Origin of the sequence: Lentzea sp. NPDC006480 (assembly GCF_040611995.1) — a bacterium.
Classification (GTDB): domain Bacteria; phylum Actinomycetota; class Actinomycetes; order Mycobacteriales; family Pseudonocardiaceae; genus Lentzea.
Window position 1 is genome coordinate 56,171 of record NZ_JBEXPJ010000004.1, and the last position, 57,671, is coordinate 113,841.

The window sequence follows — 57,671 nt, forward strand, 5'->3', positions numbered from 1 at the left end:
CCAGCACGAGGAAACCGACCTGATGGGCCGCGCGGCCGCCGCGGGCCGCCCCGACGTCCTGGGCCCGGCCGGAATGCTCGGCCTGCAACGCGCCGTCGGCAACGCGGGCGTCGGCGCCGTCGTCGAAGACACCCCCACCGTGATCACGTCCGGCGGCTCGCCGTTGCCCGCCGAGGTGCGCACCGACATGGAGGGCCGCTTCGGTGCCGATTTCTCCGATGTCCGCGTGCACACCGACTCCGCGGCGCACGACTCGGCGAAGTCCGTGAACGCCCAGGCTTACACCGTCGGCTCGAACATCGTGTTCCAGCGCGACAAGTACGACCCCGGTTCGGACTCCGGCAAGCACATGCTGGCGCACGAGCTGACGCACGTGGTGCAGCAGCGGTCCGGGCCGGTTGACGGCACGGATGCCGGTGGCGGGGTGAAGGTGAGCGATCCGTCGGATCGGTTTGAGCGGGATGCGGTGGCGAACGCGGATCGGATCATGGCGGCGTCGGCTGCGCCGGTGCAGCGGTGTGAGGACCACGGTTCGCACGGCGGGGACGCTCATGTGCAGCGCGAGGAAGCGCCTGCGGAGGAAGAGACGGCGCAGACGTTCGTGCAGCGGGCGGAGGAAGAGGAGGAAGCCGCCGAGTGAGGCGCCTTACCCTCTGACTTCGAGGTTCACGGCCGCTGCCCGGACCTCTTCCACGGTGGAACGCACCGAGCCATCAGGCAGGAAGATGTGCACGCCACCGACGTCCGCGGCCACGAACACCGTCTTCTGCCCCATGGCCTGTGCCCGGAAGTAGACCTGGCAGTCGGAGCACATCGGGTTCGTGCTGACCCCGTACACCTTGCTTCCGCTGCGCCGCAACAACTGCTTCTCGGCGTGCACGAGGCTGGAGCGCCCGGTGCCCGTTCCGGGCTGGTCGTTCCGGCTTTGCTGCGGCAGGTATCGACCGGTGCGCTCGAAGTGTTCGCGTTGCTGCCGCGCACCCTCGTTACCGGGCGGGAGGGGGTATTCAGCCGCGGGATTGCGCACGGCTTCTGCCACCAGCGGGCGGTGCAGGGCGCCGAGGTCCTGCCACATCGCCGCATCGGTCTCCAGGTACCTGCGCGTCGTCGAGCCGGACTCGCGCGTGTCGCCACGGCCGGGTCTGTCGCGTTGTGCCTGCCTGACGTCTCCCGATCCCGGCGTCTCGTAGCTCGCGGACAGGTTGTCGCCCGACACCGCCACGACAACCGGCCTGCGGAACGTGGCGTGGTCCCGCTGGTGTATCGCGTTCGCGCGTTCTCGTGCGGAGGTCGCCTGCTGGATCATCCGGGTGACTTCCTCGGGGTCGGCCAGTCCGCTGACGAGCACGGCGGTGTCCTGCTCAGCCGTGGGGTTGACCGTGGCCGAGACCCGCCACCGCTCGCCGGTGCTGACGGCCTTGAGCTCGGTGAGCCCGTGGCGCAGCTTGATCGCCGCGAGCACCGGTCGCAGGATCAGCGGGCCGACCGCGCGTCCGCTGAACCTGTTCACCGCACTGGTCGCGGCCTGCAGCCCGGCGTTCAGCCTCCGCTGCTTCGCCTCTGGTGACTCGTCAGGACCGCCTCGCCTGCCGACGCCCGGAAGTCTGCGCGCCACGCCCGGCACCCAGCCGATCACCCGGTCCGCCGCCCCGTCCACCGCCCCCCGAATCCGCGTGATGATGTTGCGCACCGGCGCCGCCACGTCCCCGAGCCCGATCAACCGCGCCAGGAACCCGAGCACCACCGGAACAGCACGTCCCAGCGCCGACTCGACCGCGTTCTTCGCCGCGTCGAGGCTGCCGGACGCGATCGCCGCGATGGAGCCGAAGACCGACTCGGCGAGGGCGCCGAGTTGCTGGGCGCGTTCGATGAAGAAGCGGATCGTGTTGTACACGGCCAGGATTGCCTGGATGACCGCGCCGGCCGGGTTGAACATGGAGATCAGGCGGGTGATGGCGGCGCCGACGATCGAGTTCGCCACCCAGTCGCGGATGCCGCCGATCACCGTGTCGACGAAGCCGGATGCCATGTCGCCCAGGCGTTGGGAGACGGCGGCTAGGCCTCGGGTGGCGATGTCGCGGACCCAGTCGACGCCGGTCTCGACCAGGCGGACGGTGCGTTCGCCGAGGGTGCGGACCAGGCGTTCGCGCAGCCACGACCACGTCAGGCCGAGCATGCTCGCGACCATGGACAGGATGCCGCCGAAGTCGAACCGTTGCGGGATCTGGACGGCGCCGCGCAGGGCGCCGGTGAGCCAGCCGAACAGGCCGGTGCGCAGATGCGCCAGGATGTTGCCGACGAACTGGCCGAGGCCGCCGCGGACCGCGCTGACCAGGTTGCCCGCGAAGCCGATCGGGTCGCGGACGATCGTGCGCACGACGTCGCCCGCGCGGTGGATGATGCCCATCACCTGACCGCCGATGCCGCCCGCGCCGCCGAGCACGCCTTCGAAGACGAGCTCCATCAGCTTGGTGCCCGCGGCGCCGGCGAACGTGCGGAGGCGGCCGATCGGTTCGCTGAAGATGCCGGAGAGGCGGTCCCAGACCGCGCTCGGGTTGATCAGGTCGGTCACGCTGACCGCGTCCCACGCCCTGGCGAACAGGCCGCGGATCGCTTCCCAGGTCAGGCCGAGCTTCGGCAGTTCCGCCGACAGCCACTCGCCCGCCTTGGCCACCGCGCCCGATTGCTGCAGGTTGTCCCACAGCGCGGCGCCGCCGGGGATCAGGCCGACCAGCGCGCCGACGACGGCGGTGGCGTCGCGGGCCACCGGTTGTTCGGTGATCGGGTCCTTGCCGAGCGCCACGCACAGCACGCCGTAGCCGGGAATCCGCCGCGCCCAGGTGCCGAACTGGCCGAGCACGCGGCCCTTGACGTCACCGGCCACGCCCGCGACGTCGTCGAGGATGCCGCGCTGTGCCACGGGTTCCGCCGGAGTCACCAGGCTCGCCACCGCGCGGTTGCCTGCCTGGCGTTGCAACGCCATCGCGGCCATGGGGTTGAGGTTGCGCCGTGGCGGTGGTTTGGCCGGTGCCGGTCTCGACGGGGTCTCGCGCGTGTCGGCGGGCTTGTCGCGGCCGGGCACGGCGTGGGTCATGCGACCCAGTGTTCGCACCACTCATCACACCGTCGAGAGCTGCGCGTCCGGTCGCACGTGCCTCGATGGCCGCCCGTTCGGGCAGCTACCAGGGCGCGGGCGAGCTGGCCTCGGGCACCAGCACCGCGGGGGAACCACTGCCGTCAGCAGGTACCGACCACACGTCGTTCAGGCCGTCGTCGCGCTGGATCCCGTACGCCACGGTGTGGTCGTCGATCCACGCGGGCTGGTCGTCGACGGTCCGCGTCTCGGCGAGCTGCGTGATCTGGCGCGTCGCCAGGTCGAGAACGGAGACGCGCCAGCCCTTCTGCGGGTCGCCGTCGACGGCCTTCTTGTAGGCGATGCGGGTGCCGTCCGGGGACAACGACGGGCACTCGACGTTGTCCAGGCCGGTCAGCGGCTTGAGGTGCTTGGCCGCGAAGTCGCCCTCGACCAGGTAGCGGTGCGGGCCGGTCGACATGGTGGCGTAGAAGCGGTTGTCGTCCGCGGTGAAGGTGACGCCCCAGAAGTTCGAGTCGACCGGCCGCTGCGCCAGGCCGTCGACGGTGAACTCCTCCAGCGACCGCACGAGCGTGCCGGTCTTCGTGTCGAGGATGCCCGTGCTGGTCGAGAACCCGTTGGCGGCATACGAATGCCCGTCGACGAACAACGTCCACGCCACCATCCGGCCGCTCTTGGACACCCGCGTGCGGTTCGGGAAACCGGTCAGCGGAACGGTCCTGAGCTCCTTCAGATCGCTGTCGAGCACGGCGAGCTCGCCTGCCTTGAGAGCCCCCGCCGGACGCAGGCACGAGATCGTGCCGGCAGCGCCGTAGACGCGGTCGCAGCGCTGCTCGGTGACCTCACGCGAGCCGCCGGGGTCGGTGCGGGACACCGTCGAGAGCTTGCCGTTGCTCAGCACCATCAGGCGCGGGCCGGAGTCGAGCGGCACCGAGTTCGCGGCTTCTCCCGGCGAGGCGCCGGACAGCACGGTGTAGCCGATGGCGACGCCGGCGAGCAGCACGGCGGCGATGACGGTGATCAGCAGGCGGTTCTTCACGGCTTGCGACGTCCCAGCAGTGCGGCGGTGGTGATCAGGGCGAGGACGACCGCGACGGCGGCGGTCCTGGTGGCGGCTTCCGGGCTCCAGAACTGCCACGCGAGTCCGAACAGGACGGAGGAACCGAGGTAGGCCAGCGCTTGTCCACTTTGGATCAGTGCGATTCCGGTGGTGCGCAGGCGTTCCGGCAGGACCGGGCCCGCGAGCGCCATCAGCACGCCGTCCGTGCAGGCGTAGAAGACGCCGTAGAGCAGCACGACCAGCACCAGCAGCGGCCAGCCGCCGAGCGGGCCGAAGAGCAGCAGGTAGACGACGGTCAGCGCGCCGTAACCGCACAGCATCACCTTGAGCCGGCCGACGCGGTCCGCGAGCGCGCCCAGCGGTGCGGCGAGCAGCAGGTAGACCAGGCTGGTGCCGACGGCGAGCAGCGGGAACCAGCCGAACGCCAGTCCTTCCCGCTTCTGCAGCAACAGGTACACGAACCCGTCGCCGATCGTGACCAGGCCGAGCAGTGACGCGGCCAGCACGATCCTGCGGACTGCCGGGTCCTTGAGGAGGACGAGCTGGAGAGGTTCCTTGCGCTCCAACGGTTCCGGCCGGTCTCGTACGTAGAGCACGAGCACCAGCACGCCGAACAGAGCGATGCAGAAGCTGACGACGAACACGGCGTCGAACGACTGCGCCGAGGCCGCGAGCACGGCCATGGCGACGAGCGGCCCGGCGAAGGCGCCGATGCCGTCCATCGCCCGGTGCACGCCGAACGCCCGGCCCAGGTCACCGCTGGGCGTGGACAACGTGATCAGCGCATCGCGTGGTGCGGTGCGCAGTCCTTTGCCCGCGCGGTCCGCGGTGATCACGAACCCGAGTGCGGTCAGGGAGCTGCCCGCGGCCAGCAGCCCGAGCTTGGCCACGGCGGAGATGCCGTAGCCGAAGCCCGCGACCGCCTTGCGCCGGTTCGTCCGGTCGGCGAGATACCCGCCGGCCAGCCGGAGAAGCGTGGTGGCGCCCGTGTAGACGCCGTCGATCAGCCCGTACGCGGCCGGGCTGAGCTGGAGGCCGATGACCAGGTACAGCGGCAGGATCGCGGCCACCATCTCCGACGAGACGTCGGTGACGAGGCTGACCGCGCCGAGCGCGAAGACGTTGCCGCTCAGCCCTTTCCAGTTCGCCGACTTGGGTTTGTCGATCGTGGACAGGTACACACCGGCCTCCAGCGGTTCGATCAGTGACAGTTGGTCGTGCCGCTGTCGGTGTAGGTCTTGCCGGCCTCGGGGACGAACTGCCAGTCGAAGCTGTTGCTGTGCAGGGTGAACTTCAGCACGCCGCGGGTGCCGGTGTTGCGGGCCTCGCTGTTCGGCTTGATCGTGCCGAACGGGTAGGCGCCGGCGCCGCCCATGCCCGCGACGAACTGCCGGATGCCGCGCGCGTTGTCGAGGCCTCCGGTGGGGTTCTGCGGGGCGAACCGCTCGTACTGGTGGTTGTGCCCGGTGACCACGAGGTCGGCGTTGTTGTCGTACAGCGCCTGGTACAACGGCCTGGTCGCCGTCTCCGGGGCGTGGTTGGCACCGCTGGTGAACAGCGGGTGGTGCCAGTACGCCGCGGTGCACGGCTTCGTGCTCGCCGCCAGGTCCTGACGCAGCCACTGCTCCTGCGCGCTGCCCGCGGACATGCTGACGTTGGAGTTCAGCGACACGATGTGCCAGTTGCCGACGTCGTAGGAGTAGTAACCCCGCCCCGACGGCCCGGCCAGCGATCCGAAGTAGTTGTAGTACCCCGTGGCGCCACTGGTGTTGTAGTCGTGGTTGCCGGGGGAGGGCTTGGTGCGCGCCTTGTGACGGCCCCACGTCGGCTGGTAGTAGGAGTTGAACTCCGCCGCCGTGCCGCTCTCGTAGACGTTGTCGCCGGCGGTGAAGACGGTGCCCTGGATGTTGTCCAGGAGGTTGGCCGTCGCGGTGTCACCGGAACCGGAGTCCGCGATGTCACCCGCGCCGACCCACACCGGGTCGCCGGAGGGTGGCGCGGTGCCGTCGGTGACCACGAGCTGCGGCGCCGTGGTGGCACCGCTCTCCCGTGAGTCGTAGTCGGCGCCGTCCGAGCTGGAGGACGTGATCGCGATGCTGTACGTGCCGTTGCCGGTCACGTAGCTGGTCACGTCGATCTCGTACCAGGCGTTGCGGACGACCGCGCCGAGGGAGCCGAGCGTGGCGCCGTCGACGGCGGGCTGGTTGTTCCAGGTGACACCGGTTTCCGTCCAGCTCACGTTGGACGTGGACCGGAACGTGCCACCGTTCGGGCTTTCCGCACCGGCGACGTCGTCGGTGTGGACGCGCAGCTTGGCGTTGCCGACCGAGCTCACCCCGGACACGGTGAACTTGAGGAACGTCCGCTTGACCGGCGAGTTGTCGGTGCCGAGCTGACCGGCGGTGCCGTAGTTCGTACCGGTCGCCGAGTTGTCGGCGTAGGTGTCGGCTGTGGGCGTGAACGTGGTGGTGGCTGCGTGAGCCGAGGTCGAGGCGGTGAGGGTGGCCGCTGTGACGACGACCGTGGTGAGCACGGCTAAGGGAGCCCTGCGACGTTTCATGCCTGCGCACTTCCTTGTTGGCGGACATGGACCGTCGCGAAGGGTAGGGCTCAAATGAGACGTGTGCGGTGATCGTTCGGCGGCAGTTTGGTGAACGGGTGGGAAATCTCCCTGAGAAATCACACCGCGGGGTGGTTGCCCCTTTGGGCAGTCACCGGCTCCCTCGGGCACCGCCGCGCGGTCGTGTCGGGTTTTCCCAGGTCGCCGCAGCATGTGTCGTACAGGGTTCCGTACGACATGGGAGGCCGTCGATGCCCACCTATCTCTCGCCGGGCGTGTACGTCGAGGAGGTGGAGGCAGGTGCCCGCCCGATCGAGGGCGTGGGCACCGCCGTCGCCGCGTTCGTCGGGTTCGCGGTCAAGGGTGACTACAACACCCCGACGCTGGTCTCGAACTGGGCGCAGTACACCGAGAAGTTCGGCGACTTCGCCGAGGGCTGCTACCTGCCGCTCGCCGTCTACGGCTACTTCCTCAACGGTGGCAACAACTGCTACGTCGTCCGCGTGGGCGGGGCGAAGTCCACGCCGGCGCTGCCCGCCGGTCCGCAGGCTCAGCTGGGCGGCTATCGGGTGTCGGCGCGCGAACTCGGAGCCGGTTCGCTGGCCGTCGAGGTCGGCGACCCCGCGGGGGAGAACCAGCCGGACGACCGCTTCTCGTTGACGGTCAAGGACAACGGCAAGGTCGTCGAGACGCACCAGGTGTCGGCCAAGCGCGGCAAGGAGAACGTGGTCACCGTCGTGAACACGGCCTCGAAGCTGATCACGATCGAGGAGGTCGCCGGGGCGTCGCCGACCAAGCCCGACAAGGCTTCCGTGGCGCTGCGCGAAGCTCCTGCTCCGCCGCCGGTGCCGCGCAAGGTCGTTCCCGACGACTACGTGGGCGATGTCGCCGACCGCACCGGTTTCGGTGGCCTGGAGGCGATCGACGAGATCACGATGGTCTCGGTGCCCGACCTGATGAGCTCCTACCAGCGCGGGCTGATCACGCTGGAGGCCGTCAAGACCGTGCAGTCGGCGATCATCGCGCACTGCGAGCTGATGGGCGACCGCATGGCGATCCTCGACCCGCCGCCCGATCTCTCGCCGGACCAGGTGAAGAACTGGAAGCAGACCGAGGCGGGCTACGACTCGAAGTACGCGACCTTGTACTACCCGTGGATCAAGGTCTACGACCCGTCCACCTCGGACAACATCTTCGTGCCGCCGTCGGGTCACATGGCCGGCGTGTGGGCGCGCAACGACGCTTCTCGTGGCGTGCACAAGGCTCCGGCCAACGAGACCGTGCGCGGCGCTGTCGCGTTGCAGACCCAGTTGACGAAGGCCGAGCAGGAGCTGCTGAACCCGATCGGCGTGAACTGCATCCGCGCGTTCACCGGCCGCGGCATTCGTGTCTGGGGCGCGCGGACTCTGTCGTCCGACCCGGCGTGGCGCTACCTGAACGTCCGGCGGCTCTTCAACTACCTGGAAGAGTCCATTCTGGACGGAACGCAGTGGGTCGTCTTCGAGCCCAACGACGATGCGTTGTGGGCCCGCATCCGCCGGACCATCTCCGCGTTCCTGGTGATGGAGTGGCGCAAGGGCGCGCTGTTCGGCCTGACGCCCGACGAGGCGTTCTACGTCAAGTGCGACCGCGAGACCAACCCGGCGGAGGGCATCGACCTCGGCCAGGTCGTGTGCGAGGTCGGCATCGCACCCGTGAAGCCCGCGGAGTTCGTCATCTTCCGGCTCGCCCAGATGCAGGGCGGCACCAGTCTGGTCAACGAGTAAAGGCGGTTCATCGACATGGCACTCCCCGATCTGGACACGTCGGTAGGCCACTCGTTCGGCCTCGAAGTCGACGGCATCACGATCAAGCAGATCTCCGAGGTGACCGGCCTGAAGATGGAGCAGGACGTCATCGAGCTCAAGCAGAACATGGCCGACGGCAAGTACGTCATCAAGAAGCTGCCGGGCCGGGCGAAGGCGGGCGAGGTCGTCCTCACCCGCGGTCTGACGGCCGACAACTCGTTCGAGAAGTGGATCAAGGACTCGCGCTTCGGCAAGATGGCCAGCGCCCGCAAGAACGGCGTGGTCGTCGTCTACGACTACGAGGGGTCCGCCATCAAGCGTTACAAGATCGTGCGGTGCTGGCCGAAGTCGTTGGAGATCGGCACGTTGAAGGCCGGTGACACCTCCGTGCTGACCGAGAAGCTGACGGTCACCTACGAGGAGATGGAAGTCGAGTGAAACGCACTTCTTCTGCTGTTGCTGATCCGGTGATGCAGACCGAGTTCGCGTTCTCCCTGCCGCGCGGGTACGTGGACGACTCCGGGGTCGTGCATCGCGACGGTGTGATGCGGCTGGCGACGGCTCGCGACGAGCTGATCCCGTTGCGGGACGACCGGGTTCGCGAGAACTCGGCGTTCCTGACGGTGGTTCTGCTGGGCCGGGTCGTCGTGCGGATCGGGTCCGTTGTGGACGTTCACGCGGGGATCATCGAGAACCTGTTCGCCTCGGATCTGGCTTTCCTGCAGGACATGTACCGCCGGATCAACAGCGAGGGGCACACGCGCTCCGGCGTCGCGTGTCCTTCCTGCGGGCACGGGTTCGAGGTCGACATCGCGGGCGGGCGCCTGGGGGAATCGTGACGTACGCGCCAGACCGGCTGTACTCGGAGGTCGCGTACGTCGCCTACCACTTCCACTGGTCGCTGGAGTCCATTTTGGACCTGGAGCACGCCGAGCGGTTGCGGTACGTGGAGGAGATCGGCCGCATCAACACGCGGATTTCAGCTGGTTCTGGTTCTGGGTTCGGTTCGGGGAGGTGACTTGCTGTGTGGCCCTTTCGGCGGCGTGCTGCCGCGCCCTCATTGCCCGTTGTCCGGTCGGAGTGGCGGAACCTGCCGCCACTGCAGCGAGTCGTCGCACCGCACCCGCTGGTCAACCCGGTGTCGTCGTTCTCGGCCGGCTTGAGCTCCTGGCAGAACCCGTCTTTCCTGGCGCCTCTCGCGCACGCGGTGGGCCCGGCCGAGCCTTCGGGGTCGATCGCGGACGTGGCCGCTCCCGCCGCGGAGCCGTCGGAGTGGCAGACGGTGTGGGCAACGAGCCGTGAGCCCGTTGTCTCCCGGATGCCTGCGCCTTCACCCGAACCCGTTGTGGTGGCGCGGAGTGTGGCACAGCCCTCGCCGGTCGAGGCGGCCGCTGGTGAGAGGGATGTCGCTGCTCCCGCCTCCGTGGCGGACAGCACGGACGCCGTGGCTGGTCCGGTGGCGGAGGTGCAGCGTTCGGTGCCGGAGCCTCCTCGTTCTGCCCGGCCGAGGAGGCTGGGTCTCGGAGAGCCGATCTCGTCGGTGCTGCAACGAGCCTCCGACGCCCCCGCGGGTGTGCCGGACTCAGGTGGTGCGCAATCAGTTCAGCGGCTCGTGGGTGACAGCCCCGAGCCTGGGCCGGTCGCCCAGCGTCTGGTGGGTTCCGAGTCCGGCCTGCCGACCGTGGCGCACACCGCCACCACGCCTGGCACCACCCAGTCCGACTCCGCGGAACCCGTTGCCCAGCGCCTCGCTGAGCCCCAGTTGCCGGTGGCGGGTCGCACCCCGAACGCACTCGCCGCGCAGGCAGATGTGGCTGTGCAGCGACTGGTCGGTTCCGAGTCCGTCGTGCCCGCGAGTTCACCCACCTCGGCACAGGCCGATCTTGCTGCGCCTGCCGCTCAACCGCCGGCTGGGAGCGAGTCCGTCCTGCCGGTCGCGACCCAAGACACCGCGCACACCCTGTCCCGGGCCGACTTGGCTGAACCTGTCGCCCAGCGGCTGGTCGGGTCGTCGCCCGCGAACGTCCAGCGAGAAGTTGAGTCCTCGCCGTCGACCGTTCAGCGCGCGGCTGGGTCGACGCCAACCGCCGGGCCACTGGTCGGTTCAGCAACGACTGTCCAACGGCTGGTTGATGCGACGCCGACTGTTCGTGGGCCGGGTGATGCGGCAACGACTGTCCAGTGGCTCGCTGGTTCGGCGCAGACTGCCCAAGGGCCGGTTGGTGAGGTGCCGACTGTCCAGCGGTTCGCTGGTTCGGCGCAGACCGCCCAAGGGCCGGTTGGTGAGGTGCCGACTGTCCAGCGGCTCGCCGGTTCGACGCCGACCGTTCAAGGACCGGTTGATATGACGTCGACTGTTCGAGGGCTGGTTGGTGAGGCATCGACTGTCCAGCGGCTCGCCGGTTCGACGCAGACCGCCCAAGGGGTGGTTGATGCGACGTCGACTGTCCGAGGGCTGGTTGGTGAGGCGCCGACTGTTCAGCGGCTCGCTGGTTCGGCGCAGACCGCCCAAGAGCCGGTTGGATCGACCTCCGCTGACCAGCGACTGGCCGGTTCGGCACTGACTGCCCAGAGTTCGGGTGATTCGGCATCGATCGCCCAAGGGTTGGTCGGCTCGGCACCGGCTGTCGAAGGGTTGGCCGGCTCGGCGCCGTCTGTCCAGCGGCTGGCTGGTTCGGCGCCCTCTGCACGGGAGTTGGTTGGTTCAGCACCGACAGTCGAAGGATTAGTCGGTTCAGCGCCAGCTGTCGATGGGCTGGTTGGAACGACACCGGCTGTCCAAGGGTTGGTCGGCTCAGCACCGCCTCTCCAGCGGTTGGTTGGAACGACACCGGCTGTCCGACGGCTGGTTGGTTCGGAACCGGCTGTCGATGGGCTGGCTGGTTCAGCAGAGTCTGTCCAACGGTTCGGCGGTGCGATGCAGGCTGCCCAAGGGGCGGTTGATATGACGCCGTCTGTCCGAGGGCTGGTTGGCTCGGACTCGGCTGTCGATGGGCTGGCTGGTTCAGCAGAGTCTGTCCAACGGTTCGGCGGTGCGATGCAGGCTGCCCAAGGGCCGGTCGATATGACACCGCCCGTCCGAGGGCTGGTTGGCTCGGCACCGGCTGTCCAAGGGCTGGCTGGTTGGGCGCCGTCCGTGCAGCGACTGGTTGGAACGACACCGGCTGTCCCAGGGCTGGTTGATTCGGCGCCCTCTGTGCAGCAGCTGGTTGGCACGGCGCCGGCTGTCCCAGGGTTGGTTGGCTCGGCACCGGCCGCCCAGGGTTTGGGTGGCTCGGCGCTGTCCGTTCAGACGCTCGTCGGCTCGGCACCGCCCGTGCAGCGGTTGGTCGGCGAGGCGCCACCACTTGTCCAGCGCGCCGCCAGCCCACGCGCACTCCCAACCGGCAGCACCGAAGCGCCCGTCCAGCGGATCTTCGCGACCCCTGCGCAAACGCATGCGCAGCCGGCTGTGGCGCTGCCGGTCGCCGTGTCGCCCGCCCCCGCCCAGGCCCCGGCCGCCCCCGAGCCGGCGCCGGTGGTGGCGCGTGTCGTGGAGGCCGAGTCCAGCCCGCCCGCGCCTGTCCAGCGAGCCGAGGCCGAAACAGCAGCAGCGGCACCGCAACCGCAGAACCCGGAAGAGCTGTTGCGCAAGTTGTACGACCCGTTGCTGCGCCGGCTCAAGGCCGACCTGTGGCTCGACCGTGAGCGTCGTGGGGCGCTCACCGACCTGTGAGGACGAAGTCATGACCGCACCAGAGGAAGCCGTCGCCGTCTGCTTCAGCGTGTCGGTGGACAAGGACGACCTGGGGTCGTTCAACAGCTGTGAGGGGCTCGGGTGCGAGTTCGTCATCGAGCAGCGGGAAGAGGGCGGCAACAACGGGATGGTGTGGCAGTTGCCCACGCGCATCAAGTACCCCAACGTGAAGCTCACCAGGCCGGTCACCAAGGACAGCCAGAAGATCACCAACTGGATCGCGGGCATGGCGGCGGGGATCAAGCGCCGGACCGCGGTCATCGAGGCGAGAACCCTGGAAGGCAAGACGATCGCGAGCTGGTCGCTGGCCGAGGTGATCCCGGTCAGGTGGACCGGGCCGCAGCTGAGCGCTGAGCAGGCCAAGGTGGCCACGGAGACGCTCGAGCTGGCGCACCACGGGTTCTTGGACGCGCGATGACCGTCACGTTCACGAGCGCGGGAGCGAAGACCGCGGCCAAGAAGATGGAGCACGCCGTGATCACGGCGTACGAGCCGCCGAAGCCGGGTGGCCTGCAGAAGCCGGGGGCGGAGCTGGACAAGATCGAGTTCCAGTTCAACCCCAAGGAGCTGACGCTCGCCAAGAACGCCAAGTGGCAGCGGCAGGCCCAGCCGAACGCGGCCAAGGCGGGCGTCCCGGAGTTCAAGGGGGCCGAGCCGGCGAAGCTCAGCCTGGAGATCTTCATCGACTCCACCAAGGACATGGGCGACTCGACGATCAAGATGGTCGAGCAGCTGTTCAACCTGACCGTGCCCACGAAGGACTCCAGGACGAACGGCAAGGGCAGCCCGCCGTGGGTCATCTTCAAGTGGGGCACCACAACCGGCTTCCCGAGCTACGTCTCCAGCGTCACGGCCAAGTACACGCTCTTCACCCCGGGCGGCATGCCGGTCAGGGCGGTGTGCACGGTCAACCTGGAGGAGGTCAGCGGCGAACCCGGCGGGCAGAACCCGACCAGTGGCGCGCTCGCGGCACGCGACCAGCACACGCTCACGGCCGGAGACTCGCTCCAGTCGTTGGCGTACAAGGCGTACGGCAACCCCGAGCTGTGGCGGCACATCGCCGAGGCCAACGACATCGACGACCCGATGCGGCTCAAGCTCGGCTCGACCGTGCTCGTTCCGGCGTTGGAGGAGATCCAGCATGGCTAACGAGAGCTTCGCCAACAACCTCGTCGTCGAGGTCGAGGGTCAGCCGCTGCCACAGGACGTCAAGCTGCTGCTCACCTACGCCTACGTCGACGACAGCCGGAACCTGCCGGACATGTTCGTGCTCAAGTTCCGCGACCCCGGCCACGTCGTGCTCGCCAAGGGCCACTTCACCATCGGCGCCAGGACCACCCTCAAGGTCCAGACCGCGGACCCCGGCGGCCCGAAACCGCTGATGAGCGGCGAGATCACGGCCGTCGGCGTCGAGCTCGACGGGCAGGGCACGTTCACCGAGGTCAGGGGCTACGACGAGGCACACCGGCTGTTCCGCGGCAAACGCGTCGCGGTCTACCCGAACATGACGGTCGGCGACGTCGTCAAGAAGGTCGCCGAACGCGCCCACATCAAGACCGGCACGATCGACAACGTGCCCGGCTTCGGCGGCCGGCCGGACACGCAGCTGAGCCAGGACAACGTGAGCGACTGGGAGTTCCTGAGCCGCCTGGCCAGGACGGTCGGCGCGCAGATCGCGGTCAGGGACGGCAAGCTCGACTTCAAGCTGCCCGAACCACCGGCGAAGGCACCAAAAACCAACGCCAAAGCCAAGTCCGACCCGCTCGTCCTCGAAATGCACAGCACCCTCGTGGCACTCCGGGCCGGCATCACCACCGCGGGCCAGGTGCCCGAGGTCCAAGTCCGCGGCTGGGACTTCGAGAACAAGCAGGAGGTCCTGGCCACCGCCGTCCCGAACACCGCCGGAGTCGAAGTAGCACAGGCGAAACCCGCGGAACTGGCGGCGAAGTTCAAGGCACCACCGCACCTCGAAGCCGGCCTGCCGTACCGCACGCACGCCGAGGCCAAGACCGCGGCGGAGGCGCTGGCGGCCCAGCTGGGCGGGAGTTGCGCGGAACTCACCGGCGTGGCAAGGGGAAACCCGGAGCTCAAGGCCGGAACCGCGGTGGCGCTGACCAACGTCGGCGAACCCTTCCAGGGCAAGTACACGCTGACCAGCACGCGCCACCTCTTCGCCGAGCACACCGGCTACACCACGGAGTTCACGGTCTCCGGCAAACAGGAGCGCTCGCTCTACGGCCTCGTGCACAGCACAAAAGACAAGCCGCTCAACGGACTCGTGCCGGCCGTCGTCACGAACGCCAAGGACCCGCTCGACATCGGCCGCGTCCAGGTCAAGTTCCCCTGGCTGTCACCGGATCTGACCAGCGTCTGGGCCCGCACGGTGCAAGCCGGTGCCGGCGCGAACCGCGGCACGCTGATCCTGCCCGAGGTCGGCGACGAGGTGCTGGTCGGCTTCGAGCACGGCGACTTCGACGCCCCGTACGTGCTCGGCGGCCTCTACAACGGCAAGGACAAGCCGCCGAAGCTCAGCAAGCCACCCGTGGACGGCGCCAACGGTGCGATCGCGGCCAGGGGGTTCGTGAGCCGCAAGGGCCACAAGGTCGAGTTCGTCGAGGACGACGGCATCGTGATCTCCAGCGGTGACGGCAAGTTCGTCGTCAAGCTCGACCAGAAGTCGCAGAACATCGAGATCACCAGCGGCAAGACCATCAACGTGAAGGCGCAGAACGGCATCACCGTCGACGCCGGTACGGGCCCGCTGGAGCTCAAGGGACAGAAGGTCTCCATCAAGGCGCAGACCGAGCTGACCGCTGAAGGAACCCAGGTCAAGATCGCTGGCCAAGCCCAGACCGAGGTCACCGCGAGTGGCCCGCTCACGGTCAAGGGCGCCATCGTGAAGATCAACTGAGGAAGCGCACATGCCACCCGCAGCAAGAGTCGGAGACATGACCGGGCACCCCGGCGTCATCATGCCGCCCGGTGTTCCGACCGTGCTCATCGGCGGACTGCCCGCGGCCACGGTCGGGAACATGCACACGTGCTCGTTCCCGCCGCCGGCCGTGCACCCGCCGACGCCGATCATCCCGCCCGGCTGCCCGACGGTGCTGATCGGCGGCAAGCCGGCAGCGAGAGTCGGAGACATGAGCGGCTGCGGCGCGCCGATCCTGCCGCCCGGCTGCCCAACCGTCCTGATCGGAGGGTAGTCGCGTGGACTTCATCGGCAGGGGACTCAGCTTTCCCGTCCGCACCGACGCGACGGGCTCGGTGGCGCTCGTCGACGGCGACCGCGAGATCGTGGAGAGCATCCGGCTGATCCTCGCGACCGCACCCGGCGAACGCCCGATGCGGCCAGAGTTCGGCTGCGCGATCCACGACCTGGTGTTCGCGCCCGCGGACTCCTCGACGGCCGGGCAGATCGCTTACGAGGTGCGCCTGTCGCTGGAGCGGTGGGAACCGCGCATCGACCTCACGGACGTCGTCATCGACTTCGCCGAGGCGGACAGCGGCACCCTGCTGATCGACATCCACTACACCCTGCGCAACACCAACGACCCGCGCAACCTCGTGTTCCCGTTCTACGTCATTCCGCCGCACGAGGACGGTGCGTGATGCCGCTTCCCCTGCCGAACCTGGACGACCGCCGGTTCCAGCAGCTCGTCGACGAGGCCAAGCGCCGCGTGCAGCAGCACTGTCCGGAGTGGACCGACCACAACGTCTCCGATCCCGGCGTCACGCTGATCGAGGCCTTCGCGCACATGGTCGACGAGGTGATGTACCGGCTCAACCGCGTGCCCAAGCTGCACTACCTCAAGTTCCTGGACCTGATCGGCGTCGAGCTGTTCGCCCCGACGGCAGCACGCGTGGACGTCACCTACTGGCTCTCCGCACCGCAGGAAGGCCCGGTTGAGGTGCCGCAAGGCAATCAGCTGGCCACGCAGCGAAAGGGCGTCGAGGACCCGGTCGTCTTCACGGTCGACCGCCCGCTCACGATCGTGCCCTGCGAGCTCTCGCACCTGGCCACCGCGACCGCGAACGGCCAGCCCGTCGACCGCACCGACGACCTCAAGGCCCTGAAGGAGCCGCAGGCGTTCAGCGAGCAGCCCGAAGCGGGTGACGCCGTGCTGTTCGGGCTGTCCAACGCGGTTCCCGGCTGCGCGGTGCTGCTGAGGTTCGACTGCGAGCCGATGGGCTCCGGCATCAACCCGGCCGACCCGCCGTGGGTCTGGGAAGCGTGGACGAGCGACGGCTGGACCGCCTGCGAGGTCGACCACTTCACCAACGGCGGCTTCAACTCCGCCGGCGACGTCGTCGTGCACGTCCCGCAGGGGCACACCACGTCGATCCTCGTCCGGCAACGGGCCGGCTGGCTGCGGTGCCGCGCCGCCGAACTGTGGCAGGGCCAGCCGTTCTACCAGCGCTCACCGAAGATTCGCGACGTCACCGCGGCCACGATCGGCGGCACCACCGAGGCCGTGCACGCCGACGTCGTCAAGGCCGAGACCATCGGCGTCTCGGAAGGCGTGGCCGGGCAACGGTTCCCGCTCGCCCGCACGCCGGTCGTCGCGGGCGCGCCGGTCACCGTCGAGGTCGCGACCACCGACGGCTGGGACATCTGGACCGAGGTGCCGACGTTCGTCGAGTCGGGCCCGGACGACCGGCACTTCCTGCTGGACAACATCGAGGGCCAGATCATCTTCGGCCCGGCGGTGCGGCAGCAGGACGGCACGCTGCGCCACTACGGCGCGGTACCGGCGAAATCCGCGGCGATCCGGGTGCCCGAATACCGCACGGGTGGCGGGCTCAGGGGCAACGTCGCCCGCAACCTCGTGACCGTGCAACGGGATCCGGTGCCGTTCGTGAGCAACGTGACCAACCGCAAGCCCGGCCGCGGTGGTGTGGCGGGGGAGTCGGTCGAGGACGCGGCCCTGAGGGGCCCGCTGTCACTGCGGACCCGTGATCGGGCGGTGACGGCCGAGGACTACGAGATCCTCGCCCGCGAGGCCGCTCCGGAAGTCGCACGAGTGCGGTGCGCGCCGGGCGACGACGGGGTTCGGGTACTGGTCGTGCCGGCGGTCCCGGAGCACGAGGAACCGAACTTCCAGGCTTTCCAGGTCGACCAGGAGACGCTCGAACGGATCGCCCGGCACCTCGACGCACGCAGGTGTGTCGGCGCGAGGGTGAGCGTGGAACCGCCGTTCTACCAGGGCATCACGGTCGTGGCGGACCTCAAGGCTCGCACCGGAACGCCCACCGAAGCCGTCCGGGCACGCGCGATGGACGCGTTGGGCGACTACCTGGACCCGATCCGCGGAGGAGCGGACGGCGACGGGTGGCCGTTCGGGCGACCCGTGCACTCAGGCGAGATATATGCGGTGCTGCAACGGATTCCGGGCGTGGAGCTGGTCGAGGACGTGCGGCTGTTCGCGGCCAACCTGCTGACCGGCGAACGCGGCCAGGCCGTGCAGCGCGTGGACCTGCCACCGAACGGCCTGGCGTTCTCGTACGGCCATCAGGTGAGGGTGGTGAAGGCGTAAATGCGCAGCGCGGTTGACGATCTGGTTTCCCCGCATCCGCTCGGCGAGCGGATGCCCTCGGTCTACACCGACGACGACTTCACCCAGCGCTTCACGCAGGCCCTGGACGAGGTCATCGCCCCGGTCTTCACCGTCCTCGACTGCTTCGCCGCCTACCTCGACCCGCGCCTCGCGCCGGACGACTTCGTCGACTGGCTCGCCCAGTGGGTGGCGCTCGACCTGGACGAGAACTGGTCCACCGCCCAGCGCCGCGAGCTGGTCGCCAGAGCCGTGCGGCTGCACCGGTTCCGCGGCACCAGAAGAGGCCTGGCCGAGCACGTCTGGTTGCTCACCGGCGGCCGCGTCGACATCGCGGACAGCGGCGGGGTCTCGATCTCCGCACGACCGGACGGCCCGGTCCCGGGCAGTTCTCCCGCGCACGTGCTGATCCGCGTCCGGGTGCCGAACCCGGACGCGGTCGACCGGGCGCGCATCACCGCGGCGGTGCGCCGGATGGTGCCCGCCCACGTCGCCACGACCATCGAGGTGACCACATGATCGTCTGCCAGACCTGCGGGGAGCACAACGCGCCCAACGCCGAGTTCTGCGGCAACTGCGGCGACTTCCTCAAATGGACCGGCGCCCAGGTGCAGGCGGGCCCGGTCCGCCCGGACGCACCGCAACAGCCGCAGCCCCACCACCGTCCACAGCAGACACTCAAGCGCCAGGCCCAGCCCGGCGACCTGATCTGCGGCCAGTGCGGCTCCGGCAACGCCCCCACGCGCAGGTTCTGCGGCGTCTGCGGTTGCTCGCTGATCGACGCCGTCCAGCAGAAGCAGCCGTGGTGGAAGCGCTGGTTGCCCACGAAGGGCCCGAAGGTCAGGGAACGCGGCAGCAGGCCGAACCGCGTCCGCAGAGCCACCAAGGTCAAGCAGGGCATCGGCAGGGCGTTCCGGTGGGCACTGGTGCTGGCGGTATTGCTGTTCGGCGGCCTGTACGGGCTCTCGCAACCGTTCCGCAGCACGGTGAACACCCAGGTGCTGACGGCGAAGGACAAGGTCGCCGGCATCTTCGAGAAATGGGTGCCCGTGCGGCAGAGCTCGATCTCGGCCGGACAGGAACGCCCCGACCACGCCGCCAAACTCGCCATGGACAACGACCCCGGCACGTTCTGGGCCGCCCAGACCGACGGGAAGACCGTGGCGCTGACCATCACCTTCGACCACACCACGGACCTGCGCAGGATGATCATCCGCATCGGCGACGGCAAGAAGTACCTGGCTTCCCAACGGCCGCAGCGCCTCACGCTGGTGTTCGACACCGGCAAGACCACCGACATCCCGCTCGTCGACAACCCGGACCCGCAGGAGCACGCCATCAAGAACGGTGACGGCGTCAAGCAGGTCCAGGTGCTGATCGCGGGCGTCTTCCCGTCCACCGAGAGCACCGACACGGTGATCAGCGAGATCGAGCTGTTCGAGAAGCAGGTGAACTGACAGTGCGCGCACTTCCGTTGCTGCTGGTGGCATTGCTGGTCCTCCCGGTGCCGGCAGCCGCCCAACCGGCACCAGAACCGGAGCCGTTCAGGATCGGCTTCGACAGCCTGGGAAACGACGACCGCGACATCTTCACCGTCGACAGCTTCGGGAACACGCGCACCAACCTCACGAAGAACCCGACCATCAACCAAGAAGACCCGGCGTTCTCGCTCGACGGCACCAAGCTGGCGTACGTCGACGACTACGACCACATCGTGATCGCCAACGCCGACGGCACGAACCCCGCGCGCCTCAACGCCGAGACCCGCGACCAGACGCAGCCGGCGTGGTCCCCGGACGGCACGATGATCGCGGCGACCACCAGGATCGTGGAGGGCGAGAGCCAGCGGTACGTGATCCAGATCCACCGGGTCTCCGACGATGCGAAGATCGGTGAGATCCCGATGCCCAAGCACCTCATCGGCAACGACAGCGCGCCGGACTGGTCGCCGGACGGCAAGACCATCGCGATCACCAGGAACGCGAAGAACGTCGCCCCGCCGCCGCCACCGATCCCCGTCCCGGACCCCGACACCGAGCTTCCGGCCAGGCAGGGCAGCACCTTCGACCTCAAACAGGTCGTGCACACACCGCGCATCCCGCCGAAGCCCGACGTCGTGATCCTCATCGACATCAGCGGCTCGATGGAGGGCGAGCTCGACAGCGTCAAGAGAACGCTGGCCGAGAAGGTCATCGGCGAGGTCGCCAAGCTCCAGCCGGAGACCCGGTTCGGCATCGCCTCGTACGCGGGGCCGGAGAACATCGGGCAGACGTTCACCGTGCACCGCGGGCTCACCGACAAGCTCGGCGACTGGCAGAACGAGGTCAACGTGATCAAGAACGTCGGCTCCACGGAGGTGTGGGCGCACGCGCTGATCAAGACCGCCACCGGTGCGTTCGACTTCCGTCCCGACTCCAGCAGGGTCGTCGTGGTGATCGGCGACGAGGGCACCGCGGAGAGGCTGATGCCGCCCGACCACACCGACACCGTCGAGAACGCGATCAGCGCGTTGAAGGCCAAGAACATCCGCTTCGTCGGGATCGACAGCGGGGGCCTGAACGAGTTCAAGCAGGCCGAGCTGATCAAGAAGGAGACGAACGGCTCGCTGCAGACGTTCGACGAGAACAAGCCGGACGAGATCAGCACCGCGATCACCGACGGCATCAAGGACCTCCCCGTCACCCTCACACCGGTCGCGAAGTGCGACACCGGTCTCGGCGTCCAGCTCACCCCACCCGGCCCGGTCGACGGGCCGAGCGGGCAGGACTTCACGTTCGCCGAGAAGTTCACGGTCTCCCCGAACGCCACGCCGGGCAGCACGTTGCGCTGCACCATCGACTTCCTTCTCAACCAGGAGACCGAGGTCCGGCCCGGTCATCGGCAGACCGTCTCCGTCCAGGTGGCCGACCTGGTCAAGCCCGTCGTGCGCGTCGACGACGTCATGGCTCAGGCCGCGGACACCACCGGCGCCGCGGTGACCTACCGGGCGAGCGCGACCGACAGCCGGGGCGAACAGCTTCCGGTGACCTGCACTCCGCCGTCCGGCACCAAGTTCCCGGTCGGCGTCACCCGCGTGACCTGCACGGCCACCGACGCGCGCGGCAACACCGGAACCGACACGGCGACCATCACCGTCACTGCGGCCAACCCGCCCGGCCAGGAGATCTGGCTCGTCACGCCGGACGGCAGCACCCAGGTCGACCTGTCGCCGCGGTTCACCGATCCGTGCAAGAGCCGCTACAGCCAGAACCCGGCTTGGTCGCCGGACGGCAGGACGCTGGCCGTCGAGCAGGACGACCAGATCTGCCAGGTCAACGCCGACGGTTCCGGCGCCCGCGTGATCGTGCGGTCGACCGAGGCCGTCGAACGCCCGAGAAGCCCCGCGTGGCTGCCGGACGGCACCAGGATCGTGTTCCAGTCCGCGAGGAGCGAGAGCGAACCGGACCTCTACATCGTGCCCGTGGTGAACGGCACACCGAAGCTCCTGACCGAGAACGCCGGTCAGCCCGCTGTGCAACGACTTCCGCGCCTCACCGTGACCACCACGGCCAGCCCGGCCGAGATCCCGTTCAACGGCAGGACGACGATCGAGGTCGTCGTCGCGAACACCGGCTTCGCGCCCGCCCCGGCCACGCTCACCGTGACCATGCCACCAGAGCTCCAGGGTGGCCCGGCCGGCGGCAACGTCGGCCCGATCGCGCCGGGGGAGAAGAAGGTCGTCACCGGCGAAGCCACCGGCGTCACCGCGGGAGAGCACACGGTCACCGCGGCGGTCGGTGCGATCACGTCGAAGGTCACCGTGAAGGTCCTGGAACGAACGGGATCGCTCTCGCTGACCGCGGCGGCGAGCCCGCAGCCGTCGTTCGTCGGCGGTGATGACGTGACGGTGATCTTCAAGCTGCTCAACAGTTCCGGCTCGACGCTGACGAACGTGCGGGTCAACGCCTCGGCGTTCGGCTGCCGGCCCGAGTGCGCGGTCGGCACGCTCGGACCGGATGGCCAGGCCGAAGTCAAGCTCACGATCGCGGCCACTCAGGCCGTCGACCAGGAGCTGGCAGCCGTGGTGATCGCCACGGGCCCCGACACCAACGCACAGGACAACGTCGCCACGACGAAGATCGTCATCAAGCAGCCCACGTTGACCCTCGACCAGCAGGCCGGACCGCTCGGTGGCGTCGTCTCCGTGCAGGGCAAGGACTTCCCGCCGAACGCCAAGATCAGGCTCGGCTGGACCGCCGGCATCTCCGAGACACCAGGTGAGCTCACCACCACCGACGGCACGTTCTCCACCCAGATGCTGGTCTTCCACAACGACACCGAAGGGCCTCGGCAGGCCCAGGCCGCCACGGTCGAAGGCACGAAGTTCGGCGAGGTCAAGTCGGGAGACTTCCTCGCGTTGCCGAACACCGTGCAGCCATCGGACTTCGTCGAGCGCGGTTAGCCGCCCGAACGGGCAGCGATGAGCGCACCCGGCCACGCCTCCGCCGCCCCTGTGCGGCGCCAGGGAAAGAAGGAGACTGCTAGTCATGGGAGCAACAGCGACACTGTCCACTTCGGACCTTGCCGTCGCACCGGGCGGGGACGTCACCTGCCAGGTGATGGTGCGCAACGCGGGCGAGCTGGTGGACCAGTTCACGATCGACGTCGTCGGCGATGCGGCGTCGTGGAGCCACGCCGAACCGGCCGTGGTGAACCTCAACCCCGGTGAGTCCGCACCTGTGCTCATCCGGTTCGTGCCACCACGTGACGCGGGCGTCCACGCGGGCCCGGTCCCGTTCGGCGTCCGAGTCATCTCGCACGAGGACCCGCACGGCTCGGTCGTCGAAGAAGGCGTCGTCGTGGTCGGCGCGTTCACGGACGTGGCCGCGGAACTGGTGCCCGCCAAAGCGGAGGGCAGCAGGAAGGCCAAGTACGAGGTCGCCGTCGACAACGTCGGCAACGCGCCCGCGATGCTGCGGCTGCGGGCGGTCGACCCCGAGGACGAGCTGGACTTCCGGCTCGACCGCACCGAGATCGCACTGCCGCCGGGCACGACGACGTTCGTGCGGCTGCAGGCCAAGCCACGCAGGACGTTCCTGCGCGGCGAGCCGAAGCGCCGGCCGTTCCAGGTGGAGATCACGCCGGAGCAGGGCGAGCCACTTCTCGCCCAGGGCACGATGGTGCAACGTCAGCTGCTGCCGAAGTGGCTGCTGCCCGCGCTGATCGCACTGCTGTTGCTCGCGGGAGCGTTGGTGGCGCTGTGGCTCTCGGTGCTGGCGCCGGCCGTGAAGTCGGCGGCGCGCGAGGCGATGCAGCAGGAGTCCAAGGAGATCAAGGACAAGGCCGACGGGGCGGCCAGCGCGGCCGGTGAGGCCAGGGAGCAGTCGAAGCAGGCCGCGGCCAACGCCGGGCAGGCGCTGGACGTGCTGGGGGTCAAGCCGGGCGACACGAACGCGACGCCCACGTTGCCCAAACCCGCGGAGAAGGGCGATCCGGTGACGTTCCGGATCGACGTCACGGCACAGATCACCACGAACGCCACGCAGTTCGCGGAGCTCACCTTCACCCCGCCGGACGAGAAGAAGACCATCCTCGTCAAGGACCTCTTCTTCGAGAACCCGAAGGGCGACGCCGGGACGGCCCAGCTCGTCCGGGACGCGGGCGGGACGCGCAGCACGATCCGGGTGATCGGGCTCGGGAACTTCCGGGACCGCGACGAGCACTTCCAGGAACCGCTCCGGTTCAACCCCGGCGAGAAGATCGTGTTCCGGGTGAGCTGCCAGAACCCGCAGCCCAAGGGGGCTTGCACGCCCTCGGTAGTCCTCAACGGGCGCGCGGAATGAAGTCCGCTCAGGCCTTCGCCCTAGATGAGACCCTCACGAAGGGCGAAGGCCACCGCGTGGGCGCGGTTGCGCAGCTGGAAGCGGTTGGTGATGTCGTGCAGGATCGACTTCACGGTTCGCTGCGAGTAGCACAGCTTCTCCGCGATCTCCCTGGTCTCCAGGCCGTCGGCGATCATCCGCAGCACCTCGGTCTCCCGGCTGGACATGCCGGCGAGGTTGAGCCCGTTGGGGCGCAGGACGTTGCGCTGCAGCTGGGACACGCGTCCGAGCAACCGGCCCAGCAGGTCGGCTGGCAGCGATCCCTCACCGGCGTGCGCCGCGCGGATCAGCCGCACCAACGTGTCGGGCGTGGCCTCGGAACGGCGCAGCACGGCGGAAACTCCGCTGCCGACGATGTCGAGCAGCTCGGAGTCGGCCACGTCGCCGGCGACGAGCACGATGCCCGGGTTGGGCTGGCACTGCAGCTTTCTCAGCAGTTGCAGCACGTTCTCGTCGAGACGTTCCGCGACGACGAGCGCGACGCAGCTCTCCGCGGTCTCCGGCTCGACCAGCCGGATCTCCGGACGGGACCGCAGCGCGACGGTCACTCCCGCGCGGGTGATGGAGTCGGTGGCGTGCAGGACGACGGTTACCGGTTCGGCGTTCATCAGCTCCCCTTCTGACGTCAGCCCAAAGGAATCAAGCAAATCCATCATCCAGCCCAGGACGTCCCGATCGGCAGGGGCAGTTATCCCGGGTTGTCCCGGAACAGGTTTATCGCCTGGGTGCGGTCCGCGACGTGCAGCTTGCGCAGGATGTTGGACACGTGGTTGCGCACGGTTTTGGTGCTCAGGAACAACTCCCGGGCGATCACGGCGTTGCCCTTGCCCGCCGCCATCAGCCGGGCGACCTCGCGTTCGCGCCCGGTCAGCTCCGGGAGCGTGCTCGGCCGCGGTGCGGTGGCGAAGAAGTCGAGCAGCCGTGTGGCGACGGCGGGGCTGAAGATCGCTTCACCCTCGCCGACCGCGCGCACAGCGTCCACGATCTGTTGAGGCCGCGAGGACTTCACCAGATACCCCCGCGCGCCCGCTTTCATCGCGGCGAACACGGATTCGTCGTCCTCGAACATGGTCAGCACGAGCACGCGCGCGGACGGCCGTGCGGCAACGATCCGGCGGGTGGCCTCGATTCCGCCGAGGTCCGGCATGTTGAGGTCCATCACGATCACGTCGGGTTGCAACCGGGCCGCGGCGTCCACCGCGGTCGTGCCACCGGATGCCTCGCCGACCACGTCGACACCACTGTCGATCAGCGCTGCCATCACGCCGCGGCGGAAGAGCGGGTGGTCGTCGACGACCAGCGCGCGCAAGGTCATGGCACAGGCAGGGCAGCCGCGAGTCTGGTGCCGCCGTCGAGTCCCGGCTCGACCCGGCAGTTCCCACCGAGATCACTGGCCCGTTGCCGCATCGACGCCAGGCCCACACCTGCCGCCACCTCGGCCGCGCCCACGCCGTCGTCGAGCACCTCGACGTGCAGGTCGGTGTCGAAGCGGAGCCGGACGGTGCACGAGCGCGCGTCCGCGTGCGTCACGACGTTCGTGAGCGCCTCGCGGATGATCCGGTACGCCGCGACGCTCACCGCGTCGGGCAGCGGCGGAATCTCGCCGAGCACCACGACGTCGATCGCGAAGTGCAGTCGCGACCTCAACGCCGAGACGAACTGCTCGACCGCGCCGACGAGCCCGAGTTTCGTGACGACGGCCGGGCTCTCGTTCGCCACCAGCGACTTGATGTCGCCGATCGCCGAGTGCATCTCGTCTTCGAGCAGCGCGAGCAACCGCGCCGCGCTGGCCGGGTCGGAGGTGAGCAGCTGCCGCGCCGACCGCAGCCCGAGGGCGACAGCGGCGAGGGACGGGCCAACACCGTCGTGGAGGTCGCGCAGCACCGTGCGGCGTGCCTCGGCCGCGCTCCTGGCGCACGACTCCGCGGGCACGATGAATTGGCGGCGCATGCTCCCTCCCTCCCCAAAAGTGACGTCGCTTGGACGTCGGCACCCGTTTCCGCGGTTCCCGATGGAGTGACACCAAGTCGCCTGATCGGCCCATTCCCGCATGTGACGGAAGTGGGTGAACGCATTCCTTTGCACTCCGATGGAAGCGGCAGTGCCGGTGATACAGCCAGACGGAAAAACCAAATGGCCCGGTGAGCGGTACGGAGGTATTTGTAGGCCGAACGGACGCTCCTACAGGTATGGGAGTCGAGGTCCACGACCCTCGCTGGCTCACCGCGGTGCCGGGGGCCGAGCTCGTGGCGGGGTTGGACGAGGTGAGCGGGTACGCCGCGGACGGTCACCGGGTGACCGTGTTGATCGACCTCGTGCCGGGCAACGTGGCATCGCTGCGAGGCCTGGCCGCCGAGGCTGTGGGGGAGGGCGCGCGCAAGATCCGCGTGCGGCCGCGCGGTGTCGACCGGGTCGATCTGGTCTACGCGGCCGTGGAGCTGAACCGGGTCGCCGAGGACGACGCCGTCGAGGTCCAGTTCGACGTCACGTCCGCCGCGCTGCTGCGCGCGGACCCGTCGGCGTTCGTGCGGGTGGATCCGTTCGTGGTGACGGCGGACGGGACCGTCGTGCCGATCTGCGCCGGGCTGGAGCGGTACGCGCTGGGGTCGCTCGGAGCCTTCGACGAACTGGTCGCCGCGTGGGATCCCGAGCCGGTCCGGGACCTGTGCCGGATCGCGCTGGGACGGGCGCTCGCCGACACCGGGCCACTGGTCTCCTGGTACGAGCACCTCACCCGGACAGCAGCTGAGCTGCGCTCCGTGTGTTGATCACGAGGTCGGGTGTCACGCCGCACTCCTCGGCTCGCGCGCAGCCGTAGTTCAGCCAGTCCAGCTGGCCGGGCGCGTGCGCGTCGCTGTCGATCGAGAACGTGCACCCGGCGTCGACGGCGAGGCTGAGCAGCCGGCGCGGGGGATCGAGCCGTTCGGGCCGTGAGTTGATCTCCACCGCGGTGCCGTGCTCGGCGCAGGCCTCGAAGACCTTCTCCGCGTCGAACTGCGACTCCGGCCGGCCCTTGCCCACGACGAGCCGGCCGGTGCAGTGGCCGAGGATGTCGACGTGCGGGTTCCTGACCGCGTTGACCATGCGCTTCGTCATGTCGGGTTTCGGCATCTTCAGTTTCGAGTGGACGCTCGCGACGACGACGTCCAGCCGTGCCAGCAGGTCCTCGTCCTGGTCGAGCGACCCGTCGTCGAGGATGTCGACCTCGATGCCGGTCAGGATCAGGAACGGCGCCAGCTCGACGTTCAGCTCGGCGACGACCTCCAGCTGCTTCTCCAGCCGGTCGCGTGACAGTCCATTCGCGACGGTCAACCGCGGCGAATGGTCCGTCAGCACCATGAACTCGTGGCCGAGGTCCCGCGCCGCCTCCGCCATGTCCCTGATCGGGCTGCCGCCGTCGGACCAGTCGGAGTGGACGTGGCAGTCGCCCTTGAGCTTGGCCCGCAGGTCCTCGCCGCCGGTGATGTCGACGTGCCGCAGCTTCGCGAGATACGACGGTTCACGGTTCGCCAGCGCGTCCTGCACGACCCCGGCCGTCGATTTCCCGACGCCTTTCAGGTCGGTGAGCGTGCCGAGTTTCGCTCGTTTTTCGACCTCGGCGGGGTCGAGATCGGCGAGAACGGCCGCCGCGTTGCGGAAGGCCTGGACGCGGTAGGTCGGTTCGCCCGCTCGTTCGAGGTGGAAGGCCACCTGCTTCAACGCCTTGACCGGATCCATACCTCTTCCTACCTCATCCACTCTCCGTGCGCTTCTGTTTGCAAACCTCGTTCGATCCACAATGATGTTCGGCATGTCTCCACGTCCGGCCGGTGCCCCACCGGCGAGCGGAGCCGGCTCGCGGCGCAAGCGGAGCAAGGGTGACCTGACCTCGCAGGCCATTCTGGACACCGCTGAACAGCTGCTCGAGACGAAGTCGCTCGACGAGATCGCCGTCGACGAGCTGACGTCGGGCGCGGGAATCTCCAGATCCACCTTCTACTTCCACTTCGAATCACGCGAGGCCGTGCTCTACGCGTTGTCCGAACGCGTCGCGGAAGGCCTCTACGATTCGGCCGCGCTGTGGTTGCGCCGCGGCAGTGAGCCGCCGGCGGAATCGATCCGGCGCGCGATCTCGGGAACTGTCGCGCTGTGGCGGGCGCACGGTCCCGTTTTACGCGCGGCCGTGCGGGCCCGCGACACGAGCGAGATGGTGCGCGGCTTCTGGTCCGAGGTCGCGCGCAAGTTCATCGAGTCGACCGCGCAGCAGATCGAGATCGAACGCGACGCCGGCGTGGCCGTTGCGGGTCCGCCGACCGCGCGAGCTCTCGCCACTGTGCTGGTCTCCATGAACGAGACCATGTGCTACAGCCTGTCGCTGGCCCGCAAGTCGGCCGCGCGCGACCGTGAGATGGTCGAAACCCTGACTGCTGTGTGGTTGCGGGCCGTGTACGGGGTTTCCCGCTAGATAAGCGTGAGCGTTGCTCACTCGACACGGTGTCGAATAATTTCGCCACCATGTCGAGCAACCCGTTTTCGCTGATCGGACACGTCGCGCTGGTCACCGGCGGCACCCGCGGCATCGGCCTGGAGTCGGTGCGCGCGCTGGCCCGTGCGGGGGCGAGCGTTGCCGTCGTCGCGCGCACCGCCGAGACCACCAAGGAGGTGGCGTCGGCGCTGGAACGCGAGTTCGAGGTCGAGGCGCTGCCCGTCGTCGCCGACATCGGCCACGACGACGAGATCCCCGGCATCGTGCAGTCCGTCGTCGACCGGTTCGGCCGCATCGACGTGCTGGTCAACAACGCCGGCGCCGCGCCGCCGTTCGGTCCGCTGATCGACGTCTCGGCCCGGGCCTTCGACAAGATCATGGCCGTGAACGTGCGCGCACCGCTTTCGCTGACGCGCGCCGCTGTCGCCGCCGGGCTTGGTTCGGGCGGTGGTTCTGTGATCAACATCGTGTCCGCCGCCGGGTTGAAGGCCGAGCCGTACATGGGGCTCTACTCGGCGGCCAAGGCGGCGATGATCAGTGCGACCCGCACGCTGGCCCGCGAGCTCGGTCCTGCCGGGATCAGGGTGAACGCCGTGGCGCCAGGGGTGATCCGCACCGATTTTTCGGCGGCGATCGTGGCGAACGAGGACCTGCACGCCTCTGTGATCGCGAAGACCGCGCTGGGACGGGTGGGCGAGGCCTCCGAAGTGGCCGGTGCCGTGGCGTACCTGGCCTCGTCGGCCGCCGCCTACACGACCGGTTCGATCGTCGTGGTCGACGGCGGGACGGTGGCGTGATGGAGCTCGTGCCGCTGGGAACGATGACCGCCGCGTTGCGAAAGCCTTACTTGCTCCCGAAAACGCCCGTCGGCGACCGGTTGATCTACGAGGTCGAGTCCGGCACGTTCGAGGGCGAGCGGTTGCGCGGTGTCATGCACGGCACGTCCACCGCCGACTGGCTGACCATCGGCCCGGACGGCACCGCGACCCTCGACGTGCGGTCCGTGCTGCGGACTCACGACGACGCTTACGTGTTCCTGCACTACTCAGGACGGGTTGACGTCTCGAATGGTTCCGGTGCGCCTTTGTACGCGGCCCCGCTGTTCGAGACCGGCGACGACCGCTACCGCTGGTTGAACCGCGTCCAGGCCGTCGCGAAGGGCGTGCTCGACGGCCTGGTCCTCACCTACGAGGTGTGTTACGTGAGGTGAAATTCACCCGACTTCCGGGGGTTCCGGGCGGGTCGGCGACTGCGGAAGCGTCGGCGTCGATCTTTCACGGGACCATCGACCCGAGGGGTGTTGTGGTGAGGAAGCGTTGGGGCGCGGCGGCTTTGGTCGCTCCGTTGTTGATGTCCCTGGTGGGAACGGCCTACGCGGAACCGGGCCCGCTGGACGAGTACTACACCCAGCCCGTCGCGTGGGCCGAGTGCCCGGCGGGCTGGGTGAGCCCGTCGACGGGTGTCGAGTGCGCCACGGTGATCGTGCCGATGGACTACAAGAACCCGGGCAACGGCAACCTGGAAATCGCCATCTCGCGCAAGAAGGCCACTGATCCGGCGCGTCGCAGAGGCGTCCTGCTGACGAACCCCGGTGGCCCGGGCGGTTCCGGACTCGGTGCGGTGCACTGGTTCAACGCGCAGACCGACGTCCTGAAGATGTACGACATCATCGGCATGGACCCGCGCGGTGTCGGCCGATCGACCCAGCTGCGGTGCATCTCCACGCCGTCCGACGACGAGTTCCCTTCGCGCCCAACGGATGCGCAGCTCTCCAACTGGTCCGAGTACGCGCGGTCGGTCGAGGCGAACTGCGAGCGCGGCGGCGGTGAGATGCGCCGGTTCGTCTCCACGATGAACACCGCGCGCGACATGGACGTCATCCGCGGGGCGTTGGGGGAGAAGAAGGTCTCGTACGTCGGCTACTCGTACGGCACGCAGCTCGGCGCCGTCTTCGGCTCGATGTTCCCGAAGTCGCTGGACCGCAGCGTGCTCGACTCGGCTCTTGACCCGCTGAAGACGTGGCACGAGCAGGACGTCGACGTGGTGGACGCCATCACGGACAACCTGAAGAAGTGGACCGAATGGACGGCCGCGCGCAACGGCACCTACGGTCTCGGTTCCACGCCTGAGGCTGTGCGCACGGTGTTGGACGGTATCGCAGAGAAGCTGAAAGCCGGTCCGTACGGCGGTTACTCGGACGTTTCCTCGTTCGACTACGCGGTCGGTGCCACCCGCTATCGTCGTTCGTGGGCGGCGTTCTCGCGCCACATCGCCTCGATCAAGGCAGGTGCCGGTGATCCGGCCGAGGCCTCCGCGATCGTCGCGGCGCTGAAGAAGGGCGACATCGAGCCGACTTCCGCGGGCACGTACCAGGCCGTGACTTGTGAGTGGGACTGGTTCACCGACGTGAACACCTACTACAACGACATGAAGCGCTGGCGGGACACCAACCCGTACGGCGGCACCGTGGACTACATGGCGCCGACCAACTGCACGTTCCGCGCGTTCAAGCGCCCGGAGAAGATCCCGGCCATCACGCGCAAGTACCCGGCCGGCCTGGTCGTGAACGCGGACGGCGACACGCAGACGCCGCTGGCGAACGGCCGGGTCATGGCCGAGCACCTGAACGAGCCGCTGATCAACGTGTCGAACGACGGCCAGCACGGCCACTACGCGCTGCGCCGCAACGCTTGTGTCGACGCGCTGGTGAACAAGTACCTGGTGTCGGGGATTCTGCCGGCCTCGCGGGTGACCTGCGCTGGTACGGACATCGCGGAGAACGTGCCTCCGGGCGCCGCTACCACGATGTCGCTGCAGTCGGCTCGGCCGTTGAGCGACATCCTGGGCGAGATCGCCGCGGAGACCAAGCCGTTCTGATCGTCTGAACGATCTTGTCGGACCTGCTGAGTACGTTATGACGCAGGGGTTCCCAGCTCAAGGGGACCCCTGCGTCAGCGTGCTCAGGCGAACCAGGTGCCGCCACCGGTCTGCCGGTACCCGAGCGCGCGATACGTGGCGTCCACAAGCGACTGCCCGCGTTCGTTGACTCCGAGCCCAGCACCCTGCTTGTTCATCGCGTAGCCGAACGAGAGCCGCGCCTTCGGGTCCGCGAACCCGAGCGAGCCACCCATCCCGTTGTGCCCGAACGCCTCCTCCGACACCAGCAGCCCCTCGGCGTCGTTCGGGGCGAGGTGGGCGTTGTCGCAGGCCTTCTGGAACCCCAGCCCGAACCGCGACGGCACCATCACCACGGCGTCCGCTCCGGCCACCGCGACGTTCGACATCAGCGGGATCTGCGACGGCTCCACCAGTGAGACGCCGTTGTAGGAGCCGCCCAAGGCGAGCGGCCGGTACATGCCGGCGAGGCCGCGGGCGTTCGAGATGCCGCCGATCGCGCCCATCTCGGCGGTGTGCGCGGCGCGGGAGTCCGACTCGCCGGGCGCCATGTAGCCGCCGTTGTTCAGCAGCATCAGGCCCGGCACCGACTCGGGCTGCGTCATCGCGGTGATGAACAGCGACGGCAACAGCACGCCGGGCTGCGTCGGGTCCACCGGGATCGTGGGCGCGACGTGGGGTTCGAGGTCCTCCGGCAGGCCCATCCAGAAGTCGAGGCCCAACGGCCCGGAGACCTCCTTCTCGAAGAACTGGCCCAGCGACAACCCGGTGACGCGGCGGACGATCTCACCGACCAGGAAGCCGAACGTCAGCCCGTGGTAGCCGTGCCGCGTGCCGGGTTCCCACAACGGCTTCTGCGCGGCCAGGGAAGAAGTGACCAGCTCCCAGTCGTAGAAGGCGCCGGCGGGCAGCCAGGAGGTCAGCGCGGGCAGACCGGCCTGGTGCGACAACACGTGCCGGACCAGAGTCGAGTCCTTGCCCTCGGCGCCGTACTCCGGCCAGTAGCGAACCACCGGCGCGTTCAAGTCCAGAGCACCGCGCGAGGCGAGGATGTGGGCGCACAACGCGGTCGCGGCCTTGGTGCACGACCACACGTGCACGATGGTCTCCTCGGACCACGGCTGGCCGGAGACGGGGTCGGCCAGGCCGCCCCAGAGGTCGACGACGGGCTCGCCGTCGAGGGTCACGTGCACGGAGGCGCCCACCTCGCCGCGCGCAGCGAAGTTGCGTTCGAACTCGGCGCGGACCTCTGCGAACTGCGGGGCGCAAGTTCCCTGGATCGACATTGACCCTCCTCAAGGGCGGGAGCGGCGGTAGGGGCTCAAGGCCATCACTCAGAGGAACCACGGATTAGTAGGGAACACTTAGCGGCTAACGTGCCGAGCCTCACACGGAGCAATCGAACAACCGAGAGTGACTGATCGCGCACGGAAAGCCGCCCTTGCCGAGTCGAGACACCCACATGGAAGACTCAGCGCTGCTCCGCCGAAGCTCGCCGGGAGGCCGTCATCGTCGACACTCGCAGCGTTCTCGTGGGACGGGAACCGGAACTGCGCGCCGTGCTCGACTGCGTGGACAGCGCGCCCGCGACCGGCCTCGTCGTCGTGCAGGTGAGCGGGGAGCCGGGCATCGGCAAGACCAGCCTTCTCGCGGAACTCGCCCGCCGCCTCGAAGAACGCCACTGCGCAGTGCTGACGAGTGCCTCGGACGTGCTCGGCAAGCGCATCCCGTACGGCGCGGTGGTCGCCTTGATCAGATCGCTGGCGGCGCACGACAAGATCCGCGCGGATGCCCTGCAAGCACTGGAGGTGTCCGGCAACGAGGACTCCGGCGCGTGGTTCGGCCGAGCGTGCGACCGAGTGGTGCGGCTGCTGACCGAGCTCACCGCGACGCGTCCCGCGGCGTTGCTGATCGACGACCTCGACCACGTCGACGACGACTCCCTGGCCCTGCTCACGTTGGTGCTGCGCCGGGTCTCGGCGGCCCCGCTGGTCCTGGTCACCGCGAGCCGCCCGCACCTGGGCGAGGCCGGCGACAACCTGCTGGACCGCGTGGAACAGCACGCAGAGGTTATGCGCCTGCAACTCGCCCCGCTGTCCGGCGCGGACGTGGCGCGCATCGTCGAGGCGGTGCTGCAGACCTCGGTCGACGACGCCCTCGCCCGCGAAGTCCAGCAACGATCCGACGGCAACCCCTTCTTCGTCACCGAGATCGCGCGGTCGCTGAGAGAACTCGATCTGGTGACGGTCGACAACAACCGGGCCCGGCTCGCGGTGTCGCCGAACGCCATCCGCCTCACCCGCCGCGAGGCTGTACTCCGCCGCGTCGCCCCTCTTGAGAACGACACACGGCTCGTAGCGCGCGCTGTCTCCGTGTTCCGCCGAGTCCGCCTCGACCAGATCTCGCTCCTCGCGCGCGTAGCGAGCCTTCCGGAAGAAACGGTCGTCGGAGCGTTCGACGAACTCCTGCGCGCGCACATCGTGGTCCACGACGACGAACGCGGTTACAGGTTCTCGCACGCGCTGGTAGGCGAAGCGCTCTACCACGAGGTGGGTCCGGCCCAACGCCGTCACCTGCACTCGTTGATCTCCGCACGCCTGCTCGAAGACCGCGCCCAGGGTCTCGCGGTGGACCTGCTCCAACTCGCCTGGCACCTCGCCGAGTCCGCCGCCCCGGGCGACCGCATGGCCGTGGCGGTCCTGGCCGAGGCGGCTTCGGTGGCCCGTGCGACGGCCCCGGAAACCGCTGCCGCCCTGTGCGCCAAAGCCCTGCAACTGTTGCCGCGCAACGCTCCTGAACGCTCCGAGCTGCTCGCGCTGCAGTGCCGGGTGCTCGCGCGGGCATCCCGCCCGGCGCTGGCCATCGCCCCTGGCCTCGCCGCGCTCGAATTCTTGGAGCCAGGCCAAGAACGCACGCGCGTCGCCACGGCCGTCATCTCCTCCCTCTTCTCAGTCGGACGCACAGCCGAAGCGATGGAACTGGCAGACGAGGAGGTCGCCAGAGGTCCGGTCCCCGCGTCGTTGGAAGCCCAACGCGCCGTGCTCCTCGTCTACAACGACCGCCACGACGACGCCGTCACGGAAGCAGCGCGCATCGAGGCCCTCCCGATCAGCTCACCGGCCGAGGGCGTGATCGTCTTCGAGCACCTGGCGATGCTGTCCTCGTTGCTCTTCCAGCACGACCGCACGGTCGAGCACGCCAACAGAGCCCTGTCCTACAGCGACGGCCAGCCGATGCTCGAACTCCAAGCCCTCTCGGTGTGCGCCTCGATCACCTCGCTCGCCGGCCTCGTCCACGACGCCGAGTGGCGGGTCCGCCGGGCCGAGGAACTCGTCGACCAGGTCGGCTCGCACGGCTTCCGCGCCGAACGGGCGGCGTCCCGCGTGGCGCTGGACTGGCTCGGCGGCCGCTGGGACGCCGCGCTCGACGGCATCGGCCGCTGGCTCCCGGACGTGGAAGCCGCCCAAGCCGACCAGGCTCTCGGTGTCCTGCACGCGATCGAGCTCTCCATCCGCACCTGGCGCGGCGAGCTCGACGTCGCCGCCCGCCTCGCGTCGCTGCCGGCCCCGCAGTCGGTGAACATCTCCAAGCTGCACGCCGCCGCCCTCGCCGAGTACCTGATCGCCCGCGGTGACACCGACGCCGCGTACCAGCTGCTGGGCGACGCGATCGGCTCACGGCTGGAAGCCGCCTACTCCTGCGTGCTGGTCGCGCGGATGATCGAACTGGACCTGGAGCGAGGACACGAGGACAAGGCCCTGGAAGCGCTCAAGAAGCTGGCGGAGGTGTCGCCGACGCGGGTGTCGCCGTGGTCCCGCACCACGATCCGGCGCGTGACCGGCGTGCTGCAGCAGGACGCGGACCTGTTGCGGGAAGCCGTGTCCGAGGCCGCGCTGGGCGGCCTGGAGTTCGAGAAAGCCCGCGCCCAGCTGGCTCTGGGCGAGGTCACCGACGAAGAGGTGCCCACGCTCGTCGAGGCCTACACGACGTTCCAGCGGCTCGGCGCGCACGGGCTGCGCAGACAAGCGGGCAACCGCCTCAGAACGTTGGGCGCCAAGGTTCCGCGAGCACGGTCGAAGGCACCGGGCCTGCTGACCGAGGCCGAGGAGAACGTCGCTCGCCTTGTGCAGCAAGGAATGCGCAACCGCGACATCGCCGCCGCGTTGCACTACAGCCCGCGGACGATCGAGGTCTACCTGTCGCGGATCTACGCCAAGCTGCACGTGTCGTCACGGCTGGAGCTGGCCCGAGTGCTCGACGCGATGCAGCAACGCTAAGCAGGCGGCACCACGCGGCCGAGCCGTTTGCGCACACCCTCTTCCTGGTACCGCGACACGGTTTCGGCCAGCTGCGCGCACGCCCGCTCGATCGCCTGCTTGGCCTCGTTGCGCTCGCTCGTGATCGCGCTCAGGATCAGCCCGGTCAGCGCCACCGATCCGTTGAACGCCTGCAGCACGATCATCGTGGTCAGCAGGTCGGTCTGCGCGAAGTGGCCGCCGGCCGCCGACATCACGGCCGCCACGGAGATGATCAAGGCGCACGGGGCGGCGATCGCGTGCTGGAACCGCAGCGCCGCCCAGATCAGCATCGGGAACACGAGGAACAGCAGCCGCAACTCCGACGTGGTCACGAACGACGCGAGGGCCGCAGTGGCGATCAACAGGCCCGCGGCCTCCGCGAGCCGGCTCGGCGAGACGTTCCAGGTCCGGGGGAGCGTCAGGAGCAACGGCGTGAACACCAGGACGCCCATCGCGTCGCCCGTCCACCACACCGACACCACGGCCGGGACGTCGTGCCACGGGATCTCGCCGGTGATCTTCAACGCCGCCGCGCCGACCACCGCGCTGATCAGCATCGCGCCCAGCGCGCCCGCGAAGACGAGCAGCAGCGCGTCCTTCAACCGGTCGAGCTGCTGCCGGAAGCCGAACCGGTTCAGCAGGTACCAGGCGGCCAGCGGCGCGAGCGTGTTGCCGATGGTGATCATCAGGATCCCGGCGGGTCCCGCGCCGAGTGCGATGTTGGCCGTCAACGCGCCGAGAGCGATGCCCGGCCAGATCTTGCGGCCCGACATCAGCAGTGCCGCCACCGAGATCCCCGTCGGCAGCCACAGTGGAGTGACCTGGCCCTTGACCAGAGCCAGGACCAGCCCCACCTTCGCCGTCGCGTAGTAGGCGACCGCGACCGCGAGGATCGTGATGGTGGTGCGCGGAATGGGGCGCAGTGCGGCGTTCACCGGCACACTCTCCCCCCCGCGCACACCCGTTCGCCATACCTCGCCACGCGGCGTACCCGCTCGGACTCATTCCGCAGGCCGGGTGTGCTCTGACCGCGCGACCGCGTTGGTCGAACGGACCGGCGCCCGGCAGTGGGCCGAAGCCGCGATACACCCCGCCGCGTTGATCTTGCCTGGTCCTGCGTCGCTACGACCGGATCGCTCGAAATGACCTCGCTCGCTCAGCTCGCATTCGTGTACTACAAGTCTCTGAGCAGCGCCGATCCTTAGTTGTCGTGGAAGCCGCACTACAGCCCGTGCGCGTGAGAACGTGAGATGAGCTACATGCGCACAGCCGAGGCGGTCGACGAGGTCCTGGTCGAGGACGGCGGACGTCGCGTGGTGGTGGTCGCCGGACGCCTGCACCTCCCGATCTCGGCGGGCGTCACCGACGACCAGGCGCTGACGCTCGCGAGAGCGGGCACCACGGCGTGGCACCTCCTCCGCACGTGCGCGCACCTCAGGCCGGACGAGTCGATCGTCGTGCACGACGCCGCGAGCGAAGTCGGCGCGATCGCGGTCCAGCTCGCGCGCAGCTTCGCGGCCGGGCGCGTGATCGCCACGGACTCCAGCCAGTCGCGGCGGCGCAAGGCCCTCAAGCTCGGCGCGGACGTCGCGGTCGAGTCCGATCAAGACGGGCTCGCCCAGCGTTTGGTACAGGCGAACGAGGGCAAACAGGTCGATGTGGTGCTCGATCCCGGCGGTGCGCTGAAAGCCTCGCTGGAGGCCCTCGCGCCGTTCGGCCGGATCGTCTGCTACGGCGCTGACCAGGACGAATCCATCAAGCTGACCGGTCTGCTCGGCGGCTCACGGGCGGTCATCGGGTTCCGCTTCGAGCACACGCTGGAACGACCGGACATGATCGCCAGGGCTGTCAGTGAGCTGTTCGGGTTGACCTCGGCTGGGCGATTGCGTCCGATGGCAGCTGACTAGTACTCGTTGGTAACAAGCCGTTTAAGGGGACGCATGAGGACCGTGTTCACGACCTGCCCGCTCTGTGAGGCGACGTGCGGGCTGGAGCTGACGGTCGAGGGCGACCGCATCACGAAGGTGCGCGGCGACCGCGAGGACGACTTCAGCAAGGGGTTCATCTGCCCCAAGGGCGCGTCGCTCGGCACGCTCGACGCCGATCCGGACCGGCTGAGCACTCCGCTGATCAAGCGCGACGGCGAGTTCCAGGAGGCGACCTGGGACGAGGCCTTCGCCCACATCGACGAGCGGCTCAAGGACTTCCCGGACCGCAACTCGATCGCGATGTACCTGGGCAACCCGGTCGTGCACTCGCTCGCGGGCGGCCTCTACGCCGGGCCGCTGCGCAAGGCGCTGGGCAGCCGCAACGTCTTCACCGCCAGCACGGTCGACCAGATGCCGAAGCACGTCCAGGTCGGGCACATGTACGGCAGCATCTTCTCGATCCCGGTGCCGGACATCGACCGCACCGACTTCATGCTGGTGCTGGGCGCGGACCCGTTCTCGTCCAACGGCAGCCTGTGGACGGTTCCGGACGTGCCCGGCCGGTTCAAGGAGCTGCAGAAGCGCGGCGGGTCGTTCGTCGTCGTCGACCCGCGCCGCAGCCGCACGGCCGCAGCCGCCGACCAGCACATCGTGATCCGGCCTGGCACCGACGTGTTCCTGTTGCTGGCGTTGATCCACGAGCTGTTCCGGCAGGATCTGGTCGATCTTCGCGAACTGGCCGGGCACGTCACCGACCACACGGTGATCCGCGAGCGCGTCATGCCGTTCAGCCCCGAGGCCGTCGAGGAACGCACGGGCGTCGAGGCTGCCACGATCAGCGCGCTGGCCCGCCGGTTGGCGAGTGCTGAACGTGCTGCGGTGTACGGACGTATCGGCACGACGACCGTGGAGTTCGGCACGGTGGCGTCGTGGGCGGTCGACACGCTCAACATCCTCACCGGCAACCTCGACCGGCCCGGCGGCGTGATGTGGCCGCTGCCCGCGCACAGCAAGCGCGGACCGGGCAAGGGCAAGGGTTTCGGCATCGGCCGCTGGCACAGCCGGGTCAAGGGACACCCCGAGGTGATGGGGGAGTACCCGGCCGTCACGATGGTCGACGAGATCGAGACGCCCGGCGAGGGGCAGGTCCGGGCGCTGTTCACGATCGGCGGCAACCCCGCGCTGTCGTTGCCGAACTCGGCCCGCGTGAACGAGGCGCTGTCCTCTCTGGACTTCATGGTCAGCGTCGATCCTTATTTGAACGAGACCACCAGGCATGCGGACGTCATCCTGCCGACGCCGCCGCCGTCCCGTCGTGATCACTACGACATCGCGTTCCTCAACAACTCGGTGCGCAACGTCGTGAAGTACTCGCGCGCGGCGATTCCGCTGGAGGAGGGCAGGGTCGACGAGACCGACATCTTCTTCCGGCTCGCCACGATCTTCAGCGGCCTCGGTCCGTCCGCCGATCTCGACGCCATCGCCGCGATGCAGCTGGCAGGGCTGAAGCAGCAGCTCGGAGTCGACTTCGAACCCGAGGGCGAGACGCGCGAGGAACGCTTGCTGGACCTGAAACTCCGCACCGGCCCGTACGGGGTGTCGCTCAAGCAGTTGCTCGACCACCCGCACGGCATCGACCTCGGCCCGCTCACGCCGCGCCTGCCGGAGATCCTGCGGACTGTTTCCGGCAAGATCGAACTCACGCCGGAGCCGATCATGGCCGACCTGCCGCGCGTGCTGGCCGCGTTGGAGACACCCGAGACCGACCTCGTGCTGGTCGGCCGCAGGCACCTGCGCACCAACAACTCCTGGATGCACAACGTTCCCGCGCTGGTGAAGGGCAAGCCGTTGTGCACGCTGCTCGTCAACACCGGTGACGCCCAGCGGATCGGCCTGACCGACGGCAAGACCGCTCAGGTCACCTCGCGCGTGGGCAAGATCGAGGTGCTCGTCGAGGTCACCGACGACATCGCGCCCGGCGTCGTCTCGATGCCGCACGGCTGGGGCCACGACCTGCCCGGCACGCAGCTCTCCGTCGCCCGTGAGCACGCCGGCGTGAACGTCAACCTCCTCACCGACGACCTCCGCATCGACCCGCTCTCGGGCACCGCCGTTCTCAACGGCACCCGCGTGCAGGTCGTGCCCGCCTAGAAGATCCCCCCGAACGTCCAGGAGCCGCCATGACCGCCGGAGTCACCAGCCCCAACGCCGTGCGATCCGTCCGCCGGATAGCCGACCTGCCGTTCCTCGCGGAGCAGGCGTACGGGGACGCGGTGGCGTGGCGGTTCAAGCAGCACGGCGAGTGGCGCGAGCAGACCTACGCCGAGGTCTCCGAGCAGGTGCTGGACCTCGCGTCCGGGTTCGTCCACGCCGGACTGAAGGCCGGTGACCGGGTCTGCGTGCTCGCCAACACCCGTCCTGAGTGGACGGCGGTCGAGCTCGCGGTGCTGGCGGCGGGCGGCATCGTCGTGCCGATCTACCCGTCGAGCACGTCGGAGGAGATCGCCTGGGTGGTGGGCAACTCCGGCGCGTCGATCGTGGTGGCCGAGAACGAGGCGCAGTGCGTCAAGGTCGAGGTCGTCCAGGGTGAACTTCCTGAACTGCGAACAGTTTTCACGATCGACCCGGCCGGTGATCGGCCGAGCGTGGCCGAGCTGCAGGACACGGGCCGCACCTCGCCGCTGGCGGACGAGCTGGACTCCCGGCGGGCCGCGATCAAGCCCGAGGACCCCAGCCTGATCATCTACACCTCGGGAACGACCGGGCCGCCCAAGGGTTGCATCCTCACCAACGCGAACTGGGTCGCGCTGTGCCGCGTCGCCGAGGAAGCCCGCATCGACGCGATGACCGGCACGGTGTACCTGTTCCTGCCGCTGGCGCACGTCTTCGCGCAGATCGTGATGTTCGGGACGATGTACCGCGGCGGTGCGCTCGCCTACTTCGGCGGCGACATGACGGCGATCGTGCCGGAGCTGGCGGAGGTTCGGCCGACCTTCCTGCCTTCGGTGCCACGCATTTTCGAAAAGATCTACACGTTCGTCACGGCTGCCGTGCCTGCCGAACAGCTGGGCCAGGCGGTGACGCTCGGGCTTGAGGTGCGCAGGAGGCGTGCTCTCGGCGAGCCCGTGCCCGCCGAGATGGCCGCCGCGTTCGAACAGGTCGACGCACTGTTCGCCAAGGTGCGCGCGGTGTTCGGCGGTCGGCTCGTGCAGGCGCTGTCCGGTGCCGCGCCGATCTCACGTGAGGTGCTGCAGTTCTTCCACGCGGCCGGGGTGCCGGTGCTGGAGGGCTACGGCATGACCGAATCGACCGCGGTGGGCACGATCAACACGTTGGATCGTTTCAAACTCGGCTCGGTCGGTGCGTCCGGAGTGGCCGGTCTGGAGATGTCGCTGGGGGAGGACGGTGAGCTGCTGATGCGCGGCCCGCACGTCTTCGCCGGCTACTGGCGCAACGACGAGGCCACCGCCGCCACGATCCAGGACGGCTGGCTGCACACCGGCGACCTGGGCGAGATCGACGCGGACGGTTTCGTGACGATCACGGGGCGCAAGAAGGACATCATCATCACCGCGGGCGGCAAGAACATCGCGCCGGCCAACGTGGAGAACGTCCTGCGCCAGTCGCGCTGGATCTCGCACGCGGTCCTGTTCGGGGACCGCAAGCCCTACTGTGTGGCGCTGCTCACGCTCGACGCGGACGAGATCGTGCCGTGGGCGACCGCGCGCGGCTTGCCGTCCGACCTCGAATCTTTGGTGGGTCACCCGGACGTGCGAACGCTCGTGCGGGAAGTTGTCGACGAGGCGAACTCGCACTTCGCCAGTGTTTCCCAGGTGAAGAAGTTCGTGCTGCTCAGCCGTGATCTGTCCCAGGAGGAGGGTGAGCTCACCCCCACCCTGAAGGTCAAGCGGAACGTCGTACACCGTCTTCACTCTGGGTTGTACGAAGGGCTCTACGAGTAACCCGTACGTACGAGAAATCCAAAAACAGGTACATCCACCCTGGCGCATTCGGCCCGCTCAGGGCAGAGTGGGACACCAAGCGGCGCTAGGCCCCCTCCCCCCTCGGGCCCAGCCGCTTCGCGGCCCCGGCTCATGGTGTACTCCCCCCAGACACCACGCCGGGGCCGCCTTGCATCTACTTCCTGGGCGGCGTAGTAGTTCCGCGCACGATGAGCTGGGTTTCGGCCACGATCTGCGGAACTTCCGTGTTGTCCGAATCCAGCCAGTCCAGCAACAGGTTCACGGCGGTGCGGCCCGCCTGCGCCACCGGCATTGCCACCGTTGTCAACGCGGGCGAGCAGAGCGCGGCGTACGTGAGATCGTCGAAGCCCGTCACCGACACGTCACCGGGCACCGAGATCCCGCGGTCCCGCAGCCGCGCCAGCACGCCGAGCGCCATGATGTCGTTGTAGGCCACGATCGCGGTCGTGTCGGCCGCCACGGCCAAATCAGCCGCCTGCAAACCGCCTTCGTAGCGTGGCGCGAACGGTCCGAGATCCACCAGGTCGACACCGTGCTGGGCGACCGCCGACATGAGTCCCCGGCGGCGTTCCTGGTTGGACCACGACGTGCGCGGCCCGTTCAGGTAGGCGATCCGCCGGTGCCCCAACGCCACCAGGTGGTCGATGATCGCGTGCATGCCGCCGGCGGAGTCCATCAACGCCGCGGGCACGCCGGGCAGCCGCCGGTTCAGCAGCACCAGCGAGGTGGCGCCCGCCACCTCGTAGACCTGCGAGTCCTCCAGGCCGGGCGCACACAGCACGACGCCGTCGACCTGCTTCGCCATCGCGTGCACCAGCTTGGCCTCGGCGACCGGGTCCTCGTCGCTGTCCGCCACGAACACCGCGTAGTCCGCCTGCATGGCCCGTGCCTGCACGGCCTTGAGCACGCCCGTGAAGAACGGGTTGTCGAGGTCCGGCACGACGATGCCGATGTTGCCGGTCTTGCCGGTGATCAGCCCTCGCGCGGCCCGGTTGGGCTGGTAGCCGAGGTCGGAGGCGGCAGCCAGCACCCGTGATCTGGTCTCCGGGCGCACCAGCTCGGGAGATGTCAGCGCACGCGAAACGGTGGCGACCGATACGTGCGCCCTGCGAGCCACGTCGCGGATGGTGACTGCCACTTGTACCTCACCCTCGAACTGCCGGTTGAAACAATCATGACGGGTCAGGCGTCAGGAAGGTTCTTTGAGTCTCGTGACGAGCTGTGTCGGGTTGACGAAACGCAGCGCGATCACGAGAAGAAGGAGCATAGATCCGGTGTAGATCACCGCCATCGAGTCGACCATCTGCTGTGGCCTGATGCCCGCCGACGACATCGCCTCGTACAGCGACACCACCAGCGTCTGGCTGGTCGGGCCCGCCGTGAGGAAGGTCAGTTCGAACATGCCCACCGTCCGCACGAGCACCAGGATCGACGCCGCCAGGATGCCCGGTACGAGCAACGGCGCGAGCACGCGGGTGAAGATGGCGAACGTGTTCGCCCCGCACATCCGCGCCGCCGACTCGATCTTCGTGTCGATCTGCTCGATGAACGGCGTCATCGTCAGCACCACGAACGGCACGGCCGGCACGAGGTTCGCCGCGATCACGCCGAACATGCTGCCCGCCAGGTGGAACTTGTAGAGCACGGTGGCGAGCGGGATGCCGTACGTCATGGGCGGCATCAGGATGGGCAGCAGGAACAGCACGTTGAGCAGCTTCTTGCCGGGGAAGTTGCGGCGCGCCAGGGCATAGGCCGTAGGAACTCCGATCAGGACGGAGATGACGACGACCGCGATCGCGACCTGGAACGTGACACCGAGGACGTCGAGCAGCCGGTAGTCGCGCCACGCCTCGCCGTACCACTTGCCCGTGTACCCGTCCGGCAGCCACGAGCCGAACCACGTCTCGGCGAACGAGTTCGTGACGACCGCGCCGACGATGCCGACCAGGTTCAGCATGAAGAAGATCAGGGCGCCCCACGTCAGCCACACAACGGGGCGAGCAGTGAGCCTCATCCCTTGCCTCCCGTCGCACCGCGGTAGAGCGTCGTGCGCCAGATCAGCACCACGCCGATCACGATCAGCATCACCAGCGCCATCAGCATCGCGATCGCCGAGCCCATCGCGAAGTCGTTGTCCCGCAACGCCGTCTCGTACGCGGCGATCGACATCACGTGCGTCTCGCCGGCCGGGTTGCCGACCATGACCGCGGACGGGAAGACCGAGAACGCCAGCACGAAGCTCAAGCAAAACGTCACCGCGAGCCCTGGCGCGAGCAACGGCATGGTGATCGTGCGGAACCGCTGCCGCTTCGACGCGCCCAGCGTCGCCGCCGCCTGCTCCAGCGTCGGGTCGATGCCGGACAGGTACGACAGCGTCAGCAGGAACGCGAACGGGAAGCCCGTGATGATCAGGCTGAACAGCACACCCCAGTAGTTGTGGGTGAGCTTCGCCGGTTCGTCCGCGCCCAGCGCCATCAGGATGCGGTTGAACCATCCCGTCGGGCCGAAGAACGCGAGGAGTCCTTCCGCCGTCAGCACGGTGCCGAGGGTGATCGGGACGACCAGCAGCGTGGTGAGCGCTCTCTTGCCCCGGAACCGGCCGCGCATCCGGAACGCGATCGGGATGGACGCCAGCACGTTGAACAGTGCCGCCGGCAGCCCGAGCCGCAGGGTGATCCACACGGTCTCGGCCAGGTAGTCGTCCTGGAAGAACGTGACGTAGTTCTGGAACGGGCTGCCGCCGCCCTTCGGCTGGAACGACAGCTGCAGCCCGTACAGGAACGGGTACACGAACAGCAGGATCACGAACACCGCGCCCGGCACCAGCAGCCAGAGGACGCGGTCGACGCCCTTCTCGGCCAGCCGGTGCTTGAGCGACGCCCGCTCCATCACCGCGGTCATGCGAACACCAGCACGCGCTCGATGGGCACCTTCAACGTGATGGTGTCGCCGGGAGCCAGTCGCGAATTGGTGCGAACGTGCAGCTGCGAGCCGTCCTTCAGCCGAGCCTCCACGGCCTGCTCCCGGCCGTGGTACTCGACGATCTCCACCACCGCTTCCAGCGTGTTCTCGCCGGGTTCGGAGACAACGGAGAAGTCCTCAGGGCGAACCGCCGCCACGGCCTCGCCCGAAAGCTCTTCCCGTTTGACACCAACGAGCTTGACGCCGTCAGCGGTCTGCACGGTCGTGTGCTCGCCTTCCTGGGCCACCACGGACACCTGGATCATGTTGCGGTAGCCCATGAACCCGGCGACGTAGCGGTTGACCGGATGCGCGTAGACCTCCTCCGGCGACCCGACCTGCTGCACCTCGCCGAGCCGTAGCACCACGAGCCGGTCGGCGAGCGCGAGCGCCTCCTCCTGGTCGTGCGTCACGTAGACGGTCGTGAGACCCAGCGACTGGTGCAGCCGCCGGATCTCGGTGCGCATCTCCAACCGCAGCGCCGCGTCCAAGTTGGACAGTGGCTCGTCCATCAGCACCAACGGTGGTTCGAGCACGATCGCCCGCGCGATCGCCACACGTTGTTGCTGGCCACCGGAGAGCTGTGCCGGGAACTTGTGCTGGTGTTCTTCGAGCTGGACGAGGCGCACCGCCTCGTCCACCCGCTTGGTCAGCTCCGCCTTCGACGTCTTGCGCATGGACAGGCCGAACCCGATGTTGCGCCGCACCGACATGTGCGGGAACAGCGCGTAGTTCTGGAACACCATCCCGAACCCGCGCTTCTCCGGCGGCAGGTCGTCGATCCGCTTGCCGTCCAGGGTGATCCGCCCGCCGGTCAGCGGCAGCAGCCCCGCCAGGCAGTTCAGCGCGGTCGACTTCCCGCATCCGGACGGCCCTAGCAGGGCGACGAACTCGCCGCCCTTGATCGTCAGGTCCATGCCTTTGAGGGCAACGGTGTCCCCGAAGGCGCGCTGCACGTGGTCGAGATGCAGCTCCGCGAACCGTTGTCCCGTCACTACTTCTTACCGATCTCTCGGTCCCACCGCTGGAACGCCTTCACCTGCTGCGCGGCCGGGAGCGAGGTCTCCTTGGGGTTCTCGGAGATCAGCTTGTCGTACTCGGCGCGCCCGAACTTCGCGATGGCGTCCTGCGACTCCTGCGGCGCCATCTTCAACGTCACGTCCTTGACGGCCGGACCGGGGTAGAAGTAGCCCTTGTCGTACGCCTTGGCCTGCTGCTTGGCGTCCAGCATGAACTTGATGAGCGCCAGGTTCGCCGCCAGCACGTCCTGCGACACTCCCTTGGGCACCACGGCGTAGTGCGCGTCGGTGACCCAGTGGAAGCCCTTGAACGTCGAGATCTTCATGCCCTCCGGCACCGAGCCGAGCACGCGCGGGTTGATGTCCCAGCCGGTCGTCGACGCGACCATCCACGACGTGCCGTTCGCCAGGTTCTTCATGACGTCCGTGGTGCCGCCGGGGTAGTTGTCGACGTACTGCCCCAGGTCCTTCAGGTACGCCCAGGTCTTCTCCCAGCCCTTCTCGGGGTCCTTGGGGTCGGTGTCGCCGAGCAGGTACGGCAGTCCCATGAGGAACGTCCGGCCGGGACCGGAGTTCGCCGGCCGCGCGTACTGGAACTTGCCGGGGTGCGCCTTGGCCCACTCCAGCAGTTCGGCCGGAGAGGTCGGAGGGGTCGGCACCTTCGCCGGGTCGTACTCCAGCAGCGGACCGGCGGGGTAGTAGGTCACGGCGACGCCCTGGCCCTGGGCGAGCTTCTGCATCTCCCACGCGGGCGGGAGGTAGGTCTTCTCCAGGTCCGGCAGCTTCGCCGAATATCCGGGGAGCAGTTCGTAGACCAGTTTCTGCTCGATCACCGACGACAATCCGTCGGTACCGGTCAGCACGAGGTGGGTCTGGGAGGTGCCCGAGTTCTGCTCGGCCTTGAGCTTGCCCGGCATGTCCGGCGCGGTCGCCTTGGTGTAGTTGACCTTGCTGACGTAGTCGGGGTTCGACTTCACGAACTCGTCGATCATGCCCTGGGTGAGCTGCAGGTTGCCGGCCACGTCGAGCACGTTCAGCTCGACCGGTTTGGACGGCTTGTCCGGGATGGTGGTCGGTGCGTTCTGCGCCTGTGGGGCCTCCGGTGCACCACACGCCGTGACGACCAACAAGGCGGGGATGACGAGCTGTAACTTCCTTGTCCAGCGCATCTCGTGGCTCCCTAACTGACTCTGGACCTGGCGCTCGAAAACGTTTACGGTTTTTCTGTAACGGTCGAATGCCTACACCTGATCTCCACGGCGAGTCAACAGATTCGCCCGGAAGTCAGCAGGGCACTCCTCCGATGACTGGCCCGCCGCCCGGTCGAACGCAATGCCGCCGCACAACCCATCCCCCGACGAAAGTGGGAGGCTCCTGTGGCACCCCGTTCACGGCGGTTGCTGGTCACGAGGACCGGCATCCTGGCCACTGTGCTCGCAGTGGCGGTGACCTCGCTCGTTTCCGCCGCACCCGCGGCAGTTGCAGCTGATGTCCTGCTGTCCCAAGGCAAGCCCACGACCGAGTCGGCGTCCGGCGGTGCGAACTACGCGCCGAAGAACGCCGTCGACGGCAACACGGCCACGCGCTGGGCCAGCAAGTCGAACACCGACCCGGCCTGGATCCGCGTCGACCTGGGCGCGACCGCGAACATCAGCCGGGTCCGGCTGCAGTGGGACCTCTCGTGCGCCAAGGCGTACCGGGTCGAGACCTCTGAGAACGACTCGAGCTGGACGTCGATCTACAACACGACCGACGGCAAGGGCGGTGTCGAGGACCTCACGGTCACCGGGCGCGGTCGTTACGTCCGCGTCTACGGCACGACGCGCTGCCGCACCGGCACGTCGTACGGCTACTCCCTGCAGGAGTTCCAGGTATTCGGCAGCACCGGCCCCGTCGAGGGTGAGCCGCCGACCGCTCCGACGGACCTCGTCGCCTCGGACATCAAGCCCGACTCGGCGAAGCTGACCTGGAAGCCGTCGACCGACAACGTCGGCGTCACGTCGTACGAGATCTACAACCTCGGCCAGTTCGTGAAGTCCGTGCCCGCGACGCCGACCTCCACGGTGATGACGGGCCTGAAGCCGAACACGACGTACGGCTTCTACGTCAACGCGAAGGACGCGGCCGGCAACATCTCGCAGGCGTCCAACACGGCGGAGTTCAAGACCCCGCCCGCCGAGGACGACCCGATCCCGCCGACCGCGCCGAAGAACCTGCGTTCCACCGGCGTGACGGCCAACTCCGTGTCGCTGGCGTGGGACGCGGCGACCGACAACATCGGCGTGACGCGCTACGAGATCTACACCGGCTCCACCAAGGTCGGTGACGCGACCGGCACCACCACCACGATCGGCGGCCGCACCGCGAACACCGAGTACACGTTCACCGTCAAGGCCTTCGACGCTGTCGGCAACGGCGGCCCGCTCTCCAACGCGGTGACCGTGAAGACCCGTCCCGGTGGCGACCAGGTCGGTGCCGTCACGCAGATCGCGACCGACAACGACGTGCCGTGGGGCCTCGCGTTCCTGCCCAACGGCGACGGCATCTACTCGCGCCGCGACGCGCAGGATCTGATCAAGATCACGCCGACCGGCCAGAAGACCACGCTGGGCAAGGTCCCGAACGTCTCTGGCACCAACGGTGAGGGCGGCCTGCTGGGCATCGAGCTCTCGCCGTCGTTCAGCAGCGACCACTACGTGTACATCTACCACACGGCCTCCGGCGACAACCGCGTCGTGCGGATGACGTTGGACGGCAACACGCTGGGCGAGTACAAGGTGCTGCTGACCGGCATCCCGCGCAACAAGTTCCACAACGGCGGCCGCCTGCGCTTCGGCCCGGACGGCAAGCTCTACGCGTCGACCGGTGACGGCCAGAACGGTGCCAACGCCCAGAACAAGCAGTCGCTGGGCGGCAAGGTCCTGCGCCTCAACCCGGACGGCACGGCCCCGGCCGACAACCCGTTCTTCTCCGAGGGCGGCAACGCGCGCTACGTGTGGTCCTACGGCCACCGCAACGTGCAGGGCCTCACGTTCGACTCGAAGAACCGCCTGTGGGAGGCCGAGCTCGGCAACTCCAACATGGACGAGATCAACCTGATCCAGAAGGGCGGCAACTACGGCTGGCCCAACTGCGAGGGCACCTCTGGTTCGTGCTCGGGTTACATCGCGCCGAAGAAGACCTTCTCCGTCGGCTCCGCTTCGCCGTCCGGCCTCGCGATCGTCAACGACGTGCTGTTCCTCGCCGCCCTGCGCGGCGAGCGGCTGTACCGCATGACCATCAACGGCGACAGCATCGGCACCACCACGTCCCACTTCCAGGGCACCTACGGCCGTCTGCGGACGCCGGAACCCGCCCCGGACGGCTCGCTGTGGGTCACCACCTCCAACGGTGACAAGGACTCCACGCCGGGCAACAGCTCCACCAAGATCCTGAAGGTGGCGCTCAACTAGAAGCGGCCCGGTGCGGTCCGACATGCGGCGGCGCTGGGCCGGCCCGCACCGGTACCGGAAAACGGAAGGCCCCCGGACGTGGCGTCCGGGGGCCTTCCCCGTTCTCACCGCAACTGGCAGAGCAGCGGACACGCCTTGGCCGACGACCATCCCGTGTAGGACGGCGGGGTGCCGGCGGGCGAGTTCTGCGGCGTGTACCTGACCTTGGCGTTGTTGATCAGCGGGAACAGCGAGAGCAGTGCGTACGTCGAGCAGTAGACCTGTTTCGACTGACCGGGCGCGAGGGTGAACGGCCCGGTCTGGCAGCTCGGCTCACCGTCGTCGACCACGTAGGAATCCACAATGGACACCGGACCGCTGTTGGTGACGGTGATCCGCCAGTACGCGGTGGCGAACAGCAGTCCCAGCACGCCTACCGGAGCCTGTTTCACCCACGGTCCGGCGCCACCGGTCTTGCAGTTCGCCGGTGTGTGCGAGCCGCAGATCTCCTTTTCCACCACCACGTTCGGCTGGCAGGCGTGGCCCGGCGCGACGGCCCGCGTGACGGTGTTGGACGCGAAGCCGCCGGTCACGTCCGTTCCGTTGGCGGTGTTGCTGACCGAACCGACCGCGCACTCCGCCGCGATCGTCGTGCGGAAGCACACCTGAGGCGCGTCGCCGGTGAACTCGACGACCAGCGACGGCTGGTTGCCGCCGCCGAAGTCCGCTCCGTTGTTCAGGACCAGCGTGGTGGTCAGGTTCAGCGTCGTGGCGGACACGCCGCTGAGGTCGACCGTGCCGTCGGGCGCGAACGCCGGGACCGCCACGGCGGCACCGTTCTGGTCGGTCGCGGTGATGGTGGAGGCGCCGAAGTTCACGTTCGCCGGCGTGACGCCGACCAGCGAGGCCCTGGTGTAGGACGCGGAGTGCGGCTTGCCGTCGCAGTAGAACTGCGCCGGGGTGAGCGACACGGAGGCGCCGGTGCGCACGCACGGCGACGCCCCCGTGTCAGGATCCATCGAGAACAGCACACCCGCGTCGCCGAGGCCGATCAGGCAGCCGGTCGGCGGGTCGTAGGCGTAGCCGTAGTCCCGGGTGATGCCGTTGTTGGCAGTGGGGTGCGTGATGCGTGCCGGGGTGCCCGCGCAGGTCGTGCCGGTGCTCCAGTCGTGGCACACCGCGGCGCCCTGGTAGGGGCCGCCCCAGATGGCGACGTAGCTGCGCACCCGGTCGCCGATGCGGACGATCTCCGGGTTGAACGCGAGCACGCCGGCCCCCAGTCCGGCCAGGCTGGAAGGGGCCGAAAGCGGCGAACCGTCGATCGCGTAGCAGGTGGTGACACTGGTGCCGCCACTCGTGGTCGAGCACGCGCCGGTCTCCACACCCGTTGTGCCGTAAGAGGTGTAGGCGTTGTAGGTGTAGTTGCCGGACGGCCCGAGGGACTTCGGGGACGGCCAGCCCGCGCACGCGCTCGTCGCGGCGGGATCGAAGCAGCCCATCACCGGCGTGCCGCCACCGGACGGCGTCGACGACGCGAACAGCCTGCCGCCGGCTGTGGCCAGCGCGCCGAAGTAGTAGCCGCCGGTGTTGGTGAACGGCACGATCGGGGCGTACGGCTGCCCGCCGCACGCGCTCTGCGACGCGATCGTCCAGCACACGACGTGCCCGGAAGTCGCCACGCCGTAGAGGTTTCCGCCCAGCGCGACGAGTCCGGCGAGCTCGGTGGTCTGCCCCGCCCGGTTCATCAGTGGCCAGTAGCCGCAGTTGCCGGGTGCGGCGAGGTCGAGACAGCCGACGCCGATCGAGGTCGTGGTGGTCGCCGAGTAGTAGATCTTCGACGGGGTTCCCGGATCGCGGACGTACTGCGGCTCCAGGGGACTGGCGATGTCACCGGTGTCGCCCGTGCCGAACGGGCCGGCTGTCGTGTTGAGCGGCTTCGGCCACGGCCCACCGGGGCAGGGTGCGCTGGTCGCGAGATCGGTGCACATCAGCTTCCGGTTCGCGACCGGGAGGTGGTGGTAGACGTTCCACGCCTGCAGCCGCCCGTCCGGCGTGCGGTGCAGCAACGGCGAGAACCCGTCGCCGCCGGTCGAGCTCGCACTGGCCGGGATGGGAGGGGTGAGCAGGTTGGCGTGCGCGGTGCCGCCGTTGCGGACGTTCGGGTTGGTCGCGCTGACGACCGGGTTGCCCGGCGCCGGCTCGGTGCCGGTCCAGCCCGGCGGCACCTGCAGCGAACCGGGCACGTAGGCCTGGCCGGCTCCGATGGTGTCGGTGATGGTGGCGGCGCCGGGGGTGCCGTTGTGGTAGGACACGACCCAGGTGGCGGTGTCGCCGTGGCCGGCGGGATCGGACACGCCCTGCACGGACTTGGTGAGCGTCGAGACGGGTGGCTGGGCGGCCACGGGGGCGGCGGAGGACAGTGCACTGGCGGCGAGCGCGGTCGCGAGCACCATTGCCTGCAGGCGTCTTCGCACGGTGGTCCCTTCGGCGGTGGTGGGGAACTGACCACCGAAGCTAGGGACCTGCCGGAATCCCAACAACGCCGTGTCACCCGCGTGGACACCATGTCTGCCCCATCAGACCAACGTGCCGCGGGCGAACATGTGACTGTGCATGAGATTCCATTCGGGCGACGACTCGTGTTTCACCTGAACGCGCCGACGTGCCCATCGGAAACCCTTATGCAACTTGCACTTCGCGGCAGTCAGGCCCCCAGCAGGCCGTCGAGGAGCAGCGCGATCAGCCGGCGCGGGTCGTAGCGCGCGTCGTCGCCCCGTCCGACGCACAGGTTGCCGATCCCGCGCATCAGCTCGTACGGCTGGATGTTCTCGATCCCGCTCGCCTTCAGCAGTTCACCGCACACCGGTCCGAGCCGGTCGAGGAAGTACGCGTGCAGCTGCTCGAACCCGCTGCTGTCGGACTGCAACGCGTTCGCGAGCCCGTGCTTGGTGACCAGGAAATCCACGAACAGGTCGACCCACTGCCGCAGCGCCTGCTGCGGAGAGTCCTCTTTGGACAGCAGTTCGGGCCCTGCCTCCGCGCACGCCTCGACCTGATGGCGGTAGACGGCCACGACGAGGTCCGCGCGGGTCGGGAAGTGGCGGTAGATCGTGCCCATGCCGACGCCCGCCTCGGCCGCGATCTCGCGGATCGGCGCGTCGACGCCGGACCTGACGAACACCTCGGCCGCGGCTGCGAGCAACGTCTGCTCGTTGCGCGCGGCGTCGGCCCGCTTGCGTGGTGGCACGTCGACTCCCATCCGGCACCGTTGACAAAGCGGAACAGTGCTCCGTATCGTTCCGGAACGGCGCTCCACTTACGGCGACAGACTACTCGAAGGGGAACCGATGACCGTCTTCACGGTGAGTCCTGTCGTGCTCGAAATTCCCGGCAGGCCCGTTGACCTGCAGCTGAAGGTCTCCGCGCCGATGGAAGGCAACGAGCTGCCGATCATCCTGCTGTCGCACGGGCAGGGGCACTCCCACCACCTGTCCTCGCTGAACGGCTATGCGCCGCTGGCCAACTACTGGGCCGAGCAGGGCTTCGTCGTCCTGCAGCCCACGCACCTGAGCTCGCGTTCGCTGAACCTGCCCGCGGACACTCCCGGCGCGCCGATGTTCTGGAAGGAACGTGCCGAGGACATGTCGCACCTCATCGACCGGCTCGACGAGATCGAGAAGGCCGTGCCACAGCTGCGGAACCGGCTCGACCGCACGAAGATCGCAGTCGCGGGCCACTCGATGGGCGGGCACACCGCGAGCCTGCTGCTGGGCATGAAGACCGAGAACCAGAGCTTCGAGGACGTCCGGATCAGGGCCGGCGTGCTGCTCGGCTCGACGGGCCGCGGCGAGGGGCTCACCGACGTCGTCAAAGAGAACTACCCGTTCATGCTCACCGCGGACTTCGGCGGCATGACCACTCCGGCACTCGTCGTGGCCGGCGACCAGGACGGCTCCGAGCACCTCACGACCAACGGGCCCGCGTGGCACGAGGACCCGTTCCACCTGGCGCCCGGCCAGAAGGACCTGCTGATCCTCGAAGGCGGCGAGCACGGTCTCGGCGGCGTCTCCGGGTACGACGTCGCCGAGACCACGGACGAGAGCCCCGAACGGGTCGCGGTCGTGCAGCGGCTCACCACCGCCTACCTGCGCAGTCAGCTGTCCGGCACCGACGACTGGCAGCAGGAGGCGCTAGTGGGCGTTGGGTTCCGGGTTGACTCCCGGCCGTGACAGGAACTCGAAGTCGCAGCCCTCGTTGGCCTGCGTGATGTGCTCGTAGTACAGCGCGCCGTACCCGCGTTCGAACTTCGGCGGCGGCGCGGTCCACTCCAGGCGACGCCGTTCCATCTCCTCGTCGGAGATCTCCACGCGCAGCACGCGCGCCTCGACGTCCAGCGTCACGAGGTCGCCGTCCCGCACCAGCGCCAGCGGCCCACCGACGTGCGCCTCCGGTGCCACGTGCAGAACGCAAGCGCCATAAGAAGTTCCGGACATCCGCGCGTCTGACACGCGCACCATGTCCCGGACGCCTTCCTGCAACAACTTGTCCGGGATCGGCAGCATCCCGTACTCGGGCATACCGGGTCCGCCCTTGGGGCCACCGCCCGCGAGCACGATCACCGAATCCTTCGTGACTTCCAGCGCGGGGTCGTTGATCCGTGCCTGCAAGTCCTGGTAGCCGTGGAAAACCACGGCGGGCCCGGTGTGTTTCCACAACGCGGGATCAGCCGCCACGTACTTGATCACCGCACCGTCCGGCGCCAGGTTTCCGCGCAGCACGGCCAGTCCGCCCTCGGCGGAGACCGGCGAGTCCACGGGCCGGATCACCGAGGAGTCGTACACCTCGGCGCCCTCCAAGTCCTCGCCGAACGTCCGTCCGGTCACCGTGATCCGCTTGAGGTGCAACGAATCCTTGAGCTGCGAAAGGAGGCCGCGCAGCCCGCCCGCGTAGTAGAAGTCCTCCATCAGGTGCTCGCCGGCGGGCTGAACCGAAGCCAGCACCGGGACTTCCCGGGACAACCGGTCGAAGTCGTCCAGCGACAAGGAGATCTGCGACCGCCCGGCCATCGCGATCAGGTGGATGTACGAGTTGGTCGAGCCACCCAACGCCAGCACGGTCCGGATCGCGTCCTCATATGCCTCAGGGGACAAGACGTCGTCGATCGTCAGCCCCTCGCGCACCATCTCGACGACGCGCATGCCCGAGGCCGCGGCCATCCGGTGGTGCGCCGAGTCGACGGCCGGAATCGACGACGCTCCAGGCAAAGTGAGCCCAAGGGCCTCGGCGGCGGCGGTCATCGTCGACGCCGTACCCATCGTCATGCACGTGCCGGGGGAGCGAGCCAGCCCGGACTGGATCTCCGCCCAGTCCGACGAAGAGATCGTCCCTGCCCGTTTCTCGTCCCAGAACCGCCACATGTCGGTACCGGAAGCCAGCTTCTGGCCCCGCCAGTTGCCCCGCAACATCGGCCCGGCGGGCACGAAGACCGTTGGCAGGCCGGCGGAAGCCGCGCCCATCAGCAACGCGGGCGTGGTCTTGTCACAACCGCCCATCAGCACGGCACCGTCGACCGGGTAGGACCGGAGGATCTCCTCGGTCTCCATCGACAGCATGTTCCGGTACAGCATGGGCGTCGGCTTCTGGTACGTCTCCGACAGCGTGGAAACCGGGAACTCCAGCGGATATCCGCCCGCCTCCCACACCCCGCGCTCGACCTGCTGGGCCCGCTCGCGCAAGTGCATGTGGCACGGGTTGATGCCGCTCCACGTGTTCAGAACGGCGATCACGGGCTTGCCGAGGTGCTCCTCGGCGTTCATCCCGAGCTGACGCATGCGCGCGTTGTGCGAGAACGCCCGCAGCCCCTCACCCTCGAACCACTCAGCGCTCCGCAAGCCTTTTCCGGGCAACTTCACAGCATGCTCCACGAGTTCAGCAGCACACCGACGGCCGAGCGATCAGCCTCGCTCAGCAACGAAGCGGGCGGCCGCACGTCCCGGCGGCACAACCCCAGCTGCGCCAACGCCTCCTTCACCACGGACACGTTGTTCGCGGACTCGTTCAACGCCCGCAGCTCCTCGAACTTCCGGATGACCTCCCAGAACTCCATCGCCGCACCGAACTCACCGGCCCGCAGGCACCGGAACATCTGCACGGACAGCTCCGGCGCCACGTTCGCGAGCCCGGACGTGAATCCCGTCGCCCCGACCGCGAAGTAGCCCGGCGCGGACAGCTCGGCGAGCCCCGCGACCCACGTCAGCCGATCGAACCCGGCATCCCGGGCGACCGTCGCGAACCGAACCGGATCCGGCACCGCGTACTTCACCCCGACGACGTTCGGGCACGCGTCCGACAGCGCGGCGATCTGCGCGCCACCGATCCGCGGGTTCCGCACGTAGAGGATCACGCTCAGCTCGGGCACCGAGGACGCGATCGCCCGGTGGTAGTCGACCCACCCGTCCAGCGACACGTACGGGTGCACCGGCTGGTGGATCATGATCCCGTTCGCTCCGGCCCGGTCGGCGAACCGGGCGGCCGACACCGCGGTGGCAAGATCATGCCCGACGCCGGCGACGATCGCGGCCCGGTCCCCGGCGGTGTCCACGGTGATCTGCAGAGCGCGCTCGGTCTCGGCGGCGGACAGCGTGTAGAACTCGCTCGTGTTGCCGTTCGGCGTGACGACCGAGACGCCGCCCTCCACCATCCGGTCCACGATCGCGGCGTAGTTCTTCTCGTCGATCGTGCCGTCCTCGGCGAACGGCGTGACGGTGATCGCCACGACGGACGCGAGCGGTTCGGAGAGGTCATCGAACGCCATCGGGAAGCTCCTCAACTACTCGGTCGGCGAAGGTCTGGATGTGGCGGCGGAGCAGTTCGAAAGCGAGGTCGCCCTTGCCGCCGACCGCGGCGGCGAGGATCGCGCGGTGCTCGGCGGCCTCGTCGTCCCAGGTCGGGCAGATGCCCCAGCCGGCGACGGTGATCAGCGCGGCCTGGTCGCGCAGGCCGTCCAGGATCTGGATCATCAACGGGTTGCCGCACCCGGCGTACAGGGCGCGGTGGAAGCGGCGGTTGGCGAGCGACCGGCGGGCCAGGTCGGAGACGTCTTCCAACGCCAGCGCCGCTTCGTCGAACGAGGCCCCGAGCAGCACGGACCGCCTCAGCGCCTCGGGTTCCATCAGCATCCGCACGTCGTAGACGGAGTTGGCCATCGCGGCGTCGACCGTGCGGACCGCGGCGCCTTTGTACGGGCTCATCACGACGAGCCCAGACCCGGCGAGAGTCTTCAGTGCTTCGCGCACCGGCGTCTTCGAGACGTTGAGCGTGGCGGCGAGATCTGTTTCCACGAGCGCCTGTCCGGGCTTCAGTTTTCCGTTGAGAATCGCTTCTTTGATCGATTCCAGAACGAAGTCCGTGCGCGACGCGGGAGGCGCTTCCACCCGGTCATACATCATATACGAGACCCTAGGAGCTCCCGGAGCCCCAGGTCAACCGTCTTCTGTGGGCTGCGCAACTGCCCTGTATCTGCGTTGAACCAACTTCCTCGCAGGCTCGTTTTGAAGGTGTCGGTCACCGCAACCACGCGGACCGGAGAAGGAGAAAATGGGTGAGTCGTTCCGCGTGAACCGTGTCCATTGCCGCGTCCGCCAGCGCATGGCACCGAACGTCCTGGACACCGACGAGTTGAACGAGATCGACACATGCTGATGGAAGAACTGCCACCGGAGGCCGCACTGAACGGCCCTCCGCGCGACGCGGACGACCTCTTGCAGCGCACGCTGGGGACGGTCCGCGACGAGAGACACCAGGCCGTGCGACGCCGAGGGCGCGTCACGGCCCTGACATCGACCTTCGTGGTCGCCGGCGTGCTCGCTGGGGGCGTCTGGCTGGGCCAGGGCCTGGGCATCGGCGGTACCGACGACGTCGCCGGGACCCTGCAGGGGACCTCGGCCGACGGCGCTCATCTGGCTGTGCGCGTCACGGACACCGAGGGCGGCCTCAGGCTGGTCGCCACGGTCGACGGCATGCAGGACGGGGAAGCCTGCTGGCTCGTCGTGCACACGAAGGACGGACGCACCTTCACCGCCGGCTCCTGGAGGGCGCACGACGGCGAGGTGACGCTGGCCGGGTCCGCGATGGTGCGGGCAGGGGACGTGGCCGGGGTCAGCGTCGTGAACCACGATCACCAGCCGCTGGTGACCGCCGGCTAGTTCTCGATGAACGGCGCTCTTGTTCACCTGAGGTGGACGAAAGCGCCGTTCATCGCTCACTTCTGCCCTCCGAACTGAGACACCGGCCTGTCGTCTCGATGGCGCGCTTGGCAAGCTGTAGCCGTGGCCCGCAGCAGACCGATGACCTTCGCCGTCGCGGCGGTCGCGGTCATCGTGGTCGTGGCCTCCGCGGTGGCGTACGCCCGGTCCGGCCCTGACCAGTACGTGAGCGAACTGGACCAGACGCTGAGCGAGCCGGACACGCCGAACGTCGTCATCCGGTGCGGCACCAACGAGGAACGGCACCTCAACGCGGACAACCCGGTCGTGTCGCCCGGCATCCCGTTCGGCGCCCACCACACCCATGAGTACGTGGGCAACAAGTCGGCAGACGCGATGTCGACGAACGCCTCTCTAGCGGCCGCCCCCAGCACGTGCGAGAAGGACGACCGGTCGACGTACTACTGGCCGGTGCTGCGCCTGACCGACGGCACGGGCCACGACGCGCACGCCGAGGGCGGCGGACTGCACGGCAACGTCGGCGAGGTCCTCAAGCCGAAGAGCGTCGAAATCCGGTACGAGGGCAGCCCGGTGAGCAACGTGCTGCCGATGCCGCGGTTTCTGCGCATGATCACCGGCGATCCGATGGCGTTCACCAACAACTACGGCCCGAAAGTTCGGGCCCGGTGGGGCTGTTCCGACCAGCCCGGCCGGTACACGACCAGGTATCCGCTGTGCGGGAGCGCAACCACGTTGCGCGGCTACGACTTCGCGAGCTGCTGGGACGGCAACAACACCGACAGCGCCTCGCACCGCACGCACGTGGTGTTCCCG

General features: G+C 68.6%; 49 protein-coding genes (2 of these 49 running past the window's edge). 29 read left to right on the forward strand and 20 right to left on the reverse strand.

Annotated elements, in window-relative coordinates:
- Window positions 1-640, forward strand: the 3' portion of a protein-coding gene (locus tag ABZX92_RS03055) for a DUF4157 domain-containing protein (protein WP_355553147.1). It extends 56 nt beyond the left edge of the window; only the last 640 of its 696 coding nucleotides appear in the window; its start codon lies beyond the left edge, outside the window; it ends in the stop codon at window positions 638-640.
- 6 nt (window positions 641-646) lie between these two features.
- Here ABZX92_RS03055 and ABZX92_RS03060 read toward each other — a convergent pair whose 3' ends face one another.
- From ABZX92_RS03060 to ABZX92_RS03075, 4 genes are all read right to left on the reverse strand, one after another.
- Entirely contained in the window at window positions 647-3,094 is a 2,448-nt protein-coding gene (locus ABZX92_RS03060) for a hypothetical protein (protein WP_355553150.1), read from the reverse strand.
- An 85-nt stretch (window positions 3,095-3,179) separates the two neighbouring features.
- Window positions 3,180-4,133: a hypothetical protein gene (locus ABZX92_RS03065; protein ID WP_355553153.1), complete on the reverse strand. Its 954-nt coding sequence runs from the start codon at window positions 4,131-4,133 to the stop codon at window positions 3,180-3,182.
- Window positions 4,130-5,335, reverse strand: coding sequence for an MFS transporter (locus ABZX92_RS03070; protein ID WP_355553156.1), 1,206 nt, complete (start codon window positions 5,333-5,335; stop codon window positions 4,130-4,132). The genes ABZX92_RS03065 and ABZX92_RS03070 overlap by 4 nt, the downstream gene beginning before the upstream one ends.
- A gap of 20 nt (window positions 5,336-5,355) precedes the next feature.
- On the reverse strand, window positions 5,356-6,714 hold the full coding sequence (locus tag ABZX92_RS03075) for a DNRLRE domain-containing protein (RefSeq protein ID WP_355553159.1): 1,359 nt from the start codon (window positions 6,712-6,714) through the stop codon (window positions 5,356-5,358).
- Between the two features lie 251 nt (window positions 6,715-6,965).
- Between ABZX92_RS03075 and ABZX92_RS03080 the strand changes: the two genes are divergently transcribed.
- From ABZX92_RS03080 to ABZX92_RS03150, 15 genes are all read left to right on the forward strand, one after another.
- The gene (locus tag ABZX92_RS03080) at window positions 6,966-8,480 is read left to right on the forward strand and encodes a phage tail sheath family protein (RefSeq protein ID WP_355553162.1); all 1,515 of its coding nucleotides are present in this window, start codon (window positions 6,966-6,968) and stop codon (window positions 8,478-8,480) included.
- Window positions 8,481-8,495: 15 nt separating this feature from the next.
- Complete coding sequence (locus tag ABZX92_RS03085; RefSeq protein ID WP_355553164.1) at window positions 8,496-8,939, forward strand: phage tail protein; 444 nt, start codon at window positions 8,496-8,498, stop codon at window positions 8,937-8,939.
- A gap of 32 nt (window positions 8,940-8,971) precedes the next feature.
- Entirely contained in the window at window positions 8,972-9,340 is a 369-nt protein-coding gene (locus ABZX92_RS03090) for a hypothetical protein (protein WP_231114862.1), read from the forward strand.
- Window positions 9,337-9,519, forward strand: coding sequence for a DUF6760 family protein (locus tag ABZX92_RS03095; RefSeq protein ID WP_355553167.1), 183 nt, complete (start codon window positions 9,337-9,339; stop codon window positions 9,517-9,519). Before ABZX92_RS03090 ends, ABZX92_RS03095 begins: the two co-directional genes overlap by 4 nt.
- Window positions 9,520-11,952: 2,433 nt before the next feature.
- Entirely contained in the window at window positions 11,953-12,216 is a 264-nt protein-coding gene (locus ABZX92_RS03100) for a hypothetical protein (RefSeq protein ID WP_355553170.1), read from the forward strand.
- 10 nt (window positions 12,217-12,226) lie between these two features.
- Window positions 12,227-12,655, forward strand: a complete 429-nt coding sequence (locus ABZX92_RS03105) for a phage tail protein (protein ID WP_355553173.1) — start codon at window positions 12,227-12,229, stop codon at window positions 12,653-12,655.
- Entirely contained in the window at window positions 12,652-13,386 is a 735-nt protein-coding gene (locus ABZX92_RS03110) for a peptidase M23 (RefSeq protein ID WP_355553176.1), read from the forward strand. The genes ABZX92_RS03105 and ABZX92_RS03110 overlap by 4 nt, the downstream gene beginning before the upstream one ends.
- Entirely contained in the window at window positions 13,379-15,148 is a 1,770-nt protein-coding gene (locus ABZX92_RS03115) for a VgrG-related protein (RefSeq protein WP_355553179.1), read from the forward strand. The genes ABZX92_RS03110 and ABZX92_RS03115 overlap by 8 nt, the downstream gene beginning before the upstream one ends.
- Window positions 15,149-15,158: 10 nt before the next feature.
- On the forward strand, window positions 15,159-15,443 hold the full coding sequence (locus ABZX92_RS03120; protein ID WP_355553182.1) for a PAAR domain-containing protein: 285 nt from the start codon (window positions 15,159-15,161) through the stop codon (window positions 15,441-15,443).
- 4 nt (window positions 15,444-15,447) lie between these two features.
- Window positions 15,448-15,849, forward strand: coding sequence for a GPW/gp25 family protein (locus ABZX92_RS03125; protein ID WP_355553185.1), 402 nt, complete (start codon window positions 15,448-15,450; stop codon window positions 15,847-15,849).
- Window positions 15,849-17,774, forward strand: coding sequence for a putative baseplate assembly protein (locus tag ABZX92_RS03130; protein ID WP_355553188.1), 1,926 nt, complete (start codon window positions 15,849-15,851; stop codon window positions 17,772-17,774). The genes ABZX92_RS03125 and ABZX92_RS03130 overlap by 1 nt, the downstream gene beginning before the upstream one ends.
- On the forward strand, window positions 17,775-18,311 hold the full coding sequence (locus ABZX92_RS03135; protein ID WP_355553191.1) for a phage tail protein: 537 nt from the start codon (window positions 17,775-17,777) through the stop codon (window positions 18,309-18,311).
- The gene (locus ABZX92_RS03140; protein WP_355553193.1) at window positions 18,308-19,249 is read left to right on the forward strand and encodes a zinc ribbon domain-containing protein; all 942 of its coding nucleotides are present in this window, start codon (window positions 18,308-18,310) and stop codon (window positions 19,247-19,249) included. Before ABZX92_RS03135 ends, ABZX92_RS03140 begins: the two co-directional genes overlap by 4 nt.
- A 2-nt stretch (window positions 19,250-19,251) precedes the next feature.
- The gene (locus tag ABZX92_RS03145; RefSeq protein ID WP_355553195.1) at window positions 19,252-22,233 is read left to right on the forward strand and encodes a VWA domain-containing protein; all 2,982 of its coding nucleotides are present in this window, start codon (window positions 19,252-19,254) and stop codon (window positions 22,231-22,233) included.
- Between the two features lie 85 nt (window positions 22,234-22,318).
- A complete protein-coding gene (locus ABZX92_RS03150; protein ID WP_355553198.1) occupies window positions 22,319-23,614 on the forward strand; it encodes a hypothetical protein in 1,296 nt (431 codons plus the stop codon).
- 20 nt (window positions 23,615-23,634) lie between these two features.
- Here the strand turns inward: ABZX92_RS03150 and ABZX92_RS03155 are convergent, their stop codons facing one another.
- The 3 genes from ABZX92_RS03155 to ABZX92_RS03165 all read right to left on the reverse strand — a co-directional run bounded on the left by ABZX92_RS03155 (window position 23,635) and on the right by ABZX92_RS03165 (window position 25,603).
- Entirely contained in the window at window positions 23,635-24,261 is a 627-nt protein-coding gene (locus tag ABZX92_RS03155; protein ID WP_355553201.1) for a response regulator transcription factor, read from the reverse strand.
- Window positions 24,262-24,341: 80 nt separating this feature from the next.
- Complete coding sequence (locus tag ABZX92_RS03160; protein ID WP_355553204.1) at window positions 24,342-24,968, reverse strand: response regulator transcription factor; 627 nt, start codon at window positions 24,966-24,968, stop codon at window positions 24,342-24,344.
- The gene (locus ABZX92_RS03165; RefSeq protein WP_355553207.1) at window positions 24,965-25,603 is read right to left on the reverse strand and encodes a histidine kinase; all 639 of its coding nucleotides are present in this window, start codon (window positions 25,601-25,603) and stop codon (window positions 24,965-24,967) included. The genes ABZX92_RS03160 and ABZX92_RS03165 overlap by 4 nt, the downstream gene beginning before the upstream one ends.
- A 239-nt stretch (window positions 25,604-25,842) precedes the next feature.
- Between ABZX92_RS03165 and ABZX92_RS03170 the strand changes: the two genes are divergently transcribed.
- Entirely contained in the window at window positions 25,843-26,421 is a 579-nt protein-coding gene (locus ABZX92_RS03170; RefSeq protein ID WP_355553210.1) for a hypothetical protein, read from the forward strand.
- On the opposite strand, the gene ABZX92_RS03175 is transcribed toward ABZX92_RS03170, so the two are convergent.
- Window positions 26,384-27,370 carry a PHP domain-containing protein gene (locus tag ABZX92_RS03175; protein ID WP_355553213.1) on the reverse strand — a complete coding sequence of 329 codons (987 nt, stop codon included), beginning with the start codon at window positions 27,368-27,370 and terminating at the stop codon, window positions 26,384-26,386. The genes ABZX92_RS03170 and ABZX92_RS03175 overlap by 38 nt on opposite strands.
- Before the next feature lie 73 nt (window positions 27,371-27,443).
- On the opposite strand from ABZX92_RS03175, the gene ABZX92_RS03180 reads away from it, so the two are divergent.
- From ABZX92_RS03180 to ABZX92_RS03195, 4 genes are all read left to right on the forward strand, one after another.
- On the forward strand, window positions 27,444-28,097 hold the full coding sequence (locus tag ABZX92_RS03180) for a TetR/AcrR family transcriptional regulator (RefSeq protein ID WP_355553216.1): 654 nt from the start codon (window positions 27,444-27,446) through the stop codon (window positions 28,095-28,097).
- Window positions 28,098-28,147: 50 nt separating this feature from the next.
- Window positions 28,148-28,915 carry a glucose 1-dehydrogenase gene (locus ABZX92_RS03185; protein ID WP_355553219.1) on the forward strand — a complete coding sequence of 256 codons (768 nt, stop codon included), beginning with the start codon at window positions 28,148-28,150 and terminating at the stop codon, window positions 28,913-28,915.
- Window positions 28,915-29,328 (forward strand): DUF3237 domain-containing protein, encoded by a 414-nt coding sequence (locus ABZX92_RS03190; RefSeq protein WP_355553222.1) that lies wholly within the window; start codon window positions 28,915-28,917, stop codon window positions 29,326-29,328. The genes ABZX92_RS03185 and ABZX92_RS03190 overlap by 1 nt, the downstream gene beginning before the upstream one ends.
- A 95-nt stretch (window positions 29,329-29,423) precedes the next feature.
- Window positions 29,424-30,995, forward strand: coding sequence for an alpha/beta fold hydrolase (locus tag ABZX92_RS03195; protein WP_355553225.1), 1,572 nt, complete (start codon window positions 29,424-29,426; stop codon window positions 30,993-30,995).
- Window positions 30,996-31,078: 83 nt separating this feature from the next.
- Here ABZX92_RS03195 and ABZX92_RS03200 read toward each other — a convergent pair whose 3' ends face one another.
- Entirely contained in the window at window positions 31,079-32,299 is a 1,221-nt protein-coding gene (locus ABZX92_RS03200) for a serine hydrolase domain-containing protein (RefSeq protein ID WP_355553228.1), read from the reverse strand.
- 246 nt (window positions 32,300-32,545) lie between these two features.
- Between ABZX92_RS03200 and ABZX92_RS03205 the strand changes: the two genes are divergently transcribed.
- A complete protein-coding gene (locus tag ABZX92_RS03205; protein ID WP_355553231.1) occupies window positions 32,546-35,290 on the forward strand; it encodes an AAA family ATPase in 2,745 nt (914 codons plus the stop codon).
- Here the strand turns inward: ABZX92_RS03205 and ABZX92_RS03210 are convergent.
- Window positions 35,287-36,246 carry an MASE1 domain-containing protein gene (locus ABZX92_RS03210; protein WP_355553234.1) on the reverse strand — a complete coding sequence of 320 codons (960 nt, stop codon included), beginning with the start codon at window positions 36,244-36,246 and terminating at the stop codon, window positions 35,287-35,289. The two genes, ABZX92_RS03205 and ABZX92_RS03210, sit on opposite strands and share 4 nt — an antisense overlap.
- A gap of 324 nt (window positions 36,247-36,570) precedes the next feature.
- On the opposite strand from ABZX92_RS03210, the gene ABZX92_RS03215 reads away from it, so the two are divergent.
- The 3 genes from ABZX92_RS03215 to ABZX92_RS03225 are packed head-to-tail and all read left to right on the forward strand — an operon-like array spanning window position 36,571 to window position 41,201.
- Window positions 36,571-37,218, forward strand: a complete 648-nt coding sequence (locus tag ABZX92_RS03215) for a zinc-binding dehydrogenase (RefSeq protein WP_355553237.1) — start codon at window positions 36,571-36,573, stop codon at window positions 37,216-37,218.
- Window positions 37,219-37,251: 33 nt separating this feature from the next.
- Window positions 37,252-39,390: a molybdopterin oxidoreductase family protein gene (locus tag ABZX92_RS03220; RefSeq protein WP_355553240.1), complete on the forward strand. Its 2,139-nt coding sequence runs from the start codon at window positions 37,252-37,254 to the stop codon at window positions 39,388-39,390.
- A 29-nt stretch (window positions 39,391-39,419) separates the two neighbouring features.
- The gene (locus ABZX92_RS03225) at window positions 39,420-41,201 is read left to right on the forward strand and encodes a long-chain fatty acid--CoA ligase (RefSeq protein WP_355553242.1); all 1,782 of its coding nucleotides are present in this window, start codon (window positions 39,420-39,422) and stop codon (window positions 41,199-41,201) included.
- A 175-nt stretch (window positions 41,202-41,376) separates the two neighbouring features.
- Here ABZX92_RS03225 and ABZX92_RS03230 read toward each other — a convergent pair whose 3' ends face one another.
- Genes ABZX92_RS03230 through ABZX92_RS03250 form a run of 5 tightly spaced genes read right to left on the reverse strand, consistent with a single transcriptional unit; the run spans window position 41,377 to window position 46,371 of the window.
- Window positions 41,377-42,360 carry a LacI family DNA-binding transcriptional regulator gene (locus ABZX92_RS03230; RefSeq protein WP_045314629.1) on the reverse strand — a complete coding sequence of 328 codons (984 nt, stop codon included), beginning with the start codon at window positions 42,358-42,360 and terminating at the stop codon, window positions 41,377-41,379.
- A gap of 51 nt (window positions 42,361-42,411) precedes the next feature.
- Complete coding sequence (locus tag ABZX92_RS03235; protein ID WP_355553246.1) at window positions 42,412-43,236, reverse strand: ABC transporter permease; 825 nt, start codon at window positions 43,234-43,236, stop codon at window positions 42,412-42,414.
- Window positions 43,233-44,123: a sugar ABC transporter permease gene (locus ABZX92_RS03240; protein ID WP_355553249.1), complete on the reverse strand. Its 891-nt coding sequence runs from the start codon at window positions 44,121-44,123 to the stop codon at window positions 43,233-43,235. Before ABZX92_RS03240 ends, ABZX92_RS03235 begins: the two co-directional genes overlap by 4 nt.
- Entirely contained in the window at window positions 44,120-45,178 is a 1,059-nt protein-coding gene (locus tag ABZX92_RS03245; RefSeq protein WP_355553252.1) for an ABC transporter ATP-binding protein, read from the reverse strand. The genes ABZX92_RS03240 and ABZX92_RS03245 overlap by 4 nt, the downstream gene beginning before the upstream one ends.
- Entirely contained in the window at window positions 45,178-46,371 is a 1,194-nt protein-coding gene (locus tag ABZX92_RS03250; RefSeq protein ID WP_355553255.1) for an extracellular solute-binding protein, read from the reverse strand. The genes ABZX92_RS03245 and ABZX92_RS03250 overlap by 1 nt, the downstream gene beginning before the upstream one ends.
- 207 nt (window positions 46,372-46,578) lie before the next feature.
- Here ABZX92_RS03250 and ABZX92_RS03255 point away from each other — a divergent pair, with 207 nt between their 5' ends.
- Window positions 46,579-48,654 (forward strand): PQQ-dependent sugar dehydrogenase, encoded by a 2,076-nt coding sequence (locus ABZX92_RS03255; RefSeq protein WP_355553257.1) that lies wholly within the window; start codon window positions 46,579-46,581, stop codon window positions 48,652-48,654.
- Between the two features lie 104 nt (window positions 48,655-48,758).
- On the opposite strand, the gene ABZX92_RS03260 is transcribed toward ABZX92_RS03255, so the two are convergent.
- Together ABZX92_RS03260 and ABZX92_RS03265 are read right to left on the reverse strand one after the other, a co-directional pair.
- Window positions 48,759-51,107: a hypothetical protein gene (locus tag ABZX92_RS03260; RefSeq protein WP_355553260.1), complete on the reverse strand. Its 2,349-nt coding sequence runs from the start codon at window positions 51,105-51,107 to the stop codon at window positions 48,759-48,761.
- 230 nt (window positions 51,108-51,337) lie between these two features.
- Window positions 51,338-51,880: a helix-turn-helix domain-containing protein gene (locus tag ABZX92_RS03265; protein ID WP_355553262.1), complete on the reverse strand. Its 543-nt coding sequence runs from the start codon at window positions 51,878-51,880 to the stop codon at window positions 51,338-51,340.
- Window positions 51,881-51,980: 100 nt separating this feature from the next.
- Between ABZX92_RS03265 and ABZX92_RS03270 the strand changes: the two genes are divergently transcribed.
- The gene (locus tag ABZX92_RS03270; RefSeq protein ID WP_355553265.1) at window positions 51,981-52,862 is read left to right on the forward strand and encodes an alpha/beta fold hydrolase; all 882 of its coding nucleotides are present in this window, start codon (window positions 51,981-51,983) and stop codon (window positions 52,860-52,862) included.
- Here ABZX92_RS03270 and araD read toward each other — a convergent pair.
- The 3 genes from araD to ABZX92_RS03285 are packed head-to-tail and all read right to left on the reverse strand — an operon-like array spanning window position 52,824 to window position 56,081.
- Window positions 52,824-54,545 (reverse strand): L-arabinonate dehydratase, encoded by a 1,722-nt coding sequence (gene araD / locus ABZX92_RS03275; protein WP_355553268.1) that lies wholly within the window; start codon window positions 54,543-54,545, stop codon window positions 52,824-52,826. The genes ABZX92_RS03270 and araD overlap by 39 nt on opposite strands.
- Window positions 54,542-55,447, reverse strand: coding sequence for a dihydrodipicolinate synthase family protein (locus ABZX92_RS03280; RefSeq protein WP_355553271.1), 906 nt, complete (start codon window positions 55,445-55,447; stop codon window positions 54,542-54,544). Before ABZX92_RS03280 ends, araD begins: the two co-directional genes overlap by 4 nt.
- Window positions 55,434-56,081, reverse strand: coding sequence for a GntR family transcriptional regulator (locus ABZX92_RS03285; RefSeq protein ID WP_355553274.1), 648 nt, complete (start codon window positions 56,079-56,081; stop codon window positions 55,434-55,436). The genes ABZX92_RS03280 and ABZX92_RS03285 overlap by 14 nt, the downstream gene beginning before the upstream one ends.
- Window positions 56,082-56,327: 246 nt before the next feature.
- Here ABZX92_RS03285 and ABZX92_RS03290 point away from each other — a divergent pair, with 246 nt between their 5' ends.
- Entirely contained in the window at window positions 56,328-56,837 is a 510-nt protein-coding gene (locus ABZX92_RS03290; RefSeq protein WP_355553277.1) for an anti-sigma factor, read from the forward strand.
- Between the two features lie 123 nt (window positions 56,838-56,960).
- Window positions 56,961-57,671: the 5' portion of a DUF1996 domain-containing protein gene (locus tag ABZX92_RS03295; RefSeq protein WP_355553280.1), read on the forward strand. 210 nt of this gene lie beyond the right edge of the window; the window shows 711 of its 921 coding nt (coding positions 1-711); it begins with the start codon at window positions 56,961-56,963; the stop codon falls past the right edge of the window.

Excerpts from the sequence above, each read along its gene's own strand:
- ABZX92_RS03060 (WP_355553150.1), bottom strand. The coding sequence starts at position 3,094 with ATGACCCACGCCGTGCCCGGCCGCGACAAGCCCGCCGACACGCGCGAG.
- ABZX92_RS03075 (WP_355553159.1), bottom strand. The coding sequence starts at position 6,714 with ATGAAACGTCGCAGGGCTCCCTTAGCCGTGCTCACCACGGTCGTCGTC.
- ABZX92_RS03080 (WP_355553162.1), top strand. The coding sequence starts at position 6,966 with ATGCCCACCTATCTCTCGCCGGGCGTGTACGTCGAGGAGGTGGAGGCA.
- ABZX92_RS03085 (WP_355553164.1), top strand. The coding sequence starts at position 8,496 with ATGGCACTCCCCGATCTGGACACGTCGGTAGGCCACTCGTTCGGCCTC.
- ABZX92_RS03090 (WP_231114862.1), top strand. The coding sequence starts at position 8,972 with ATGCAGACCGAGTTCGCGTTCTCCCTGCCGCGCGGGTACGTGGACGAC.
- ABZX92_RS03105 (WP_355553173.1), top strand. The coding sequence starts at position 12,227 with ATGACCGCACCAGAGGAAGCCGTCGCCGTCTGCTTCAGCGTGTCGGTG.
- ABZX92_RS03110 (WP_355553176.1), top strand. The coding sequence starts at position 12,652 with ATGACCGTCACGTTCACGAGCGCGGGAGCGAAGACCGCGGCCAAGAAG.
- ABZX92_RS03115 (WP_355553179.1), top strand. The coding sequence starts at position 13,379 with ATGGCTAACGAGAGCTTCGCCAACAACCTCGTCGTCGAGGTCGAGGGT.
- ABZX92_RS03120 (WP_355553182.1), top strand. The coding sequence starts at position 15,159 with ATGCCACCCGCAGCAAGAGTCGGAGACATGACCGGGCACCCCGGCGTC.
- ABZX92_RS03130 (WP_355553188.1), top strand. The coding sequence starts at position 15,849 with ATGCCGCTTCCCCTGCCGAACCTGGACGACCGCCGGTTCCAGCAGCTC.
- ABZX92_RS03135 (WP_355553191.1), top strand. The coding sequence starts at position 17,775 with ATGCGCAGCGCGGTTGACGATCTGGTTTCCCCGCATCCGCTCGGCGAG.
- ABZX92_RS03140 (WP_355553193.1), top strand. The coding sequence starts at position 18,308 with ATGATCGTCTGCCAGACCTGCGGGGAGCACAACGCGCCCAACGCCGAG.
- ABZX92_RS03150 (WP_355553198.1), top strand. The coding sequence starts at position 22,319 with ATGGGAGCAACAGCGACACTGTCCACTTCGGACCTTGCCGTCGCACCG.
- ABZX92_RS03155 (WP_355553201.1), bottom strand. The coding sequence starts at position 24,261 with ATGAACGCCGAACCGGTAACCGTCGTCCTGCACGCCACCGACTCCATC.
- ABZX92_RS03160 (WP_355553204.1), bottom strand. The coding sequence starts at position 24,968 with ATGACCTTGCGCGCGCTGGTCGTCGACGACCACCCGCTCTTCCGCCGC.
- ABZX92_RS03165 (WP_355553207.1), bottom strand. The coding sequence starts at position 25,603 with ATGCGCCGCCAATTCATCGTGCCCGCGGAGTCGTGCGCCAGGAGCGCG.
- ABZX92_RS03170 (WP_355553210.1), top strand. The coding sequence starts at position 25,843 with ATGGGAGTCGAGGTCCACGACCCTCGCTGGCTCACCGCGGTGCCGGGG.
- ABZX92_RS03175 (WP_355553213.1), bottom strand. The coding sequence starts at position 27,370 with ATGGATCCGGTCAAGGCGTTGAAGCAGGTGGCCTTCCACCTCGAACGA.
- ABZX92_RS03180 (WP_355553216.1), top strand. The coding sequence starts at position 27,444 with ATGTCTCCACGTCCGGCCGGTGCCCCACCGGCGAGCGGAGCCGGCTCG.
- ABZX92_RS03185 (WP_355553219.1), top strand. The coding sequence starts at position 28,148 with ATGTCGAGCAACCCGTTTTCGCTGATCGGACACGTCGCGCTGGTCACC.
- ABZX92_RS03190 (WP_355553222.1), top strand. The coding sequence starts at position 28,915 with ATGGAGCTCGTGCCGCTGGGAACGATGACCGCCGCGTTGCGAAAGCCT.
- ABZX92_RS03200 (WP_355553228.1), bottom strand. The coding sequence starts at position 32,299 with ATGTCGATCCAGGGAACTTGCGCCCCGCAGTTCGCAGAGGTCCGCGCC.
- ABZX92_RS03215 (WP_355553237.1), top strand. The coding sequence starts at position 36,571 with ATGCGCACAGCCGAGGCGGTCGACGAGGTCCTGGTCGAGGACGGCGGA.
- ABZX92_RS03220 (WP_355553240.1), top strand. The coding sequence starts at position 37,252 with ATGAGGACCGTGTTCACGACCTGCCCGCTCTGTGAGGCGACGTGCGGG.
- ABZX92_RS03225 (WP_355553242.1), top strand. The coding sequence starts at position 39,420 with ATGACCGCCGGAGTCACCAGCCCCAACGCCGTGCGATCCGTCCGCCGG.
- ABZX92_RS03235 (WP_355553246.1), bottom strand. The coding sequence starts at position 43,236 with ATGAGGCTCACTGCTCGCCCCGTTGTGTGGCTGACGTGGGGCGCCCTG.
- ABZX92_RS03240 (WP_355553249.1), bottom strand. The coding sequence starts at position 44,123 with ATGACCGCGGTGATGGAGCGGGCGTCGCTCAAGCACCGGCTGGCCGAG.
- ABZX92_RS03250 (WP_355553255.1), bottom strand. The coding sequence starts at position 46,371 with ATGCGCTGGACAAGGAAGTTACAGCTCGTCATCCCCGCCTTGTTGGTC.
- ABZX92_RS03270 (WP_355553265.1), top strand. The coding sequence starts at position 51,981 with ATGACCGTCTTCACGGTGAGTCCTGTCGTGCTCGAAATTCCCGGCAGG.
- ABZX92_RS03280 (WP_355553271.1), bottom strand. The coding sequence starts at position 55,447 with ATGGCGTTCGATGACCTCTCCGAACCGCTCGCGTCCGTCGTGGCGATC.
- ABZX92_RS03285 (WP_355553274.1), bottom strand. The coding sequence starts at position 56,081 with ATGATGTATGACCGGGTGGAAGCGCCTCCCGCGTCGCGCACGGACTTC.
- ABZX92_RS03290 (WP_355553277.1), top strand. The coding sequence starts at position 56,328 with ATGCTGATGGAAGAACTGCCACCGGAGGCCGCACTGAACGGCCCTCCG.